The sequence below is a fragment of the Streptomyces sp. NPDC002490 genome (genome assembly GCF_040296045.1).
Classification (GTDB): Bacteria; Actinomycetota; Actinomycetes; order Streptomycetales; family Streptomycetaceae; genus Streptomyces.
In genome coordinates, this window is the sequence record NZ_JBEOWM010000004.1 from 111,511 (window position 1) to 169,181 (window position 57,671).

A 57,671-nucleotide genomic window follows, 5' to 3' on the forward strand; every position below is an offset into this window, starting at 1 on the left:
AGGTGTGGCACGAGTTGGAGCCCGCCGACCGCGCCGCCCTCTACTGGTGCCTGCACACCGGTCACCGGATCAACGTCGGCGTCGATCCGGGCGTCCGCGACTGGCGACCGCTGTTCGCCGAACTCGCCCGCGAGTGCGCCTACTTCGCCTCCCGCTGCACGCCCGGGCTTCCCGGGCGCTGGCCCGAGGCGCGGCACCGGGTGCACGAGCACACCGAGGTCGTGCCGGCGCTGCTGTGGTACCGGTCCCTTCCCACGGTCTGGCGGCCCGAGGTGTTCCGGGCCCTGGAGTCCGGGCCGCGGACGGCTCGGGGCTCCGGGGGAGAGCCGCCCTCGCTGTGGGACGTCCTCAGCACCGTCCAGCGGAGCGCCCTGCACGAGGACGCGCCCCGAAGGGAGGGGCGCCAGGCAGCCGGCGACGGGATCGACACCGCCGACCTGTTCGACTCGCTCCCCGAGGGCTGGCAGCTCGAAACCGTGCGACGGCTGGCCGCCGGTCGCCGGCCCCGTCGCACCGTCACCACGGCCAGGGAAGTGATCGCCGGGCTCCCGCTCTTCGGGGTGCGGCTCCTGCCCGCGCCCCCTCCGTGACCCCGAGCGGATCTCCCCTGGCGCCGCCCCCCGCCCGTCCTTCGGCGGTCGGGCGGTGCGGCGACGGTTCCGGTACGGCGCACGGGTGCGTGCCGTGGGGCGCCGTGCCCGGGGCGGGTCCCACCGACCCCTCGGCCACCGCTGGGGCGGCCGGGCGGTGGGCCCGGGCCCGATGGACGCGTCCGGTGCCGTGCGCCAGAGCACACGCGCCCGGGGCCGTGCCCGCACGCGCCCGGGTATGCATCTGGACGTACCGGGCGGAGCCGGCCACCGTCGAATGCGGAAGCGCCCCAACAGACCGCGCCAACGGTCCGTCGGGGCTCGCCGAACCAGCTTTAAGGGAGCTGACCGACGTATGCGTGATCGTATCGCCCGGACCCTCGTACGGATGTCCGCCCACCTGCCGTTGACCTGCGCACCCGCCCGGGACACCACCTCGACGCCCCGCGCGCCCGTTCCCCGCACCGCCCCCGGTCCCCGCCCCGTCCGCGGCGTCGTCAGCGGGGGCCGGCATGACGCGTGAGGCGCTCATCAGCGGACCGCCCGCCGAATCCGGTGCCCACTGCTGCCTGTGCGGGCGTTGGACCACCGCCCCCGTGGTGATCGGGTACGACAGCCGGGGCGGCGGCGCGGGGTTCGTCGCGCACCGCGTGTGCCCCCAGCACGTGGCCACGCCCGGTTCGTGCACCGCGAACCACGGCACCGGCCCCTGACCGGTACTCGTCCCGTGGCCGTTCCCCGTGGAACTCCTTGCGCGGGGTGGACGGCCCGGACCGGCGGGAGTGGTCGCGACCGCTCCCGCTCGCCGTCACCGGGTCACCCCGCCCCGCGCCCGGAACGACGACCTCGGCGTGGGGCGACCCGGCGATCGACCGGACGAGCCCTGGCGGGTCCGCACGGCCGGCCACCGTTCGGGCCGTGCGGTGGGAGTGGTCCGAGCCGAGCGGTGCCGTGCGCGAGATTGGCTCCGCATCACTTCTGCGGGAAGATCACGCCCGACCCCGACCACACACGTCGAAGGAGTCGGACCATGAGCACGACACCCGATGGCTTCGGACCGCGCTTACGCACCCTGCGGCTCGCTGCCGGGCTCAGCCAGGAGCAACTCGCCCATGCAGCCGGGGTGAGCGTGCGCGCCCTGGCGTACATGGAACGCGGTCGCACCAGGGGACCGCAGCGCCGCACCGTGGAGTCACTGGCGGAGGCACTGGGCCTGAACGAGGACGACGCCCGGTCGCTGGAGACGGCCGCGGCGCCGGGCCGGCGCCGGGCCCGGACGGCCGTCCACCCGGTCCCCTCCGGCTTCCTCCCGCTGCCCTGGGACGTCGGCGACTTCACCGCACGCGGCTCCGCTCTGGAGGCGTTGGAAGCCCTGGTCGAAGGCCCCCGACCCGCCAGGCCCCCCGTGGCGGTCGTCACCGGCACGCCTGGGCTCGGGAAGACCACCTTCGCCGTCCACGCGGCCCACCGCCTGGCCGACCGCTTCCCCGACGGGCAGTTCCATCTCGATCTGCGTGCCATGGACCCCCACCCGGTCCGCCCCGACGACGCCCTGGCGCGGCTCCTGCGCGAACTCGGCGTCGCCGAGGTGTCGCTCCCCGGGAGCCTGGAGGACCGCGTCGGTCTGCTGCGTTCCCTCACCGCGAACCGGCGCCTGCTCCTCGTCCTCGACAACGCCGCGGACGAGAAGCAGGTGCGGCCCCTGATCCTCGGCTCGGGAACGTCTCTCACCCTCATCACCAGCCGCAACAGCCTCAACGGGCTGGAAGCCGTCCACCGTGTCGAACTCCCGCTGCTCCGACGCGAGGAGTCGGTCGAACTCCTCACCCGCATCATCGGCCGGGAGCGGGTCGCGAGGGAGGCGCAGGCCGCCCGTGACCTCGCCGACCGGTGCGGGCGGCTGCCGTTGGCCCTCCGCATCACCGGTCAGCGCCTGGCCGCCCGCCCGCAGGAGTCACTCTCCAGGCTCGCCGACCTCCTCGGCTGCGAGGAACGCCGTCTCGACCTGCTCCGGGCAGGGGACCTGACGGTCCGCGCCGCCTTCACCCTCTCCTACCAGCAACTCGACGGGGTCTCCCGGCGACTGCTGCGGCGCTGTGCCCTGGCCACGGGCCCGGACACCAGCCCCGAGGTCGCCGCCCTCCTCGCCGGCGTCCCGCTACGGGACGCCGAACTCCGTCTGGAGGAGCTCTGCGACCACGGACTGCTCCTGGCAGATCCCTCGGTCGAGCGCTACCGCTTCCACGACCTCCTGGCACTGTTCACCGCCGAACGCGTGGCGGCCGAGGACGACCCGGTGGCCCGGGAGGCGGCCGTGAACCGGACCGCCCGCTGGATGCTCGCCCGCGCCACCGCTGCGGCCCTCCACTTCGACGCCGAACACCACGGCCCCCCGACCGGTGATCCCGACCCCGCCACCGCACCGACCGGTCGTGACCGGGCCCGTGCCTGGTTGGAGGCCGAACGGGCCCAGTGGCTGGCCGCCTTCCACCATGCCGGTGCGGCCGGATGGAACCGGCAGGTCCTCGACGCCGCCGAGGCGATGCACTGGTTCTCCGACCTCACCCACCACTGGCCCCAATGGGCAGACGTCTTCCGACAGGCCGCCGAGGCGGCCCGCGCCCTGGGCAGCCTGCGCGAGGAGGCCACCCACCTCAACTACCTGGCCTGGGCCCACAACAGTTGCACCCACCAACCCGAGGCGGGCCTCGAAGCCGCAGACGCTGCGCTGGTGGCCGCCCGCGCCTGCGACGACCGCATCCAGATCGGCTGGGCCCTGGGGTACGGAGCCCGCGCACTGAGCAGACTCGGACGGACCGACGAGGCCATCGCCCGGCTCCGTGCGTCAGCGGACTGCCTTCGTCACGACGCCTCGCCCCCGGGCAGGCTCGCCCTGATGACCAGCCTCAACGCCCTCGGCGAGGCACTGCGTCAACACGGCCGGGCCGACGAGGCGCTGCCGCACCACCTCCACAGCCTGGAACTCAGCCGGCAGGACCATCCGGGAATCGTTCCGCGGATGCTCTCCCTCTACGAGGCCGTCACTCTGCGACACCTCGGCAACAGCTACGCCGCCCTCGACCGCCCGCGGGAAGCCGAATCCTCGCTGCGGCAGGCCCTCACCGGCTTCGAGGAGCACGACATGCCCGGGGCCACCGGCCTGACCCAACTCGAACTCGGCCGCGTGCTACGGGACCTCGATCGCCCCGACGAAGCCCGCACCGTCCTGGCAGCGGCTCTGCACACCCTGACCACCCACCACCACCCCCTTCAGGCCGGAGCCGCCGACGAGCTCCGGTCCCTCACCACCAACCCCGTCGACGCTCCGGGCACCCCGCTCGGGCGGGCGGGTGGGTGAACGGCACCCGCCCCCGCCGCGCGACCGGAGACGGGGGACGCCGCCACTGCCGGTCGCGGACGACCCGGAACCAGCCGTCCGGGGCGGTACGCGTGCGGTGGACCAGCGCCCCGTAGCCGCTTCCCTCGGGGCGGGAGTGGTGCACGGGACGGGTGACGGCGGACCGGCGGCGTTCGGCGGCGCGCCGGGGGTGGCGCGAACACGACCTCGGGGCGAGGCGGGTCTTGTTCCGCGTGCAAACGGCACGCAATACTCACCAGCGCAGACTACCTTGCGTGATCGTCAACTCCCTCTTCGTGGTGATCGCGCTTCCGTCACGGCGATCACGGATGGTGCGACACCGCCGACGTCAGGACGACTCCGCGCCCGCGCGTCTCCCCCTGGCCCGCCGTGCCGCGGCCCTCCGTGCGTGCCGTCGTCCGAAAGGGGTGGGTCAGCTCGGTGCCGTCGTCCTCCGGGGGGCCTGGGGCCCTCGACGCCACGCAACGACATCAGTTCACGGAGTCCGGCTACCTGGTCCTGCCGGGACTCCTTCCGCCGCCGCTGCGCACCAGACTCGTGCCCGAGGTCGACCGCTGGGTGGACGAGGGGCTGCGCGCCCGTTCCATCGCCGCCTGCGCCGATCCGGGCGGCACCGCCCCACCCCCCGTCATGGAGTTGGAGCTGGGGGCGCACGGCGCCCTCCTCACCCACCCCCCGCTGCTGCGGGCCCTCGCCCGGCTCCTCGGGCCCTCGTTCGTCTTCCACCACCTGCACAGCGACCGTCAGGCCCCGGACATCCCCGGCAAGTCCTGGCACCACGACTACGAACCCAACGACCGGGCGGACCCCGGGCTGTTGATGGTGCACGCCCTGCACTACCTGGGCGGCCTGGACGAGAAGGTGGGCAGCCTCGCGGTGCTCCCGGGCTCGCACCGGAGGTCCGTCGACAAGACCGCGCTCGCCCACCACGGCACCGAGGTGCTCCCCGGGGAGGTGGTGCTGGACCGGCTGCCGCCGGGCACGACCGTGCTGCTCAACTCGGCGCTGTTCCACACCCGCCGGCCGGCGCCGCTCGGCGGCGACAGCCCCCGCTACTTCGTCGACGCCTCCTACTGCCAGGTGGGCGCCCGATGGCGGCCCGTCAAGCCCTTCTGGCGCCAGATGCTCGCCCGGGCCCGGGAACTGGACCTGGCCGGAGATCAATGGCCGGAGCTGTTCGCGGAGCGACACTTCACCGAGTACACCCGAGCGGTCTGAAGGAGCATCGCCGTGGAAATCGTCACCTCCGTGGACTTCAGCGACGTCCGACGCGCCTATGCGCGGGACCATCCACGGGAACGGACCCACGAGGCCAACACCAACGCGGACGGCGGGCAAGCCCTCGCCCTCGCCGACCAGGACCTGCACGACTGGTGGCACGTCCGGCTGTCCCGGGCGGACGTGCTGCGCGTCGTGCTGCCCTGGCACCTCAGCGAGGGCGGTGCCCGCGAGTTGGTGCCGCGCAGCGGGCTGACGGTCGCTCAGGCGGCGGAGCGCATCCGGGACGGCGGGGCCGGCTGGACCGCCGACAACCCGGTCTGCGCGCACAAGCTGGTGCTGATGGAGCGGGCGCCGTTGACGCCGATCTACCTCAGCACCCGGGCGATCGCGCACTCGGACTACTCGGACCTGAAGGTACGGGAGGGACTCATCCACATCGACGGCCTCCACCGCATGCTGGCCTGGGAGTTGGCGGGGCGGCTGCCCGACCGGCCCGAGCTGGACTGCTTCCTCGCGGGCGACCCGCAGCTGCCGGTGGGTGCCGAGGACGCGCCGCACCGGGCCCGGCCGGCCGGCAGTCGAACGGAGGACGACCAGGCGTGACCTCGGCGACGCAGCACGCCCCGCTGACCAGATCCACCGACTCGCTGTCCGACCTGCTGTCCCGCACCGCCCGGGCCCACCCGCACCGCACCGCCCTGAGCGACCCGGTCCGCACCCTCGACTACCGCACCCTGGACGCCGTCGCGGACGGGGTGGCGGGCCGGCTGGACGCACTGGACGTCGGCCCGGGCGACCGGGTGGCCCTGCTCGGTCCCCGGGACGCGCGCATGGTGGCCCTGCTGCACGGGGTGCTGCGCTCGGGGGCCGCGGCGGTGCTGGTCGACCCGGAGTGGTCGGCGGCCGACCTGGCCCGCCGACTGGACGCCGTCCGGGTGTGCCGGGTGCTCAGCACCGAGGCCGCGCTCAGCGGCCCGGGGCCCACCGAGTGGGTGGACCTCGACGGGGCCGCCGTCGAGGTCCGCCGGCCCGGCGCCGTCCACCCGGTCGACACCGACCTGGCCTACCTCTCCTTCACCTCGGGTTCGAGCGGCGAACCCAAGGCGGTGGCCGTCACGCACGCCAACGCGGTGCACTACGCACGGGCCTTGGCCGGCCGGCTGGGGATCGCGGACGTGCCGCGGATCGCGCACGTCACCACCCTGGCCGCCGACCTCGGGCACACCGCGTGGCTGTGGGCGCTGGCGGTCGGCGGCTCGGTGCACGTGGTGTCGGACCGGGAGGCCCGCGATCCGCAGGCGTTCTGGGCCGCTCTGCGCACCGCGGGCGTCACCGCGCTGAAGACGACGCCGTCCCATCTGACGGCGCTGCTGGACGGCCGGCCGGCCGCCTCCCGACCGCTGCACACGGTGCTCCTGGGCGGAGAGCCGCTGCCCAGGCCGCTGGCCGCCGCGGTGCTGGAGTCGGGGGTCGCCGCCCGGGTCGTCAACCACTACGGTCCGACCGAGACGACGGTCGGCGCCACCTGCTTCCTCGCCGACCGTGCCGGCCGACTGCCCCTCGACGAGCCCACCGTGCCGATCGGCACCGGCATCGGCGAGGTGGTGCTCCGCGTCCTGGACGAGCGGGGGCGGCCGGTCCCGGACGGCACGGTCGGCGAACTCCTCATCGGGGGCCGGGGGGTGAGCGCGGGCTACTTCGACCGGCCCGCCGAGACCACCCGCAGCTTCCCCCGCGCGGACGGGGCCGGCGGCACTGCCTACCGCACCGGTGACCTGTGCCGCCGCCGGGCGGACGGCTCCCTCGTCTTCGTCGGCCGCGTCGACCGTCAGGTGAAGGTGCGCGGCTTCCGGGTGGACCTCGCCGAGGTCGAACGGGCCGTCGAGGACTTCCCCGGGGTCAGCGGCGGTGCCGTGCTGCTCCGGGACACCCCCTTGGGCAACCAACTGGTCGCCGCGGTCCGGGTGGTGGACCGGCCCGGGGAGACCGTCGAAGGGCTCGGGGCCCATCTGCGCGACCGGCTGCCCGCCCATGCCGTCCCCCAACCCATCCTGCCGTTCCGGGAGTTACCGGTCGGCGTCAACGGGAAGCTGGACCGGCGGCGGCTGGACGCCCTGGTCGCCGAGGCGATCGAGGCCCGGGCACGGGACGGCTCGGCGGAGCCCCTCGACCCCGCCGCCGACCGACCGCGCCGGACGGCCCTGGCCGGGACGCTCGCCGCGTTCTGGGCCACCGCGCTGGGACTGCCCCGGGTCGGGGTGCACACCGAGGTGCTGGCCCTCGGCGGGGACTCCATCCTCGCCATGCGGACCATCGCCTTCCTGCGCAGATCGGGCCACCACGTCGGTTACGAGGACTTCTACCGGCACCCGACCGCCGCCCGGCTGGCCGCCGCCTCCACCACCGCCCGCCCCGCCGACCCCGCGCCCGGGACCGACGACCGGGGCCCGCACCTGGCCCCCGCGCAGCGGTGGTTGTTCGGGCAGCGCCTGGACGACCTGCGGCACTGGAACCAGTCGGTGGTGCTGCGCTGCCGGAAGGACGTCGACCCGGAGGCGCTCGGGGCGGCCGTGGCGGCCGTGCTGACGCGCCATCCGGCCCTGCGCCGGCCGCTCACCGCGGACGGCTACGGCCCGCCGCGGCCGGTGGCCGAGACGGACGCGCTGTCCTTCTCCCGGTTGCCCGCCGACCCGGGGGCGGTGGCCGACACGGTCACCGGGCTCTGCACCGCGCTCCACCGCAGCATGGACCCGGAGGCGGGCCGGCTGCTGCGCGTCCACCTGTTCCGCGGCGCCGGGGGCACCGACGACCGGCTGGCCCTGGTCGCCCACCACCTGGTCGTCGACGGGCTGTCGTGGCGGGTGCTGCTGGACGACCTCGCCCACGGCTACCGGGCCGCCGTCGAGGGGCGCCCGGTGGACCTGCCGCCCACCCCGGACTTCTACCGGTGGGCGGCGAGCGCGCCGCCGGCCCCGGAGGTGGCGGCACCGCAGCCGGAGCCCGCGGCCGCGAGCCGGCCGGGCACCCTGGTCTGGACGCTCGACGAACCGGGCACCGCCCGGCTGGTCGCCCGCTGCGGCGCGGGCCCCGGGCTGGAGGCCCTGCTGTTGGCCGCCTTCGCCGACGCGCTGCTCGCCGAGGACGACCGCCCCCGGCTCACGGTGGAGGTCGAGACCCACGGCCGGGACGCGGCGGGCGGAGCCGACGCCCAGGTGGACACCGTCGGCTGGTTCACCGCCGTCAAGGAGGTGGTGCTCGACGCGTCCGCCGCGGGGCCGGGCGGACCGCCCGGGGACGTCCGGGTGCGGGAGGTCGGCGCACGGTTGCGCCGGGCCCCCGTCCGGCCGATGGACCGGGCGGGCGCCCGCCCGCGGACCGGGTTCAACTTCCTGGGCACCTTCCGCCTGCCGCACGAACCCACCCTGGACTGGACGGTGGCCGACGAACCGGCCGGGCTCGCCCGGTGCCCCGGCGGCGACCCGCTGTACGCGCTCCGGCTCACCGCGCGCATCGTCGAGGACCGGCTGGTGACCGACCTGGTGCACGGGGTGCCGACGGTGCCCCCGGAGACGGCGCGGCGGGTCGTCGGACGCTTCGCCCGGGCCGTCGCCGAGGCGGCGGGCGCCCGGGCCGCCGCCCCGGTCCCGGTCCCCCTGTCGACCTCCGGGCAGTTGCTCCACACCGGCCGGCAGCGGCCCGGGTCCGCCGCGCCCGGGCGGCTGGTGGTCGACGAACCCGCCCGGGTGCTGCTCACCGGTGCCACCGGCTACCTCGGCGGGCACCTGTGCACCGCGCTCCTCGAACGCGGTGCCCACGTCGTCTGTCTGGTCCGCGCCGAGCACGAGGCGGCGGCGGCCCGTCGGCTGGCCGCGGCCCACCCGCGGGTCGAGGCGGTGGCCGGTGACGTCGACCGGGAGGGGCTCGGGCTGTCCCCGGCGGGGCTGATCCGGGCCCGCACCGCACGGATCGTGGTCCACGCCGCCGCGGACGTCCGGCTGGTGGCCCCGCCCACCGCGCTGGCCCGGACCAACCACCACGCGGTGCGGCGCCTGTTGGCCTGGGTGGACGCCCACGCCCCGAAGGCCCGCTTCCACCACGTCTCCACCCTGGCCGTGGCCGGCACCCTGCCGGGCGAGGGGCCCGCCCGCCGGTTCGGCGAGGCGGACCTCCACCTGGGCCAGGACTTCGGGACCCCGTACGAGCGGACCAAGTTCGCGGCGGAGGAGACGGTGCGGGCCTGGGCCGCGACCGGCCGCCCGTACTGGGTGCACCGCAGCGGGCACATCGCCGCGCACAGCCGCAGCGGCGCCTTCCAGGCGAACCCGGGCGACAACCGGATCTACCAGCTGCTGCGCGGCTACCTGTTGGCCGGTGCCGCACCGCGGCGGCCGTCCACCGCGTTCGCGTTCTCCCACGTGGACACGGTGGCGGCGGGCATCGCGGCGATCGCCCTGGACCCGTGCGCGGCGCCCGGCGCCTACCACGTCGAAACCCCCTACGACACGCCGCACGACGAGGTGGTCGGATGGCTCGCGGCGCACGGCCATCCGGTCCGGCTCACCGACGACGACGCGTTCGCCGCCGCCCTCGACCGGGTCGGACGCAGCCACCCGGAGGCGGCGGGCGTCGCCGCGGCGTGGGCCCTCCAGGGGGAGCGCCGCATCGCCGTCGACCGCTCCTACACCACGACCGTCCTCGACCGGCTGGGCGTGCGGTTCGCCGCCCCGACGGCGCAGTGGTTCGGCGCGGCGCTCGACTGGGCCGCCGGCACCGGCTTCCTCCCGCCGGTCGACGCCCCCGGCCGACCGCGCTGACCCGGCCCCGGCCACCACCCGTCCGCAGCACGACCGCGCAACGCCGTCCGTCCGTCGTACAGAAGGCAGGCTCCGTGTCGCAACTGTCCCCCGTGCTCCAGCAGGCCACCCCCGTCGTCGCCACCCGCGGCGAGGGGCTCCACCTCTTCGACGCCGAAGGCCGCCGCTACCTGGACTTCACCTCCGGGGTGGGCGTGACCAGCACCGGTCACTGTCATCCGCGGGTGGTGTCCGCGGTCCGGGAACAGGCCGGCCGGCTGATCCACGGCCAGTACACCACCGTGCTGCACGGCCCCCTGCTGGAGCTCACCGAACGGCTGGGCGAGGTGCTGCCGCCCGGGCTGGACTCGTTGTTCTACGCCACCGCGGGCACCGAGGCGGTGGAGGCCGCCCTGCGGCTCGCCCGGCACGCCACCGGCCGGCAGAACGCGATCGTGTTCGAGGGTTCCTTCCACGGCCGCACCATGGGCGCGGCGGCCCTCACCACCGCCGGCAGCCGCTTCCGGGCCGGGATCGGCCCGTTGATGCCGGGGGTGGCGGTGGCCCCGTTCCCGTACGCGTTCGACCTGGGGACGAGCGCGGCGGAGGCGGTGGAGCACGCCCTGCGCGGTCTGGACCGGGTGCTGGCCACGGTCAGCGCGCCCGAGGAGACGGCGGCGATGTTCATCGAGCCGGTGCTCGGCGAGGGCGGCTACGTCCCGGCGCCGGCGGGCTTCCTGGCCGGGCTCCGGGAGCGCGCCGACCGGCACGGGATCCTCCTGGTCGTCGACGAGATCCAGAGCGGCTTCGGGCGGACCGGGAGGTTCTGGGCGCACCAGCACCACGCGGGGGTCGTCCCGGACGTCCTGATCACCGCCAAGGGGCTGGCCAGCGGGTTCCCGCTGTCCGCGATCGCGGCGCCGACCGGGCTGATGGAACGGGCCCGGCCCGGTTCGCAGGGCGGCACCTACGGCGGCAACCCGGTGGCGTGCGCCGCGGCGCTGGCCACGCTGGACGTGATCCGTGACGAGCGCCTGGTGGAGAACGCCGCCCGGCAGGGGGAGCGGCTGCTGGACGGGTTGCGGGCGGTGGCCGCCGGGGTGCCGCGGTGCGCCGACGTGCGGGGCCTGGGGCTGATGGCGGGTACGGAGTTCCGTCGTGCGGACGGCACCCCGGACCCGGAGACGGCGCGCCGCGCCCAGCAGGCGGCGGCCGAACTCGGTCTGCTGGTGCTGACCTGCGGGACCGGGCTCAACGTGGTGCGGATGGCCCCGGCGCTGGTGGTGACCGCCGAGCAGGTGGACGAGGCGCTGGCGCTGTGGTCGAAGGCGGTGGACCGGGCCGCCACCCGGACGGACGAACACCCGTAGGCGCCGCGTGCGGTGCGGAACGGGAACCGGTGCGGTGAGGTCGGGATGTCGGTGCTGTCGACGACGGGAGAGTGCGGGATGACCGGTGACGTGGTGGAAGAGGTCGGTTGGAGCAGCGCGGACCTGGACGCCCGGCGGGACCTGTGGTCCCTGCCGTTCGGTCCGGAGGAGCGGGGGCTGCTGTGGGAGGACGCCCGGCGGGGGCGTTGGGACGGCGGCTCCGCGGTGCGGGACCGGTTGCGCGGGTTCGTGGCGCGGAGCACCCGTTCGGTGGGGATCGCCCATGTCGGCGGTCTGATGGACCCGGCCGTGCCGTACGAGGAGTTGGTGGCCGCCTTCTCGTTCGTGCTGCGGGACTTCGGCCGGATCGTGCCCCAGAACGGGCAGGGCGATCTGACCCAGGTGCTCCGGGACCGGGACGGGGACGGCGCCACCGAGTTGGGCTTCCACTGCGACACCTGCGATCTGCTCGTCCTGCTCTGCATCCAACCCGCCGCCCGGGGAGGCGGGTTGACCAAGCTGGCCAGTGCGCGGCACGTCCACGAGCTGTTGGCGAAGGAGCGGCCCGACGCCCTGGCCGCCCTGCGCGAGGAGTGGACCTTCGACCGCACCGGGCGGGCAGGGCCCCAGGTCATCGTCTCGCCGATCCTGTTCACCCAGACGGACGGCACGGTCGGCTGCTACTACCAGACCCGTACCGTGCGTTCCTCGCCCGAGCGGGGCGGTCCGCCGCTCACCGCCCGGCAGTGGGAGGCGCTGGACGTCCTGGACGAGGTGCTGTACCGGCCGGAGATCGCGTTCGGGCTGATGATGGACGTCGGCGATCTGCTGATCATCCGCAACAGCCGGGTGCTGCACGGTCGTTCGCCGTACGTCGACGAGCCGGGGCCGCGCTCCCGGCGCATGCTCCGGGTGTGGCTGGACGACGCGGAGCCGAACGCCGGGGAGGGCCGATGAGCCCGCGGCCCGTCGAGGCGGGGCGCATCGCCCTGGTCACCGGCGGCGGCAGCGGCCTCGGCCAGGCGAGCGCACTGGCCCTGTTCGACGCCGGCTGGAGCCTGGTGCTGGCCGGTCGGCGGGAGGACGCGCTGAAGGAGACCGTCGCCCTGGCGGGGGCGGACCCGGCGCGGGCCCTCGCGGTGCCGACCGACATCAGGAACCCCGGGGAGGTCACCGCGCTGTTCGACGCCGTGCGCGACCGCTTCGGCCGCTTGGACCTGCTGTTCAACAACGCGGGCGCGGCGGCCCCGCGCCGGCCGATCGTGGACACCCCGGTCGAGGACTGGCACCGGGTGGTCGACACCATCGTCACCGGGGCCTTCCTCTGCGCCCGGGAGGCGTTCCGGCTGATGGGCACCCAGTCCCCGCGGGGCGGGCGCATCATCAACAACGGCGCCCCGTCCGCGCAGGTGCCCCGGCCGAACACGGCCGCCTACACGGCGGCCAAGCACGCCCTGCTCGGGCTGACGAAGGTGCTGTCCCTGGACGGTCGGGCGCACGGCATCGCCTGCGGGCAGATCGACGTCGGCAACGTGGCGCCGCTGGACGGCGGCCCGCAGCCGGCGGCGCTCCAGGCGGACGGCACCCGGGCGGTGGAGGCGACCATCCCGGTGGAGCGGTTCACCGAGGCCCTGCTGTTGATGGCCTCGATGCCCTTGGACACCAACGTCCAGTCGTTGACGGTGCTGCCGACCACCATGCCGTTCGTGGGGCGGGGCTGAGATGCTGGTCAGTGCCCGTTCCTTCGCGGAGTACCGGGCGATGTTCGCGCTGAGCGACCGGGATCTCACCGGGCGGGTCCTGGACTGTCCGGGCGGGGCGGCCGGTTTCGTGGCGGAGGCCGGTCGGCGCGGGGTGGACGCCGTGGCGGTCGATCCCGAGTACGCGGGCGAGCGGGGCCTGCTCGGGGTGCGGGCGCTGCGGGAGGTCCGGCACAAGCACGCGGACCTGGTGCGCGACGCCGCCCGCTACCTGTGGAGTTGGTACGGGGACCCGGGGCGCTACACCCGGATGCGGATCGGGGCGGCCCGGTCCTTCGCCGCCGACCTCGCCGCCCGCCCGGAGCGCTACGTCGCCGGTTCGCTGCCCCGGCTCCCCTTCCCCGACCGGTCGTTCGACCTGGTGCTCAGCTCCCACCTGCTGTTCTCCTACGGCGCCCGGCTGGACGAGGACTTCCACCTGGCGGCGCTGCTGGAGCTGGCGCGGGTGGCCCGCCGGGAGGTGCGGCTGTTCCCGGTGGTGCAGCACACCACCGATCTGCGGTACGCCCCGTTGGAGCGGCTGCGGGGCGTCCTCGCGGAGCGTGGGGTGCCGAGCCGCTTGGACCGGGTCCGGTACGCGTTCCAGCCCGGCGGGGACGAGGTGCTGGTGCTCTGCTGCACCGGCCACCGGGCGCCCGCGGGGGTCCCGGAACGGGGCGGGGACCCGAGGGCCGGGGTGGTCGACCCGGTGCGCTGGCGCCATCGGGAGGGTGCCGCCGGGCCGGACGGGGAGGGGGTCACATCTCCTCGTCGTCGATGAACGGCGTGCCCTGGTGGAAGTAGAGCTGCCAGCCGGTCCCGGTGCGCCGCCACAGCGAACTGCGGTGGGCCAGGCGTCCGTTGTTGTCGGTGTCGAAGGCGAGGTGCACCCAGTCGGGGGCGAGCCGAACGCCGCGCATCCGGGAGGTGGTGATGGGGCGCACCCCGCCGGCGACGGGGCGGTCGGCGAGGGCCGCGATGATCGACGCGCGGTCCCAGAGCCTTCCGGAGGCGCCGATCTCGGTGAACTCCGGGTGCAGCAGCGCGCCCACCAGGTCCGGTGAGGGGCGGACGTCGGGGTCGAGGAGCCGCAACTCGCCCTGGATCGCCGCCTCGACGGCCCGTTCGGGGTCGGGTGCGGCGGACCCGGCGAGGTCGGGGGGTGCGTCAGTCACGGGTCATCTCCACAAGGCGGGTGACGGTGTTCCAGTTGCGGCTGGTGGTGACGACGCCCTTCCAGCGTGCGGGCCGGGCCAGTGCGGCGGCGAGGGCGGAGCGGCCCAGCCCCTCGGGTGCGTACAGGTACAGCGCGCGGTCCCCGAGGCGGAACTCCTCCGGGAGGAAGGCGGCCCGGTCCAGCCCGGCGAGGCGGTCGTCCCCGACCCGTTCCGAGAGGTAGGTGACGTGCAGGTGGCGGCCGTCGACGCCGTCCACCGGGAAGGGGCAGTCGGCGACGACGGACCGCAGGTAGGCGTGGTCGCGGACCAGGAGGTCCACGGCGAACCCGAAGCGTTCGGCCAGTCCGCGGCCGAGCACGGCGGCGACGGCCCCGGTGTCGGGGGGCTCCCCCGCCGTCGTGGGCACCGAGAAGACGGCGTTGCCGCTCTGGAGGTGGGTCCGCACGTGCCGGTAGCCGAGCTCGGTGATGACGGTGCGCAACTCGGCCATGGGAACCTTCCGGTGGCCTCCGACGTTCACTCCCCTGAGCAGGGCCGCATAGGTCGTCATGCGGGTCACCATAGGGGACCCGGGGGTCGGTCTCGGGGTCGTCCCGGGGCCATACGGGGCAAGGTCGGTTGGGCCGTGCGGGTGGGGAGCCGGTGCGGGCCGGCCCGGTGTGCCCCTGAGAGGACGCCCCGTCGCCCCCTGAGCGCGTCGGGGTTCGCCGTCATCCGCCGTACCGACCGCGCGCCCGTCTCTTTCAGCAGGTGGTACGAGGTGAACAGCCCCTTCCCGGCCATAACTTCGTGGTCAGGCGGTGGCGCACGGCCCCGCCGCACACGAGGGGGCGACTTCCCACCATGGGGCACAGAGACACACGGGCGCGGGGCTTCGCCGCGCGGGCCGGCGGGTGGAGCGCCCGGCACCGCTGGGCCGCCGTCGCGATCTGGGTGCTGTTCGTGATCGGGTCCATGGCCGCGGGCTCGGCCATGGGCCGCGAGGAGGTGGCCTCGGGCGAGCAACTGCGGGGCGAGACCCGGCAGGCGGCCCGGATCATCGAGGACGCCGGCATCGAGGAGCCGGCCGGCGAGTCGGTCCTCGTCCAGGCGAAGGAGGCCGGCGGCAAGGCCACCGACGCCGACTTCGAGGCGGCGGTGACCGCGGTCATCGAGGCGGTCGAGGCCACCGGCGAGGTCACCGCGGTGACCTCGCCCTACGACACCCGGACCATCTCGGAGGACGGCCGCAGCGCGCTCGTCCAGTTCGCGATGCGCGGGGAGAGCGAGACGGCGAAGGAGCGGGTCCAACCGGTCCTCGACGCCGTGGCGGAGGTCCAGCGCGACCACGACGGGCTGCGGATCGAGCAGGTCGGCGGTGCCAGCCTGGGCAAGACGATCGACGACGCCTTCGGCGACGACTTCAAGCAGGCCGAGTTCTCCGCCGTGCCGGTGGCCCTGGGCATCCTGCTGATCGCGTTCGGCGCCCTGGTGGCCGCGCTGCTGCCGGTGGTCCTGGCGATCACCGCCATCATGGCGACCATGGGGCTGATGGGCGTGGTCAGCCACGTCCAGCCGATGAGCGACACCGCCAATTCGGTGATGCTGCTGGTGGGCCTCGCGGTCGGGGTCGACTACTGCCTGTTCTACCTGCGGCGCGAGCGGGAGGAGCGGGCGGCGGGCCGGGACGCGGCCACCGCCCTGCAGATCGCCGCGGCGACCAGCGGCCGGGCGGTCATCGTCTCCGGGGTGACGGTGTGCGTGGCGATGGCGGGCATGCTGTTCACCGGCCTCGCCGAGTTCCAGGCGATGGGTCTGGCCTCGCTGATGGCCGTCGCGGTCGCCATGGTCGGTTCGGTGACGGTGCTGCCCGCGCTGCTGTCCCTGCTGGGGAAGCGGGTGGAGACCGGGCGGGTGCCGTTCCTCCACCCCGACAAGCGCCGTCGGCGCGGCGGGCGTCCGGGCGCCGGCAACGAGTCCCGGTTCTGGAAGGCCGTGTTGAAGGGGGTGCTGGCCAAGCCCGCGCTGTCACTGCTCGTCGCGGGCGGAGCGCTGGTCGCCGTCGCGGCCCCCGCGTTCGGGATGCGCACCGAGGACCTGTCCCTGGACAAGGAGCTCGGCGACTCCGTCCCGATCATCGCCACCTACGAGCGGCTGGACACCGCGTTCCCGGGCGGCTCCGAGCCGGCCGAGGTGGTCGTCCGGGCGAAGGACGTCGACGCCCCCGAGGTGAAGGCCGCGCTGGCCGACTTCCGGAAGCAGGCGGTGGATTCGGGGGCCTCCCGCGGGCCGGTCGACGTCGAGGTGCACGCCGCGGCGGACGTCGCCGTGGTGTCGGTGCCGCTGGTCGGCGGCTCCGACCAGGAGCGGGCCGAGAAGAGCCTCGCCCTGCTCCGGGACGAGGTGCGGCCCCGGACGCTGGGTTCGGTGCCGGGCGTCGAGGCACCGGTCACCGGTCAGGTCGCGGCGTCGAAGGACTTCAACGAGCAGATGACGGGCTCCGCCGCCCCGGTGTTCGCCTTCGTGGTGGTGTTCGCCTTCCTGCTGATGCTGCTGTGCTTCCGCTCGCTGACCGTCGCGGTCACCTCGATCGTGCTCAACCTGCTGTCCGTGGGTGCCGCGTACGGCATCCTGGTGGTCGTCTTCCAGCACGGCTGGGGTGCCTCCCTGATCGGTGCCGAGCACGCGGGCGCGGTCGTCAGCTGGCTGCCGCTGTTCCTGTTCGTGATCCTGTTCGGACTCTCGATGGACTACCACGTGTTCGTGGTGTCCCGGATCCGGGAGGCCCGGGCGCGGGGGTACGCCACCCGGGACGCCATCTCCCACGGGGTGGTCACCACGGCCGGCGTGGTGACCAGTGCGGCGGTCATCATGGTGGCGGTGTTCGCCATCTTCGCCACGCTGTCGATGCAGTCGATGAAGCAGATGGGCGTGGGCCTCGCGGCGGCCGTCCTGATCGACGCCACCGTCATCCGCGGCGTGCTGCTGCCCGCCGTGATGGCACTGCTGGGCGAGGCCAACTGGTACTTCCCGAGCTGGCTGCGGTGGCTGCCCGACCTCTCCCACGACGAGGCCCCCGAGCCGGTGGCCGCCGGGCTCCCGGCGTCCGGCCCCGTGGTGGGGACCGCGCAGGAGGGGACCACCCGGGTGCGGGTGTAGGCCGGCGGCCGTTCGGACGGTACGGGGCACGGGGCGGAACATCCGGTTCCGCCCCGTGCCCCGTACCGCAACCGACCGTGCCGTCGGGTTCGTCCTGGGGAGGAGGAACGAAACGGACGGAAGGCGGGGTGCGGGTGAGCGCGGTGGTGGACCGGTGGCGGCGGATGCGACCCCGCTCGGCGGCGCCGGCCCACGGCGCGGCACCCGGACGGAGACGGCGGGGACGCCTGACCGCGGCCCTCGCGGTGGTGACGGCCGCCCTCCTGGTCCTGCACCCGGCGGTGCCCAACTCGGTGGGGCGCCTCGGCAGTCTGCTGGAGTCCTTCCTGCCCTGGCTCGGGCTGGTGGTCCTGGTGCTGCTCGGGGCTGCGCTGCTGCGTCGTTCGCGGCTCGCCTGCGCGGCCTCGCTGCTGCCGGTGGTGGCCTGGACGCACCAGTTCGGCGCACTGTTGCTGCCCGGACCCGGCTCCGGCCCCCGTGACCTGCTGGTGGTGCAGCACAACGTCAGCGACGAGAACCCCGACCCGGCGGGCACGGCCCGGGCCCTGGCCGCGGCCGGGCCCGATCTGATCGCCCTGGAGGAGTTGGTGCCGCCGGCGCTGGGGGTGTACGCGCGGACCCTGGCCCCGGACTACCCCCACCACGCCGTCCGGGGCACCGTGGGCCTCTGGTCGAAGCACCCGTTGACGAGGACCCGGGGCGTGGACATCAAGCCCCGCGGGATCACCGGGCCCTGGAGCCGGGGGCTGCGGACCGTGGCCCGCACCCCGTACGGGGAGGCCGCCGTGTACGTGGCGCACCTGCCCTCGGTCCGCGTCGGGGCGGGCGGTCTCGCCTCGGCGTCGCGCGACGAGAGCGCGGCCCTCCTCGGCGAGGCCCTCGCCGCCGAGGAGCACGAGCGGGTGCTCCTGCTCGGCGACCTCAACGGCACCGTCGACGACCGGGGGCTGGCCCCGCTGACCTCCCGGCTGGACGTCCCGCGGCGGGGGTTCGCCCTCAGTTTCCCCACCGCTCTCCCGGTGGCCCGCATCGACCAGGTGATGGCCCGTTCGGTGAGCGTGGGCCGCATCCGGACCCTGCCGGCGACCGGGAGCGACCACCTGCCGGTCGCCGCCCGGATCGGGTTCGGCTGACCGGCGGGCGGCCCCGGCCCGGGGCTCAGGACCGGTTCGGCAACTGCGCCTCGATCAGGTCGGCCGCGCGGGTGGTGCCGCCCTCGTCGGCCATCTCGCGCCGGACCTCGGCGAGGCGTCGCGCCACCTCGGGGTCGCCGACCAGGTCGAGCACGGCGGAGCGCAGGGTCTCGGCGGTTGCCTCGGCCATGGGCAGGTGGCGGGCCACGCCCAGGGCCTGGAGCACGTCGGCGTTGCCGAACTGGTCGACGGCCTGCGGCACGGCCACCATCGGGGTCCCGGTGGCCAGGCCCTCCTGACTGCCGCCGGCGCCCGCGTGGGTGACGAAGACGTCGGCCTGCCGCAGGATCGCGAGTTGCGGCACCCACGGGTGGACCTCGACGGTGGCGGGCACCTCGCCCAGCTCCGCCGGGTCCACGTGCGCGCCGATCTGGAGGACCGTGTGCCAGCCGGGCAGGTCACCGAAGGCCCGGATGCACTCCCGGTAGAACTCGGGCTGCTTGGTGAAGGTGGAGCCGAGCGAGACCAGCAGCACCTTCTCCGCTCCGGCCGGCCGCTGCCAGGCGCCCTGGGAGGTGCGCTCGCCCTGGCAGGCGCCGACGAAGGTGTAGCGGGCCGGGTCGACCCGGTCGGCTTGCGGCTGGAGCGCCTTCGGGATGAGGACCAGACAGCGGTCGGGCCGGCCGGAGAAGTCCTCCGGTGACAGGTCGATGTCGTTCTCCGCCAGCCAGGCCCGGAAGCCGGCGAAGTACGCCTGGCCCCGTTCGGTCTTGCGCAGCGGGTCGAAGAGGGTGGCGCCGACCTCCTCCTCGTACCCCTCCCAGGCCACGATGCTGGGGGAGAGCTGGATGACGGGGACCTTCCAACGGTGGGCCAGGACCCGGGCCGGGTAGGCCGTGATGTCGTACAGGACCAGGTCCGGTTCGTCGCCCTGGTAGGCCGCCGTCAGCTGGGGCAGCGCCTGCCGGGCGTCGTCGAGGAAGAGTTCCAAGTACTTGATGAGTTCGGTGCCCCAGTCGTCGGGGGCTTCGTCGCTGGGCAGGATCGAGGTCCACGCCACGGGTTCCGCACCGGTCTCGGCGACCTTGTCGGCGAAGGCGGGCGGAATGGCGTAGGTGACGCGGTGGCCTCGGGCCACCAGTTCCCTGATCACGTCGAGGCTCGGGTTCACATGGCCGTGGGCGGCGATGGAGAACATGGCGATGTGGGCGGGGCGGGGGGTGCTCATGTCCGCACCGTACGCGAGACGAACCGTCTCGTACAATGAGGTTTCCCGGCGATGGCGGGTTTCCACCCCTCGCACCCGTCCGCGGTGTCGCGCCCCAGCCGCCTGCGCCACCGGGCGGAATGCGACACTGACCCGCGGCGAGGGGCGCCGCGGACGGCCGAGGAACCGGCCCGGGACCGAGGGAAGAACGGACGATGGACGAAGCACGGGCGCGGGGCGTCCTGGCCTCCGCAGGGGTACTGCCACCGGGCGCGGACGGGGGTGCGACGCTGCTGGCGTTCGGCGAGAACGCCGTCTTCGCCTCGGGGGACCTGGTGGTGAAGGTCGGCCGGAGCGCCGAACTGCTGGCACGCGCCCGGCGGGAGGTGGCCGTCGCGGAGTGGCTGGCCGCGGCGGACGTGCCCGCGGTCCGCCCCGCCCGCCCGGGCGCCCTGCTCGTGGACGACCACCCGGTGACGGTCTGGCACCGGCTGCCGGAGGCGGTCCGCCCCACCGGTGGACCCGACCTCGCCGCACTGCTGCGCACGGTGCACGCCCTGCCCGCCCCCGACCTCCCGCTGCCCCCCCGTGACCTCCTGGGCGGGGTCGAGCGCTGGTTGCGGCTGGCCGGCACGGCGATCGACCCGGCCGACGCCGCCTTCCTGCGGGAGCGCCGCGACGGCTTCGCCGCCGCCGCGTCCGTACTCGTCCCGCACCTGCCCCCCGGCCCGATCCACGGTGACGCGCTACTGCGCAACGTCCGGGTGACCGCGGACGGCCCCGCCCTGGTCGACCTGGAGACCTTCTCCCTCGACCTGCGCGAACACGACCTGGTGGTCATGGCGCTGGCCCACGACCGCTACGGACTCCCCGACGACGCCTACGCCGCCTTCGCCGACGCCTACGGCTGGGACGTGCGGGGTTGGGAGGGCTGCACCGTCCTGCGGGGTGCCCGGGAGACCGCCAGTTGCGCCTGGGTGGCCCAACACGCCCCGGACAACCCGCGGGCGCTCGCCGAGTTCCGCCGCCGGGTGACCTCGCTCCGGGAGGGCGACGAGACGGTGCGCTGGTACCCGTTCTGACCGCGCACCGCAGTGCGGGTCAGCCCACCCGGGACGGGCGTCCCCCGGCGCCGCGCTGAACCGGTATCACCGGCCAGGCGCCCTCGACCCGGGCCCGGGGGTCGGAGGTGCGCCGGAGGAACTCCTGGAGGGAGGCGGACTGCTCCGCCGCCGCCCGCACCTGGAGTTCCGTCAGCTCCACCGGCGACACGGCGCCCACCGCGGGGTGGCCCTCCCCTATCCGGCGGGCCACCCGGGTCGCCGCCACGGCGTCCGACCGGGCGTCGTGGGCGCTGTCGAGCGGCACCCCGTAGTGGGCGCAGAGCGCCTGGAGCGTCCGCCGGCCCTTGCGGTAGCGGTCCACGTGCTTGTCCAGGACCAACGGGTCGACGACCGGGAACCCCCGGACGGCGGAACGCTCCGACAGCGGCGCGATCCGGTGCCGCCGGCACTCCCGGTCCAGCAGGGAGAGGTCGTAGCGCGCGTTCATGACGGCCAACGGGGCGCCCGTGCGCACCAAGCCGACCAGGGCCTCGACGATCTCGGCCACCGCCGCGGCGGCGGGGGCCCCGTGGGCGCGGGCCCGCTCGGTGGAGATGCCGTGGATGGCCGTGGCCTCCTCGGGGATGGGCACGCCGGGATCAAGCAGCCAGGTCCGCTCCTGCGCCACCCGCCCGTCCGACTCCAGGACGACGAGCGCCGCGGTGACGATGCGGTCGGTCTCGACGTCGGTGCCGGTCGTCTCCAGGTCGAAGCCGACCAGCCGCTCCCGGTACCAGCTCATGCGGCCCCTCCTTCGTGGTGCGTTCCCCCAGTGCTCCCTACCCTGACACCTGCCACTGACAACCGGCCGGCCGGGCGTCGCGGCCGGAACTCCACCGCGGGGCCGGGGGCCGTCAGGACACCGGTCGGGAGTCGCTCCACGCCAGGTCGAACTCCTCGCGGTACGTCGCGAAGATGCCGTTCTCGCCCGTATCTCCCGGTTTCACCGTCCGGCCGCCGCCGCGGAGGACGAGCACCGGCGCCTCCATGCCCCGGGTCCGGCGCAGGTAGGTCTGGACGATGCCCACCCCGTCGGCCCCGTCGCCGTCCACGAGGTAGGCGGTGAAGCGGGGCGTCTCGTCGAACACCTGGATCTCGAAGGCCCCGGGGTCCCGCAGCCGGGACCGGACCCGACGCATGTGCAGGATGTTCATCTCCACCGAGCGGCTCAGCTCGCCGCGCCTGAGGCCCAGCTCGCGCTCGCGCCGCTTGATGGCGCTGGAGGCCGGGTTCAGGAAGAGCAGCCGCGCCCGGCACCCCGCCTCGGCGAGCCGCACCAGTCGGCGACCGGAGAAGTTCTGCACCAGCAGGTTCAGTCCGATGCCCATCACGTCGAGGCGACGGGCCCCGCCGAAGATGTCCTCGGCCGGGAACTGACGCAGCAGCCGCACCCGGTCCGGGTGGACCGCCACCACGTCGGCGTAGCGGTCACCGACCAGGTCCTCGACGGCGTCGACGGGCAGGCGCCCGCCGGGCGAGGTCTCGGAGGCGGCGCCGAGCATCTCCAGCAGCCGGCCCGAGGCCCGCTCGGCCTGGGCGAGGACGGCCCCGGACAGGGCCCGGTTGCGGGAGACGACGTTGCGGGTGACCTCCAGCTCGTCGAGGGCCAGCTCGACGTCACGGCGTTCGTCGAAGTACGGCTCGAAGCAGGGCCAGTGCTGCACCATCAGTTCGCGCAGCTGCGGCAGGGTCAGGAAGCTCAGCACGTTGTCGTCGGCCGGGTCGAGCAGATAGCCCTTGCGGCGGCTCACCTCGCGCACCGCCACCGCCCGCTGCACCCACTCCTGTCCGGCGGGGCCGGCCGCGGCCACCACCCAGTCCTCGCCGTGGACGGGTTCGTAGACGGGACGCAGAACAGCGGCTACGACCGCGCGTAGCCGCTGTTCGACGAGGTTCAACCAGATGTACGCCCGCCCCGCGCGCTGGGCGCGGGTGCGGACCTCGCTCCACTGTTCGGCGCCCCAGTTCAGTTCGGGGCCGATCTGCGTGCCCGTCTCCAGGGGACGGGCCAGGGACACCGCCGTGGCCGGGCCCTCCGGGGAGCCCTCCTGTTGACCGCCGTCACCAGGAGGCAGCTCCAGCCCTCCCGACACCCGCCGCACCGCCTTCCGCACCCCTGTGACCCCCCTGGTCAACGATCAAGGAAGGGTACTCCGGGAGCGGCCGGCGGTGCAGCCCGATGGGCAGGGTCGCGGAAACCCGTGGAAAGGGGTTGACGGCTACGGCAGCATGCCGACGTTGCCGTTGCGGTTCTTCAGGTCGTCCGGGGTGAGCGGGTTCATGGCCGTCACGTCGCGCGGGGAGAGCGAGAAGCCCTGCCAGTGGACCGGCATGGGCTCCTGGTCCTCGTCCCGGGCTATGTGGTGGAAGCCGATGTTCACCCAGGTGACCGGGTTCTTCAGGGCCTGCCCGTTCACCCACTTGTCCACGCTGTTGGGCGCGGTGCTGGGGCAGCTCGGGTTGTCGCTCGCGTACTTCTCGCACTTCTTGTACTCGGTGAAGTACACGTCGTGCTTGGTGTACGGGCGGCCGGAGAACTTGTCGGTGCGGCCCGGCACGATCTCGTAGCTGCGCGGGTGACCGTCCTTGTTCTTGCCGGTGGTGCTGACCAGCCGCCACCAGCGCATGGACTTGGCGTCACCGGCGAGTTCCTTGGTGACCTTGGTGCGCTTGGTCTTGGTGGTCGGGGCGTTGCGGCTGGTGCCGGCGGTGACGGTGGAGTCGTACTGCTCGACCCGGTTCTTGGTGTTGCCGTCCAGTGCGGAGTCGAGCCGCCAGAACACGTTGTGGCTGTGGTTCTCGGCGTAGGCCGTGTTGTTCTTGCCGATCGGCCAGCCGCGGCTGTCGCCGCCGTCGTAGTCGAACGGGGACAGCATCCCGGTGGCACCGACGTTGGAGCTGATGGTGCCGTCGGAGGAGAAGCGCCACTCGGTGATGTACTCGTACCAGGACGCCTTGTTGATCGAGTAGACCAACAGGTCCTTGCCCTGGGCCTGCCAGACCTTGGTGCCCGTGTCGTTGGCGAGGCGGTAGGCGTGACCCCGGGCGCGCGTGGTGGTGCACAGGCCCTTCACGTCGCCGCGGCCGGCCACCTTGATGGTGCGGATGGTGCCGCCGGGGCACTCGGCGGGCCGGAGCGCCTGCTGGTTCTGGCCGAAGTCCGTCGCGGTGACGTCCTGGTACTCGGCCTCCCCGTCGTCGTAGGGCACGTGGATCTGGGCCAGCCGGGCACTGTTGAGCACCCGGATGGGCCGCGGTTCGCCCTTGGGCTGGTACGAGATCTTGTCCAGGACGACGCCCGCCAGGGGGTCGTGGCGCCAGCACATGCGCCAGGTGGTGCCGCCGTCGAGCTTCTGCTCGATGCGGTAGGCCGCACTACAGTCGGCGGCCGGGGCGGGGGCCGCGGGCGGCGCCGCGGGGGCCGCCTGGGCGGTGCCCACGGCGGTGGTCCCCAGGAGCGCGGTCACGGCGAGGGCCAGTCCGGCCCCCTTCTGGGCACGCGAGATTCTCTGGTCGTGCATGGGAAAGGAACTCCTCGTCGGGAGGGAAGACGGTGAAGGGGCTCAGCCCAGGCGGCCGACGGTGCGGGCGCTCAGGTCGACCACGCTCTTGCGGGTGTCGAACCAGGGCCCGTCCTTGACCTTGAAGACCACGCTGACGCAACGGTTCTTCCCGCAGTCCTTCAGGACCCCGGGGATCTTCAGGGTGGTCTGCTTGCTGAAGACGAACCCGCTGAGCTCAGCCTGACCGGGATCGGTCAGCTCCTTGCCCGTGGCGTGCCGGAAGTCCTGCTTGAGGTCCTTGCCGAGCGGATGGGCGATCAGCAGTCGGGCGGCCTCGGCCAGTTCCCCGGCGCTGGCCGGCGGCTGGGCGCCGACCCGGGTGACGGTGTCGACCACCTTCCCCGAGGTGAGGTCCACCGTCTTGGTGACGGCGGCCTCCTTGCCGTAGTCGTAGAACACGACCTCGGCCATGCGCTTGCCCTGCTGGGCGGCCGACGCGTTCGGGTCGGGCTCCTGGAGGCTGGTGTAGAGGTGCTCCGGCCCCTTCTTCCCCGCCACGTCGCGAGCGGACCGCTGGAGGTCGTCCCCGGTGGCGAGCTGCTGCGCCCGGTCCAACTCGTCGTCGGTCAGCGGGTCGCTGCCGATCCCCTTCTCCCCCTCGACGGGTGCCGGCAGGACGTCGGCGGGCGGCGGTGCCTCCGCGCTCCCCGAACCCTGCGCGCCGCCCCCGTCGTCCCCACTGCTCCGAGCGCCGTTCGCGGTGGTGTCCCCGTCGCTCGCGCCCGGCGTTCCGTTCTGGCTCTGTCCCTGGGCGGGCCGGTCGGCCTTCCCCTCGTCCGCGCCGGCCATCCCGGGAAGGGTCACGGCCACCATCGCGGCCGTTCCGGCCACGGCGATCGCTCCGCCCGCCACGACCTTCCCTATGTGGCGTCTCACCAGTTGACGCACTGCTTCCCCCAACTCCCCCCTGCACGAATACCGTCATCGGTCTGGATGCGGTCACCCGGTAGGACGGACCGACGTCCTAGGAGGTTGCCTCTGTTTCCGGAAGACTCTGCATCCGACGGCCCCCGGACGAAGGGGCCCGGAAGGGAAGAACTCCCCATGCAGGTCTGGCCCGGACAGGCGTATCCCCTGGGTGCCGCGTACGACGGCGCCGGAACCAATTTCGCGGTCTTCTCCGAAGCGGCGCACCGGATCGACCTGTGCCTGCTGCACGACGACGGCTCCGAGTCGAGGGTGGAGCTGCGGGAGACGGACGCCTTCGTGCGGCACGCCTACCTGCCGGGGGTGATGCCGGGTCAGCGCTACGGGTTCCGGGTGCACGGCCCGTACGCACCCGAACGGGGGATGCGCTGCAATCCGGCGAAGCTGCTGCTCGACCCGTACGCGCGCGCCATGAGCGGGTCCGTCGACTGGGGCGAGGAGGTCTACGGCTACCGCTTCGGGGCCCCCGAACGGCGCAACGACCTGGACTCCGGGTCCCGCACCATGGCCTCGGTGGTGGTCAACCCGTACTTCGACTGGGGGGACGACCGCCCGCCGCGCACCGACTACCACCGCACCGTCATCTACGAGGCCCACGTCAAGGGCCTGACCATGACCCATCCGGCGCTGCCGGACGAACTGCGCGGCACCTACGCGGCACTGGCCCACCCAGCCGTCCTCGAACACCTGACCGAACTCGGGGTGACCGCGCTGGAGTTGATGCCGGTGCACCAGTTCGTCCACGACCACCGGCTGGCGGACCTCGGGCTCCGCAACTACTGGGGCTACAACACCATCGGCTTCTTCGCCCCGCACAACGCCTACGCCTCCTGGGGGGACCGGGGCCAGCAGGTGCTGGAGTTCAAGTCGGCGGTGCGGGCGCTGCACCGGGCCGGGATCGAGGTGATCCTCGACGTGGTCTACAACCACACGGCGGAGGGCAACCACCTGGGTCCCACGCTGTCCTTCCGGGGCCTGGACAACGCCTCCTACTACCGGCTCGCCGAGAACCGGCGCCACTACACCGACACCACCGGCACCGGGAACTCGCTGCTGATGCGCTCCCCTCACGTGCTGCAACTCGTCATGGACTCGCTGCGCTACTGGGTGACCGAGATGCACGTGGACGGCTTCCGCTTCGACCTCGCGGCGACCCTGGCCCGGCAGTTCCACGAGGTGGACCGGCTCTCCTCGTTCTTCGACCTGGTGCAGCAGGACCCGGTGGTCTCCCAGGCGAAGCTGATCGCCGAACCCTGGGACCTGGGCGAGGGCGGCTACCAGGTCGGCAAGTTCCCCCCGTTGTGGACGGAGTGGAACGGCATGTACCGGGACACCGTGCGCGACCTGTGGCGGGGGGAGCCCCGCCGGCTCGCGGAGTTCGCCTCCCGGCTGACCGGCTCCTCCGACCTCTACCAGGACGACGGCCGCCGACCCCTGGCCTCCATCAACTTCGTGACCTGCCACGACGGTTTCACCCTGCACGACCTGGTCTCCTACAACGAGAAGCACAACGAGGCCAACGGCGAGGACAACCGCGATGGCGAGGAGCACAACCGGTCGTGGAACTGCGGGGCGGAGGGCGAGACCGACGATCCGCGGGTGCGGGAGCTGCGGGAACGGCAGATGCGCAACTTCGTCGCCACCCTGCTGCTGTCCCAGGGAGTGCCGATGCTCAGCCACGGCGACGAGTTCGGCCGCACCCAGCGGGGCAACAACAACGCCTACTGCCAGGACGGCGAACTGTCCTGGGTGCGGTGGCCGCAGCGCCCGGACGGCCCCGAGGAGCCCGCCGACCCCGAGGACGAGCTCGCCGCCCGCCGGCTCGCCTTCACCCGGTCGTTGGTGTGGCTCCGTCGCGACCACCCGGTGTTCCGGCGGCGGCGGTTCTTCCGGGGACGCCCGGCGCAGAACGCCCCGGACGCCCTGTCCGACCTGGTCTGGTTCACCCCGGAGGGTGAACTGATGCGGCAGCGGGACTGGAGCGCGGCGCTGGCCCGCGCCCTGAGCGTGTTCCTGAACGGCGATGCCATCTCCGAGCCGGGCCCCCGCGGGGAACGCATCGTCGACGACTCCTTCCTCCTGATGGTCAACGCCTCCCCCGAGCCCCTGGTGTTCACCGTCCCCACCGGCCACGGACCGCACTGGCGGGTGGTGGTCGACACCGCGCTCCCGCACGGCGTGCCCCCGCAGGGCGGCGCCCGGACGGCCGCCGGGGACCGGATCACCCTGGTGGACCGCAGCCTGACGGTGCTGCAACGGCTCACCTGACCGGCGGCACCCGTCCGCCCGTCCCCCGATCGGGAACCGCGGCCGCGCGGGTACCCACGCCCCATGACGTCCCGTCCCGCCCTCGTCGGCGAGCCCCGGCCCCCGGCACCGCCCACCGCCACCTACCGCCTCCAGCTCCAGCCCTCCTTCCCGTTCGCCGCGGCGGCGGCCGCGGTGCCCCACCTCGCCGCGCTCGGCGTCTCCCACCTGCACCTCTCCCCCGTCCTGGAGGCCGTCCCCGGCTCCACCCACGGCTACGACACCGTCGACCACTCCCGGGTGCGCGAGGAGTTGGGCGGCGAGGACGGACTGCGGTCGCTGGCGCACACCGCCCGCCGACACGGGCTCGGGCTGGTCGCGGACGTCGTGCCCAACCACATGGCGGCCCTCCCCCGGTGGAACCGGGCCCTGTGGGACACCCTGCGCGACGGCCCGGCCTCCCCCTACGCCGGCTGGTTCGACATCGACTGGGCGGAACACGGCGGCCGGGTCCTCCTGCCGGTGCTCGCCCGCCCGATCGGGGCCGAACTGGACGCCCTGCGGGTCGACGGGGAGGGGCTGCACTACGGGGAGCACCTGCTCCCGCTCCGCCCGGGCACCGAGGGCTTGCCGCCGGACCGCCTGCTCGACGCCCAGTGGTACCGGCTCGGCTGGTGGCGGCTGGCCCGCACCGAGCTGAACTACCGTCGCTTCTTCACCGTCTCCGAACTGATCGCCCTGCGGGTCGAGGACCCGGAGGTGTTCCGCGCCACCCATGCCAAACTCCTCTCCCTGGTGCGCGAGGGCGTGCTGGAGGGACTGCGGGTCGACCACCCGGACGGACTCGCCGACCCCGGCGTCTACCTGCGGCGGCTGCACCGGGCGACCGGCGGGCGCTGGACGGTGGTGGAGAAGATCCTCACCCCCGGGGAACGCCTCCCCGCGTCCTGGCCGGTCGCGGGAACCACCGGGTACGACGCCCTGCGGGTGGTGGACGGACTGTTCACCGATTCGCGGGGGGCCGAGGAACTCCTGGACCGCTACCGGGCGTTCGCGGCGCCGGCCGCCGACCGGGGCGGCGACTGGGCGGCCACCGTCCGCCGCGCCGCCCGCCGGGTGGTCACCCGGGACCTCGCGGCCGAGGTGGCCCGGCTCACCCGACTGTGCCACCGGCTGTGCTCCGCCGACCCCGCCCTGCGGGACCACGCGCCCTGGGCCCTCGCCACCGCGCTCCGCGAACTCCTGGTGCACCTGCGGGTGTACCGCCCCTACGCGGCCGAGGACGTGCCCCGGCTGCTGCCCGAGGAGGTGGTGGCGCGGGCCGGGGAGGCGTTCGCGGTGCCCGAGGAGGCGACGGCCGTGCGGACCGTGCGGGCCCTGCTCGCCGGAGCCCACGGCACCGGGCCCGGGCACGAGGAGTTCCGGGCCCGGTTCGCGCAGACCGCGTCGGCGGTGCACGCCAAGTCGGTCGAGGACACCGCCTTCTACCGGTTCGCCCCGCTGCTGTCGGCCACCGAGGTGGGCGGCGCCCCGGACGCGCCCGCGCTGGACCCGGGGGCCTTCCACGCGCACTGCGCCCGCGTCCAACGCGACTGGCCGCTCACCTCGACGGTGCTGTCCACCCACGACACCAAGCGCAGCGCGGACGTCCGGGCCCGGCTCGCCGCCCTCACCGAACGCCCCGGGCCGTGGGCGGATCTGGTCGAGGCGCTCGCGCGGGAGACCGGCCCCGCGGCTCCCGATCCGCAGGTGGCCTGGGTGGCCTGGCAGTCGGCGGTCGGGCTTGGGCCCGGCGCCGGCGAGCGGCTCTCCGGCGCCCTGCTGAAGCACGTGCGGGAGGCGGGGCTGCGCACCTCGTGGACGGAGCCGGACCCGGAGTACGAGCGGGCCGTCGCCGACTTCGCAGCGGCCGGACCCGGCGGCGAGCACCCGCCGGAAGTGAAGGAGTTCGTCGCCGGGCTGGCACCGCTGGCGCGGGCCAACGCGCTCGGCGCGACGCTGCTGCACCTGACCATGCCCGGGGTGCCCGACCTCTACCAGGGCACCGAGACGGAGTACCTGGCGCTGGTCGACCCCGACAACCGTCGGCCGGTCCGCTTCTCCCGCCCCGCGCCACCGGCCCCCGACGCTCCGGTGGCCGGCCCGGAACCGTCCGCCGAGAAGCGGGCGTTGACCACGGTCGCCCTCCACCTGCGGCGCCGGCACCCGGAAGCCTTCGGTGCGGACGCCTCCTACGCCCCGCTGCACGCCGTGGGGAGCGCGGCCGGGCACTGGGTCGGCTACCTGCGCCGCGGGGGCGGCCAGCAGGTGCTGGCGGCCGTCACCCGGCTCTCCGGCCGGCTCGCGACCGCCGGCGGCTGGGGCGACACCCGGGTGACGCTCCCGGACGGCACCTGGCGTGACCTGCTGGCGCCCGGCCGGGAGCACACCGGCACGGTCGCGGTGGCCGCGCTGCTGTCCGCACTGCCGGTCGCCCTGCTGCACCGGGCGTCCCCCTGAGGGCCGCCCCGCCTCCCAGCGGCCGAGCCCCCTGCGCACAACCGCGTATCCCCGGCTGCGTGAATCAGCCGGTGACCTGCGTCTCCTCCTTGACAGACGAGTACGGGCGTGGAGTACTGCGCATGCGTCGGCAAGCGGACGCAGGGGGGTGGGTCAGCTGACGGAACAGCGCTATCCCACGGTCGCCGACCTGGTGTCGACGGCGCGGTGGGCAACGGAACGGTGGCCGTCGACGGCTGCCCTGCGACGGATCGGCACCTCCCGCGGGGGCCGCCCGATCCACCTGCTGTCGGTGGGGCACGCCCGGCGGGCGGTCCTCGTGGTGGCCGGCGCCCACGCCAACGAACCCGCCGGCGGGGCGACCGTCCGACACCTGATCCAACGCACCCTCGACGACCGGGAGTTACGCACCGGCACCTCCTGGCACTTCGTGCTGTGCGCCGACCCCGACGGCGCGGCGCTGCACGACGCCCCCGCCCCGCGCACCCTGGTGGAGTACCACCGCGGGTTCTTCCGGCCGGCCGGACCCGAACAGCCCGAGTGGGCGCCCTCGCTGGTGCCGCCCGGACGCACGCCCCCGGAGACCCGGGCGCTGGAGTCGGCCATCGACCGGGTCCGCCCCTACCTCCAGGTGTCGCTGCACAGCACCGAACTGGGCGGCAGTTGGGTGCAGCTCACCCGGGACGTCCCCGGTCTCGCGGAGCCCTTCGCCAAGTCCGCCGCCGAACTGCACGTCCCGCTGGAGGCCGACCCGGTCGACGCGACGGGCTGGCCGGCGGCCGGGCCCGGCGTCCATGTGATGCCCGCGGCGGGCCCCACCGTGGCGTTCCCCAGCATGCCGGACGAGGCCAGGGTCAGCACCTGGCACCACGTCCACCGTTACGGGGGGCTGACGGCCGTCGTCGAAGTGCCCATGTGGGCCAGTGAGGTCGTCGGGGACTGCACCCCCCACCCGGCCCCCGGACGGGAGCTGCGCGCCCTGGCCGAGCGGCTGCGCGCGGACGCCCGGGTGGTGGCCGCCTTCTTCGAGGAGACGGCGGACCGGCTGCCGGCGGTGGACGACGCCCTGCTGCGGGCCGCCCGCTGGGCACTGGCCCTCGCCCCGCAACTCGCCGACGACTGGTCCCGGCCGCAACCGGACGCCACCACCGCGTACCTCCGCAGCGTCGAGGCCTTCGGCCGGCGCCTGCCGCTGCGGGCCGCCGCCATGCTGCTGCGGGTGCTGGAGGACCGGGGCGATTCGGCCGCGCCCCGGCTGGAACGGGTGGTGGCCCGGTGGTGCGACGCCTTCGCGGAGCGGTTCCGGGCGCGCTGGGTGCCGGTGGAGCACCAGGTGGAGCACCAGGCGCGCACGGTGCTCGCCGCGGCCGGTCGGGCCCGCCCGGGGCGCTGAGGCCCGGACGGGTTCAGCCCGAGGTGAGTTGGTACACCAGGTGGCCGAAGCCGACCTGGTCCCCGTCCCGGACCACGGCGGACCCGACGACCCGTCGGCCGTTCACCGTGGTCCCGTTGGTCGAGCCCAGGTCGCGCAGCACCCACAGCCCGCTCTGGTGGACCAGTTCCGCGTGCACCCGGGACACCGTCTCGTGGTTGAGGCGCAGCCCGTTGCCGGGGTCCCGGCCTATCCGCAGCGGCTGACCGTCCCGGTGCCCGGGGAGGAGCAGTTTGGGCAGCCGCTCGCCCCGCCACGCCCGGCGCAGGCGCTCGGTGAACCCGGACACCGCCGACACCCCGCCGAACACGGCACGGGACCAGCGCCGCTCGGCACGCAGGTCGTCGGTGAGGGCGGCGAGCTCCCCGGCGTGCCGGGCGACCAGCGCGAGTTCCATCCGCCGCAGATAGGTGTCCTGGGAGAGCCGTCCCTGGGCGACCCCCTCGCGCAGGGCGGTCAGCGCCCGGTCCCGCTCGACGTCGGAGACCCGCTCCGGGCGCAACACGGCCTCGCCGAACTCCCCGGCCGCGGCCGGCCCGGGGGGCGCGGCGGGGGGCGGGGGAACGGCCGGCAGGGAGGGCCCGGAGGAATCGGAGGACGGCGTCACGGGCCGATTGTCGACCAGTGCGCCCCGGAGTGTCCACACGGCGGCGGGCCGACGCCGACCAGCACGGGAGCGGGGTGCGCCCGGGGGCGATGCCGGGGCCGACCGGCGGTGCGCCGGCCCCCGGGCGGCTCCTTGCCCCACCATGGGCGACGGGCCGTCACCGGCCGGCCCGGGAACCGAGGACCCCTGTGCGTTCAGGGCTCGACGAGGAGGAGCACCGTCCGTGCTGTTCGAGGTGTGGGCACCCGAGGCCGAAGAGGTCGTCCTCCACTGCGGCGGCGCCGAGCGCGCCCTGGTCCGCGATCCGCACCGCACGGGCTGGTGGAGCGGCGAGGCCGAAGCCGTCGACGGCACCCGGTACGGCTTCCGGCTGGACGGCGGACCGGTGCTGCCCGACCCGCGGTCCCGCCGTCAGCCGGACGGTCCCGACGGGCCCAGCGCGGTCGTCGACCAGGGCGCCCACCCGTGGTACGCGCCGTGGCGGGGCCGGGGGCTGCCCGGTGCCGTCCTGTACGAGCTGCACATCGGCACGTTCACCCGGGAGGGCACCTTCGACGCGGCGGGGGACCGGCTGGAGCACCTGGCGGACCTCGGCGTCACCCATGTGGAGGTGATGCCGGTCTGCCCGTTCCCCGGCCGGCACGGCTGGGGCTACGACGGGGTGGCCCCGTGGGCGGTCCACGAACCGTACGGGGGGCCGGCGGGGCTGAAGCGGTTCGTCGACCGGGCCCACGCCTTCGGCCTGGGCGTCGTCCTGGACGTGGTGCACAACCACCTGGGCCCGGCGGGCAACCACCTGCCCTCGTTCGGCCCGTACTTCACCGACGCCCACCACACGCCGTGGGGCGCCGCGGTGAACCTGGACGCGCCCGGCTCCGACGAGGTGCGGGCCTACTTCGTCGGCAGCGCGCTGGCCTGGCTGCGGGACTACCGGCTGGACGGGCTGCGGCTGGACGCCGTCCACGCCCTGCGCGACACCCGTGCCCACTCCTTCCTGGAGGAGTTGTCCACCGCCGTCGACGCCCTGGCCGAAGAGGTGGGCCGACCGCTGTTCCTGATCGCCGAGTCGGACCTCAACGACCCCCGAATCATCACGCCCCGGACCGAGCACGGCCTCGGGATCGACGCCCAGTGGAACGACGACTTCCACCACGCGCTGCACACGGCGCTGACCGGGGAGTCCGCGGGCTACTACGCCGACTTCGCGGCGGCCCCGTTCGGAGCCCTCGCCAAGACCCTGACCGGCGGCTACTTCCACGACGGCACCCGTTCCTCGCTGCGGGGCCGCCGGCACGGCCGCCCGCTGGACCGGGCCCGGGTCTCCGCGCACCGGCTGGTGGGGTACGCGCAGAACCACGACCAGGTGGGCAACCGGGCGGCCGGGGACCGGCTCTCGGCGACGCTGTCGCCGGGGTTGCTGGCGTGCGCGGCGACGCTGGTGCTCACCGGGCCCTTCACCCCGATGCTGTTCATGGGCGAGGAGTGGGGGGCCACCACCCCCTGGCAGTACTTCACCGACCACCCTGACCCCGCGCTCGCCGAGGCGGTGCGCACCGGTCGGCGCCGGGAGTTCGCGGCCCAGGGCGGGTCCGCCGACGAGGTGCCCGACCCGCAGGACCCGGCGACCCGGGAGCGTTCCTGCCTCGACTGGCGGGAGTCCGACCGCGAGCCCGGGGCACGGCTGCGCGCCTGGTACCGGGAGCTGATCGCGCTGCGGCGCGCCCAACCCGACCTCACCGACACGGATCTGACGGCGGTCCGGGTGATGTGCGACGAGACGGCCCGCTGGATCGCGTTCCGGCGCGGCGACGTGTGGGTGGTCGTCAACGCGGGCCCGGACGCCGTCGTCGTTCCCTTCGGCCGTCGCCCGGCCCGGGTGCTCGCGGCCTGGGAGCCGGTCTCGCCGCCCGGGCCGGCGGGCCTGCTGACGGTGGACGGGGAGTCCTGTGCGGTGCTGCTCCAGGAGTAGGAGCGGGTGGGGGAGGCCGGCGCCGGGGCCGTCCCCCGCCCGCGTCGGGTCGCTCAGTCGTCGTCGCTGAGCAGTTCCAGCAGGATGGGCTCCCACGCGCGTGCGAGCTGCCTCCTCAGCAGGGGCAGGGGGCTGTCGTCGGCCCCGTGCAGCCGGTCGGCGAGGCGTACGACGGTGTCGCAGCGGGCCAGCCACAGCCCGCGCAGGCACTCCCGGGCCCCGTAGCCGGCCAGGGTCGCCGCCCGCACCGCCGCCGGGGCCCCCACGGCGATCGCGAGTCCGCCGATGTCCTCCGCCGGGTCGCCGACCGCGGCGTCCGTCCAGTCCAGGACGCCGCAGACCCGGCCGTCGGCGGTGACCCGCAGGTGCTCGCCCTTGAGGTCGGCGTGGATCACCAGCTCACCGGCGCGCGGGGCGAGTTGGGCCATCGCACGGGGTGTCAGCCGGGTCGGTCCCGCCGCGTCGAACTCCCGGTCGGACACCAGGAGGTCGGACGCCCGGCGGGCGTCCGCCCGCAGGACCTCCAGGGAGCGGGCCGGGGTCCGGGGCAGTCCCAGCGCGAGCGCGTCCCGCACCGGCACCTCCCGCAGGCCGCTCAGCAGCGCCGCCAGGTCCGGCTCCCCCGCGGCGGACACGGCCGCCTCCTCGCCCGACTCGCCGAGCAGCCGGTGGTCGAGGGTGTAGACGAGGGACCCGCGCCAGGTGCCGGCGGCGACGCTGGTGGGCACCGGCACGCCGACCCGTCGGCGGACCAGGTCGCGCAGCCGCAGTTCACGGCCGAGCCGTACGCTCGCCGCGCGGTCGGGGGCCAGCCGCAGGACGTGCCGGCCGCCCACCCACCAGGTGGAGAACTCGCCGCCCTCGCCCGCCGGGCGCACCGGGGGGCCGGCGTCGGGGGGAGCGCCGCCGTTCGGGCCCGGCGGGGCGGGCGGACCGCCCAGCGCGAGGCGGGCCACCCGGCGTGCTTCCCGGTCGGTGGGGCGGACGGGGGGATCGCCGGACGGGGCGTCGTCCGACGCCGGCCCTTCGGCGGGGCCGGTGGGCGGGGCTGAGTCGACGCGTCTCCGGTCATCGGTGGGAGGTTTCTGCATCTCTCGATTCCAGGGCCGGTCCGTCGCGCGGATCAGTGCACGATCGCCATCTCGCGCGCGCTGTTGTTGAGTCGGCGACCGCCGTCCTCGGTGACGGTCACGATGTCCTCGATCCTGACGCCGAAACGGCCCGGAAGGTAGATGCCCGGCTCCACCGAGAAGCACATGCCGGGCACCAGGGGACGTTCCTCCCCCTCGATCATGTAGGGCGGTTCGTGGGTGGTGACCCCGATGCCGTGACCGGTGCGGTGGATGAAGAACTCGCCGTACCCGGCGTCGTCGATGACCGCGCGCGCCGCCCGGTCGACCTCCTGGCAGGCCGTGCCGGGGCGGACCGCCGCGACCCCGGCCTCCTGCGCCGCCCGGACGACGTCGTGCACGGTCCGTTCGGCCGGGCTCGGCTCGCCGACGTGGACCGTCCGGGAGGTGTCGGAGCCGTAGCCGTGCATCAGGCCCCCGAAGTCCAGGACGACGGTGTCGCCCTCCTCGATGACCCGGTCGTCCGCCTCGTGGTGCGGGTCGGCGCCGTTGGGGCCGGAGCCCACCACCGTGAAGTCGACCTGTTCGTGGCCGAACCGGCGCAGCAGGTCGGCGAGGTCCCCGGCGACCTCGGTCTCCCGTCGGCCGGCGAAGGGCACCGCCGTGATCTCCTCGTACGCCGCGTCGGCGGCGGCGCCGGCAGCCGCGAGCCGGTCGAGTTCGGCCGCGTCCTTGACCGCGCGCAGCATCGGCAGGGCGGTCGTCAGGGCCGCGTAGGAGCTGCGGGGCAGGGCCCGCTGGAGCCCCAGCAGGTGCATGGCCCAGGCGTTGTCGCTGATGCCGAAGCGGCCCGCGGGGGCGAGCAGCGGCGCGACCGCGGCGTAGGGGTCCTGGCCGTCGGCCCAGTCGCGGAGGGCGAGCGCGCCGGCCCCGGCGGCCCTGCGGGCGTCCGGCGCCTCCAGGGCGGGAACCACGAGCACGGGGTCGCGGTCGGGGGCCAGGACGAGGGCGGTGAGGCGTTCGGTCACGGCCGTGGGCCGGTAGCCGGTGAGCCAGACCAGGTCCGGCCCGGGGGCGACGACGATCCCGTCGAGTCCCGCCTCGCCGGCCGCGCGGGCGGCACGGGTCATGCGGGCGGCGTAGTCGTCCGCCGTGAACGGTGCGAAGGTGCTGGTCATCGCGGTCTCCGTCTCCTCGCCCCCGGCGGGCGCCGGGTCGCCCCGTGCGACCCCGGGGCACGCGCCCTGCCAGCATCCTGCCCGGGCGCCCGGGGCGGCGCGACCCCACCGGTTCGGCCGCCCGGCGCCCGGGCGGCCGGCCCCGCGGGTCACCGCAGGGCGACGGCCCGGGGGGCGAAGGGGAGGCCCGGTCCGGTGGGCAGCGGTCCGCGGCCCGAGCCGACCGGGGTGCGCGGGGCGGCCGGTGCCAGTGCCCGCACCGGGTGCGTGAGGTGCGCGGAGGCGTACCGCCGGCAGCCGCCGTGCCAGGTGAGGATGCCGGCGAGCCAGTTCTCCAGGTGCGTGACGTAGCCGGCGAGCGCCTCGCGCACCTCGGCGCTCAGGTCGAGGTCGTCCTGGAGGAGGGGCAGTTCGTGCGCGACGACGTGCTGGAACTGGCGCAGCCGGCCGTTCATCAGGTCGTGGACGATCGCGACGCCGGTGGGGTAGTCGCAGCCGAAGAAGTTCTGGACCACGAGGATCAGGTTGTGCACCTCGCCCTCGTACTCGATCTCCTTCTGGTAGGAGAAGACGTCGTTGAGGAGCATGGCGTAGTCCATCGCGGCGTGGTGCAGGGAGCGCATCGGCCCGCTGTCGTGGACCTCCGGCGGGATCTTCGCCCCGTGGGTGATGCGCGCCAGGCCGAGGGTGAGCTCGGAGCCGAAGGTGGCCCGTCGCATCTCCAGGTAGTCGACGGGGTCGGGGACGCGGTGCTGGGCCTGGTTCGCCAGTTCCCAGAGCCAGGAGTCCAGCATCGTGTCGACGGAGGTCCGGAACGCCGTCCGCGCCTCGGGCTCCATGCGTCCGGTGGTCCGGGCCCACAGGTCGGCCAGCCCGCGTTCCAGGGCGTTCGCCGGAACCACCGCGGGGTCGGCGGGCGGGGGGTCGAGGGGCATCAGCGCCTTGAGCCGCTCGGTGAGCACCCGGGCCCCGAGCAGGTCGCGGGTGCGGCCGTGCACCAGCGGGTACCAGTCGTCGCCGTAGGTGCCCCAGGCCAGCCAGGCGGCGCTGAGGTCGACGGCCTCGGGGGTGCCGTCGGGGTCGAGTCCGGCGGCGCACAGGGGCAGGTCGTACCGGTGCAGGGCCGCCTCGTCCCAGATCCCCTCCCGGACCATGCCCACATCCCGGCACCAGTCGAGGAGCCGTTCGCGGGCCGTCTCCAGGTGCGGGTTGAGTCTGGTCTCGAAGGGCAGGGCGAAGTCCGGCAGGATCGAGGGGCCCACCCGTTGGTGGGGGACGTGCGCATGGGCCCGCAGGCGGCGGGCGCCCGCCGCCACGAGCAGTTCCCCGATGCGGGCGGCCGAGGTGCCCAGGCCGGTCGGTCCGCCCAGTGCAGACGGCTCCCGGGCCGCCCCCTCGTTCATGTAGCGGCTGGAGCGCAGGTGCCATTCGTGGCCGCCCGACTGCCAGTCCTGGAGGCCCTTCACATAGGCGCCGACCGCGGCCCACTGCACCGGGTCGAGCGCCTTCTCCGCGCACAGGGCGGGCGTCTCGGTGAGCGCGGTGTGCTCGAACTGGTGCAGGCGCGAGGTGAGGAGGTCGTTGACCGTCTCGGCGGCCTCCTGGGTGGTGCAGCCGAAGAAGGTCTCCAGCACCAGGACGCCGTTGCTGAGTTCGCCCTCCTCCTCCACCTCCCGCTGGTACGAGAACAGGTCGTTGCGCAGGTGGACGGCGTCGGAGAAGGTCTCCATCAGCACCCTCAGCGGCCGGGAGCGGGAGACCTCGGCCGGGACCTCGGCGGTGGCGTACTCGACCAGCCCGGCCGACCACGGGGCGCCGCCCACCTTGCGCCGCATCTCGATGTACTCGACGGGGTTGGCGATGCGCCCCTCGTTGATGTTCGACAGCTCCCACATGGACTCGTTGAGCAGGTGCTCGGTGCTCGCGGCGAACCGTTCCCTCCAGCCCCGGGACATCGACGGCACGGTCCGGGCCCACAGGTCGGCGAGCCCCGCCTCCACCGGATTGGTCGGTTCGGGCACCGGGGCGGCGGGGTCCATCGGCATGAACAGCGGGAGGCGGTCCAGGTAGGCCCGGCCGCCCGACCGGTCCTGGCTGCGCTTGAAGGTCTCCAGGAAGTGGTCGTCGAAGAAGAACACCCACACGTACCAGTCGGTGATCAGCGACAGGGCCGGGCCGTCGCAGTCGGGGTGGGTGTAGGCGCACAGCAGGGCGTAGTCGTGGGCGTCGAGGTCGGCCGCGTCCCAGATGCCGGACCCCTCCAGCATCCCCCTCGCGCGCGCCCACGCACGGGTGTGGGCGCGCGCCTCCTCCAGGTGGGGGTTCAGGCGCGCCGGGTACGGCAGGTAGAACGTCGGTAGGCGAAAGGGCTGGTTCATGGCCCCGCATTACCCCGATCCGATCAACGCATCCGCACCTCATTGCATGATCACTCCATCGGGTGAAAGTGCGGCAGGGTGTCCGTCGAACCCACCCGGTCGCGGGCGGGCGCCCGGGACGACGCCGGGCAGACGGGTGCGCCCCGCCGACGGGTGTCGGCGGGGCGCCCGGCGGCGGGAAACGGCTCAGGCCGGGTCGTCGTCCCCGGTCGGCGTCAGCCGCAGCGAGACGCTGTTGATGCAGTAGCGCTGGTCGGTCGGGGTGGGGTACCCCTCCCCCGCGAACACGTGCCCGAGGTGGGAGCCGCAGCGACGGCACCGCACCTCGGTGCGCACCATGCCGTGGGAACGGTCCTCCACCAGTTCCACGGCCTCGCTGTCCTTCGGGTCGAAGAAGGACGGCCACCCGCAGTGGGAGGCGAACTTGGTCGCGGAGGTGAACAGCTCGGCGCCGCAGGCGCGACAGGCGTACACGCCCTCCGCGGTGGTGTCGGTGTACTCCCCGGTGAACGCGGGTTCCGTGCCCGCCCGGCGCAGGACGGCGTACTCCGCCGGCGACAACTCCGCCCGCCACTGCTCGTCCGACTTCTCGACGTCGTACGCCATGGGTCGTCTCCTCACTTCCGTTGCCGGGCGCCTCGGGTGCGCCGCTACTGGGCGAGTCGGTCCAGGACCAGCGGTCCGAGGTCGGTGACGTCGCCCGCTCCCATGGTGAGAACGAGGTCGCCCGGGGCCGCCATTCCCGCGACGATCCCGGGGGCGGCGGCCTTGTCGTGCACGGCCCGCACGTCCGCGCCCGCGGCCCGGGCGGCCTCGACGATCAGGGCGCTGGTGACCCCGGGGACGGGGTCCTCGCGCGCGGGGTAGATGTCCAGCACCACGGAGGCGTCGGCGAGGGCCAGGGCCTCGCCCATCTCCTTGCCGAGTTCCCGGGTGCGGGAGAACAGGTGCGGCTGGAACAGCACCAGGATGCGGGCGTCCCCGGCGGCGCGCATGGCCTCCAGGTCGGCGGCCATCTCGGTCGGGTGGTGCGCGTAGGAGTCGATGACCTGCACCCCGGCCCGCTCCCCCTTGAGCTGGAGGCGCCGCTTGACCCCGGTGTACGCGCCCAGCGCCCGGGCCAGGTCGGCGGCGGGGATGCCGAGGGCCGCCCCGGCGGCCAGGGCGGCCACCGCGTTGTGCGCGTAGTGGCGCCCGGGCACCGAGACCCGGAAGGTCAGTTCCTCGCCGTCGAGCCGGACGGTGACCTCGCTGGCCAGGCCCTGCGCGAGGACGGACAGCACCCGAACGTCGGCGTCCTCGGCCTCGCCGTAGGTCACCACGCGCACGTCGGTCAGGCGGCGGGCGAGTTCCCGGGCGCCCTCGTTGTCCGCGGAGACGACCAGGGTGCCGCCGGGGACGATCCGGCCGGCGAAGGTCTCGAACGACTCGTGGATCTCGTCCATCGACGCGTAGTTGGCGTGGTGGTCGAGTTCGACGTTGAGGACGATGGCGACCTCGGGGGCGTACTTGTGGAAGCTGCGGTCGCTCTCGTCGGCCTCCGCCACGAAGACCTCGCCGGCGCCGTGGGTGGCGTTGGAGCCGGGTGCGTCGAGGTCGCCGCCGATGGCGTAGGACGGTTCCAGGTCCAGCGTCGTCAGGGCGACCGCCAGCATCGAGGTGGTGGTGGTCTTGCCGTGGGTGCCCGCGACGGCGAGCGGGCGCAGACCGTCCATCAGGGCGGCGAGGGCGTCGGCGCGGTGCACCACCGGGACGCCGAGGGCGGCGGCCTTGGCCAGCTCGGGGTTGTCGGGGCGGATCGCCGAGGAGACGACCACGCAGCTGGCGTCGTCGGCGAGGTGCTCGGCGGCGTGGCCGACGTGCACCGTGGCGCCGTGGGCGCGCAGCGCCTCGGCGGTCGGGGAGTCCTTGGCGTCGCTGCCGGCGACCTTGGCGCCGCGTTGGGCGAGGATCTTGGCGATGCCCGACATCCCGGCGCCGCCGATGCCGATGAAGTGCGGTCGATCCATGGCGGGGGGAAGGCCGGGTGCCATGCGTGTCTCTCCCTGTGCCGCGGCGCGCCGCGGCGTGGTCGTGTCGGTACGGACGGCCACCGCACACGACGAGGACGGTGCCCGGCGACCTCCGGGCGCACTGGCTGACGGCCCGGGGGCCCCAAGCCTATGCCTTGCTGTGGGAGAACAGCTTCAGCACCGGGACGCCCACCTTGTGCCGGGCCCGCGAGGCCCAGTCCCGGTGGAAGAACTCCTCCACGTAGTGGGGGTCGGTCAGCACGATGACCTCGTCCGCGCCCACGTCCTCCACCAGGGCCTTCAACGCCTCCAGCGGGTGGTCCTCGACCAGCTTGCCCTCCGCGCGGGAGCCGGCGGCGCGCAGCGCCGCCAACGAGACCTCCAGGGCCTGCCGGGCGGGCGCCTCGGCCTCCGTCCCCTCGGGGACGTCCCCTTCCCGGGCGGCGTCCTCCAGTTCGCCCATGGCCACGTCGTCGATGGCCCGCAGCAACCGGTCCGCCTGGTCGCCGCGGGGTTGGAGCAGTACGTGGAAGACGGCCCCCTCGTCGCCGTGCAAGGTGGTGACGAACTCCACGTCGACGGACGTGAGGGCCTTCTCGATCATCAGTACGCTCGTGAACACGTCGGGCGCCCTTCTCCATCCGGTGGGCCGTCCGAGGCCCCCTGCGGAAACCATCCTGCCCCGCGTTCGCACGGGGGCTGCGGAGTAAGTCTGCCCGCAGAAGGCTAAGCGGAACAGATCATTCCGCCGAATGTCCGCCCCGGTGGTACCGGGCGAACAAGAAGCCGCCCTCCTCCAGGAGCGAGGCCAGGACGAACCGGTCCGGAACGGCCCGGGACGGCCCCCCGGCGATCCGCTGCGCCGAACCGGCGGCGAGCATCGGCGCCAGCGTCAGACAGAGTTCGTCCAGCACCCCGTCCGCGACGAACTGCCCCAACAACCGGGGCCCGCCCTCGGTCAGCAGCCGGCGCAACCCCCGATCGGCCAGGACGCGCACCGCACGGGCCGGCTCCACCGCGGCGCCCTCGCCGGCCAGGACCACCTCGACGCCGGCGGCGCGGGCGGCGGCCAGCCGCTCGGCGGGCGCGCCCGCCCCGGTCACCAGGAGGGTGGGCACCAGGGGCTCGGCGAAGAGCGGCAGCGCGAGGTCCAGGTCGAGGCCGGCGCTCACCACGACGACGGCGGGGGCCGGCCCCTGCCCGGCGGCGGCCCGGCGGGCGGCGAACGCCTCGCGGGCCCGCGCCGGCCGGTAGCCCTCCCGGCGTACCGTTTCGGCGCCGACGACCACGGCATCGGCGAGCCCCCGGAGCACGCCGAAGACCCGCATGTCGGCCGTGCTGGAGAGGGGCTCCGAACGGCCGTCGTGCTGGGCCGCGCCGTCCAGGGTGGAGACCATGTTGGCGCGCAGCCACACCGCGGGGCCCTCGGGGTAGGCGTAGGCGTCCGCCAGCTCGTCGAGGCTCCACTCACCGTCCGCGGGGGCGGTCTCCGCGGACGGCCCTGCCGCCCCCGGGGCCGTCGGGCCGGACCGGGGTCCGGATGTCTGGTCGGTCACAGGGAACAGCCGTCGCATGTCGTGCAGTCTCGCACGGCGCTTAGAGTGGGGAATCGTGTCGTCCTCCACCGCCGCCGCGGGCTCCGGCCCCCTCGTCGACGCGGCCCCCTCGTCCCTCTGCACCCGCGAGCCGCAGGTGCCCGCGGAGCGCCTGGTCGCCGAGCTGGTGCCGCCGCCGCGCTTCGACGCGGTCCGCTTCGACACCTACCTGCCGGACCCGAACCAGCCGAGCCAGAGCGAGGCGGTGAAGGTGCTCGGCGACTTCGCCGCCGGGCTGGGCGGAGCGCACGCCACCGGGGCCGGCCGCCGGCGCTGGTTCGGCGGGCGGGCCAAGCCCGCCGCCCCCGCGGGGCCGCGCGGGGTCTACCTGGACGGCGGCTACGGCGTCGGCAAGACGCACCTGTTGGCCTCGCTGTGGCACGCCACCCCGGCGGCGCCCGCGCAGAAGGCCTTCGGGACCTTCGTGGAGCTGACGAACCTGGTGGGCGCCCTCGGCTTCCAGCAGACCGTCCGGACCCTCGGCGGCCACCGGCTGCTGTGCATCGACGAGTTCGAACTCGACGACCCGGGGGACACCGTCCTGGTCTCCAGCCTGCTGGGGAAGCTGGTCGACGAGGGGGTCGCGCTCGCCGCCACCTCGAACACCCTGCCGGGCAAGCTGGGCGAGGGCCGGTTCGCCGCGGCGGACTTCCTCCGCGAGATCCAGGGGCTGTCCGCGAAGTTCCGTCCGCTGCGCATCGACGGCGAGGACTACCGTCACCGCGGGCTGCCCGAGGCCCCGCCGCCGTACTCGGACGAGCAGGTCGCCAAGGTCGCCTACGCCACGCCCGGCGCCTCGCTGGACGACTTCCCGCACCTCCTGGAGCACCTCGCCCGGGTGCACCCGAGCCGGTACGGAGCACTGACGGACGACCTCGCGGCGGTCTGTCTGACGGGCGTCGAGGCGGTGCCCGACCAGTCCACCGCCCTGCGACTGGTGGTGCTGGCGGACCGGCTGTACGACCGCGAGATACCGGTGGTCGCCTCCGGCGTCCCCTTCGACCGGCTGTTCGGCGAGGAGATGCTGAACGGCGGCTACCGCAAGAAGTACTTCCGGGCGATCTCCCGGCTGACCGCACTGGCGCGCGACTCCCGCACCCTCGTCGGGAACTGACACCCGTACGGGCGAACGGAGTCGAACGAACCCCATCGGGAGCCCCGGTGGGGTTTCTTCACGCCCTCCGCACCCCCGTAGGGGCGCAGAGGAGCATTCGGAAGCAGGGGAGACCTCCCCACACCCCCGGAATTTCGGTCATCTTCCGCCTTCACATGATCATTTCCGGTCGATCACTCGCACGCAACGTCATCGCAACCACATAAGCAGGTCGGGCCGTTACCGTGGAGATTGCCTTGGGGAACGTGACGACCGCCTTCGGACGTTGATGCTGACGGACGGTCGACCGACATCGCAGCCACTTCGGAGCGCCACTTTGTCGACCCCCCGGGAGCAACGGACACGAGCAACGGGGAGGTGAACGCATGGACGACGGCATCCGGACCCGTGTGCACTCCTACGCCCTCGCCGTACTGCTGTTCGCCCTCCACCTGTTCGTCCCCGCTTCGCCCTTGGCAACCGCACACGTTCCCGAGCGGGCCCTGTCCCCGCCGACCGGAACGGGCACGGGCCCGCCCGCGGGCCCCGCCGCCACCACCACGGCCGCCCTCGGCACCCTCGTGCTCCCCTCCCTCCCGCACCCCGCACCAGAGGAACGGACCGCCCGCGCGGCCGAGCCGGTCCCCACCCACGACCACCTGCGCCACCGCAAGCCCGTCGAAGAGCGCATCCAGGCGCTCCGGGCACGCGACCGCTACCGCTGCGAGGAACACGCTCCGCAGCAACCGCTACTCCCGGACCCCCTCGGCGCCGTCGCCGTCGCGTGCCCCCCACCCGCCGCGGACGGCCCCGGGACCGGTTTGCCCTCGGCCCGGCTCAGACCGGCCGAACGCACCGTGGCCCTCCAGGTCTTCCGCTGCTGAGGGCTTCCCGCAACAGCCGGCGTCACGCCGGTTCACCCGAAAGACTCAATGCCGGGGACGGAAACACCGACGTCCCCGAGCCGGTCGTCGGCTGGATCAGGCAGCACCAACGGCTTCAGCGGGTTCCACCGCACCGCCCGGCTCCCCGCCGGGCCGCCATCGGGCCGTGCCCGGTCCCGCCGCGGGCCCTCATACTTCAGCCCACGCGGAGCCTGGTCGGTCCTTCCTGCCTGATCCGCCTACACACGCCTGCCCCCCGTTTCCCCCACACGTAACACGCGCGCCCCGCAGCGCGCAGGAGGCATCCGTATGAACACCCTCAATGGGCGCACCAAGCGTCCCGTCTCCGCCGGCCCCCCGGGCTCGGCCGCTTCCTCCGGCGACTCCGGTTGCCCGGCGGATTCCGTTCCCCCTTCCCGCTCCCCCTTCCGACTCCCCACGCTGCGACAGGACTTCACGGCCTCCGTGGTCGTCTTCCTCGTCGCCCTCCCCCTGTGCGTGGGCGTCGCCGTCGCCTCCGGCGTCCCGGCCGAACTCGGCCTGGTCACGGGCATCGTGGGCGGATTGATCGCCGGGGCCCTGCCCGGCAGCAGCCTCCAGGTGTCCGGTCCTGCCGCCGGACTCACGGTGCTCGTCCTGGAAGCTGTGCGCGCCTACGGGCTCGCCGCGCTGGGCGTCATCGTCCTGGTGACCGGAGCGCTCCAACTCCTCATGGGCGCACTGCGCTGGGGCCGTTGGTTCCGCGCCATCTCCGTGTCGGTGGTCGAGGGGATGCTCGCCGGCATCGGTCTCGTCCTGATCGCCGGTCAGCTGTACGCGATGACCGGCACCGACGGTCCCGCCGACGGACTCGACAAGATCGCCGGCCTGCCCGGCATGTTGGCCGACTCCTTCGGCTCCACCGCGGCCCGCGCCTCGCTGCTGCTCGGGGCGGGCACCATCGCCGTCCTGGTGCTGTGGCGGCGCATCCCGCACGCGGCCCGGTTCGTCCCGGCGCCGCTGGCCGCGGTGGCCCTGGCCATCGTGGTGTCGGCGACCTTCTCGCTGCCGGTGGCGAAGGTCGAGGTCACCGGGTTGCTGGACGCCGTGCGGCTGCCCGAGGCCGATGACTTCGGCACCCTGGCGAACGTCGGCATCCTGGGCACTATCCTCGCCTTCACCCTGATCGCCTCGGCGGAGTCGCTGTTCAGCGCCGCCGCGGTGGACCGCATGCACGACGGTCGACGCACCGACTACGACAAGGAGTTGATGGCCCAGGGAGCCGGCAACACCGTCTGCGGCCTGCTCGGTGCGCTGCCGATGACCGCGGTCATCGTGCGCAGTTCGGCCAATGTCCAGGCGGGGGCCAGGACCAAGGCGTCCCGGATCCTGCACGGCGTCTGGCTGTTGCTGTTCGCCGCCCTGTTCCCGGCGGCGCTGGCCGTGATCCCGCTGCCGGCGCTGGCCGGCGTGCTGGTGCACGCGGGCTTCAAGCTCATCCCGTTCCGCGCGCTCCCCCCGCTGTGGCGCGACCACCGCGGCGAAGTGGTGATCCTCGGGGTCACCGCCGTGTCCATCGTGGCCATCAGCATGTTCGAGGGCGTCCTCATCGGGCTGGCGATGGCCGTCGTCAAGACCGCCTGGGAGGCTTCGCACGTGCGTCTGGAGGTGCAGGACTCCGGCACCGGGCCGGTGCGTGCGGCGCTGTCGGGCAATGCGACCTTCCTGCGCCTGCCCCGCATCCTCGACACCCTGGAGGCACTGCCGCACGCCCGCCCCGTGGAACTGGACCTCTCGGGGCTCCACCACCTGGACCACGCCTGCCGGACCGCGCTGGAGAACTGGGCCGCGCGGCACGGCGGCAGCGGCGCGGACCAGGTGACCGTGACTCCGGTGCAGAGCAGGACCTGAGCCGGGGTCACGGGCGCGACACGCGCCCGTGACCTCACCGGTCCCCGACCCGGCGGGCCGACGCGGGAACGCCCGCGTCGGCCCGCCGGTGTCATCCCGACGGGCGCCCGGGCTCGGAGCCGTGGGGCAGGGTCAGCGCCGATTCGGCGTACAGGGTGATGTGCACCGGGGTGTACGAGGTGGCGTCCAGTGCGGGCGTCCCGTCGCCGGTGCCCCGGGCGTAGCGGGGGTGGGCTCCCCCGCTAATCTGCCAGCGCAGCCGGTGGCCGGCCGGGAAGCGGTGGGCGGTGGAGCTCATCGGCGCCGTGACCGTCGTGGGCGAGCCCGGCTCGGCGTGCACCCGGGCGATGCCGTCGCAGACGTTGGTGGAACGCCCCCGCAGGTCCACGTCGCACAGCCGGACGAAGACCTCGCCGTGGCCGGTGTCGGTGGCGACGACCAGGCGCGCGGAGACCGGCCCGAGAACGTCCAGGGGCTCGGTCAGCGGGGCGCTGGTGAAGGTGAGGACGTCGGCCCGGGACTCCAGGGTCCGGTTGTCGCGCGGGCCCGCGCCCAGGGAGAGCAGGGGGCCGCCGAGGGACGGGGTCGGGTCGTCGGGGTCGTAGCGGAAGGTCGCCACCGGCTCGGAGGCGGTGGGGGCGAGCCGGGTGAGGTGTCCGCCGGGGAGCGGGTGCCACGAGCCGGCGGTGGTGGTCGACGGCCAGTCGTCGAGGTCCTGCCAGGCGCCTTCGCCGCCGAGGTGCACGCGCACCGGGGTGGGGCGCAGGGCGGAGCGGTCGGCGAGCAGATGGGCGCGGAGCCAGCCCAGGGTCTCGGCGAACACCTCCGGCCACCCCTGTTGCATCGCGGACTGGTGGGTCCACGGCCCGACGAGCAGTGAGGTCTCGCAGCCGGCCCGGCGCAGTCGCCGGTACTGCTCCAGGCTCTGGTCGAGCAGCAGGTCGTGCCATCCGGCGATCAGACCGGTGGGCACGGTCAGCCGGTCCATCGGTTCGGTCAGCGCCGCGCCGTGCCAGTACGGGTCCTCCGGGTCCGGGTGGGCCATCACCTCGTCCAACCAGGGCGCCCGGTCCCCGAGCACGAGGGCGTGGGCGCCGCGCAGGGGCCGTGCGGTGGTGATGGCGCGCAACCGGCGCCGGAGGCGGAACATCGCCCCCAGGAGGGCCGCCGTGCCGCGGTGTTGGCAGGCCATGCCCACCCCGACGAGGAGGGCGTTCTCCAGGTTCAGGACGCCCCGGGTGTGGAACTCGGCGTGCGGGTCGTGCAGTCCGACCTGCACCACCATGGCCTTCAGCTCCGGCGGCGGGTCCAGGGCCAGGGCCCACTGCACGTAGCCCAGGTAGCTCGGGCCCACGGTGCCCAGCACGCCGTTGAACCAGGGCTGTTCGCGCAGCCAGGAGACCGTGGCCAGGCCGTCGAGCGGCTCGTTGCGCCACAGGTGGAACGAGCCGCCGGAACCGCCGGTGCCCCGACAGCTCTGGAGGACCACGTGGAAGCCCTGCTCGGCGAAGAGCAGACCGTACAGGGGCGCCCACGGCAGGCCCCGGCCGTAGGGCGAGCGGACCAGGAGGGTGGGGAAGTCACCGGCCGCGCGGGGGAAGTAGTGGTCGGTGAGGAGCGGGCTGCCGTCGGCGGCCGGCACCACCAGTCCCCGTTGCCGGCCGACCTCGTGGCGCTTCGCCGGCAACCCCCGCCAGCTCGCCCTCATCATCCGTGCGGACAGGGCCGGCTTCCCGGCCGGCGGCGTCCAGGCGGACCACCCGGGTTCGCCCTCGGGCATGCGTGATGACATCGTCCCCTCCTTTATTCCGTACGTTGTACTAGAATAGAGGATGCTTGGATGGCCCCACCTCGGACACCTCGACCAACGGGAGGGGGAGCGCATGACCGCGCCCCGCGACAGGGGGGCCGACGCCCCGGGCACCGACCCCGAACGGCTCTGGCTGGGCCCCAGCGAGCCCCGCCGGGGGCGCAAGCCCTCCTTCAGTCGGGAGACGATCACCTCGGCGGCGGTGGCCCTGGCGGACGCGGAGGGACTGGAGGCGGTCACCATGCGGCGGGTGGCCGCCGCGGTCGGCGCCGGCGTCATGTCGCTCTACAGCTACGCCCCCGACAAGGAGACCCTGCTGGAACTGATGGTCGACCAGGTCAGCGGCGAACTGCCCGCGGAGCCGCCCACCGGCGACTGGCGCGCCGACCTGAAGGCCGTCGCCCGGGCCCAGCGCGCCCACATGCTGCGCCACCCCTGGCTGCCCGCGGTCCTGTTCGCGCACCGCACTCCGGGCCCCCGCACCCTGGCCTTCCTGGAGCACGTGCTCACCGTCCTGCGCCCCAGCGGACTGGACGGCGCCGCCAAGCTGGAGGTCTTCTCCCAACTCACCGCGTTCGTGGCGAGCCACGTCGGCTACGAACTCACCCGGACCGCGGCCCGCCCCCCGGAGCGCGTGGCGGCCGAGTCGCGCTACCTGGCCGCGGTCGCCGCGGACGGCCGCCACCCGGAACTCGCCGCGGCTCTCACCGCCCCCCGGCGTCCCCTCACCCCCGAGGCCACCTTCACCCGGTTCCTCAACCGGCTCGTCGACGGCCTGGAGAGCGACTGAACCCCCGCCGCCGGGCCCCGGGAGGGCAAGCGGGTGACGTTCCCGGGCCCCCTCCGCCCCCGCTCCCCGTCACCACGGAAAGTGCGCTCATGTGACGATACGTTCAGAAAATGATCTTTTCTGTGCGGAGAATCCTCGTCCTCGCCCTCTGCGCCGGCTCCGTGCTCACCGGCTGCGGCACGGAGACCGCTCCGGGCGCCCGACGCCCGTCCACCACCGTCTCCCCCGCACCGGACCCGCCCCCGGGGCCGCCGGTGATGGCACCCGGACCCGGCGGTCTGACCCCCGTCCTCACCCACGGGCGACGGGACGCCGGCCGGACCGTGGCGCTGACCTTCGACGCCGACATGACCGCCGACCAGGGCGCCCGGGCCGCGGCCGGGGAACGGTTCGACAACCCGGGCCTGATCGCCGCCCTCCGGGAACTGAAGGTGCCCGCCACGGTGTTCATGACCGGGCGGTGGGCCGAGCAGTACCCGGACCAGGCGCGGTCCATCGGCCGCGACCCGCTGTTCGAGGTCGCCAACCACTCCTACAGCCACCACGCGTTCACCGCCGACTGCTACGGACTGCCGACCGTGGCGCCCGAACGGATGCGGTCCGACGCCGAACGGGCCACCCGCGCCTTCGACGCGGTGGGCGTGCGCAACCAGGTGCCGTACTTCCGCTTCCCCGGCGGGTGCCACGACGAGCGTGCGCTCCGGGCGCTCGCCCCGACCGGAGCGACGGCCGTGCAGTGGGACGTGGTGAGCGGCGACGCCTTCGCCACCGACGCGGGCGCGGTGGCCCACCAGGTGCTGGACGGGGTGCGGCCCGGCTCGGTGGTCGTGCTGCACTGCACGCGCAGCGCCGCCCCCACGACCGAGCGGGTCGTCCGGGACGTCGTCCCCGAACTGCGCGGGCGCGGGTACCGGTTCGTGAAGGTGTCCGAACTGATCGGACAGCACCCGGCCGCCGCCGGCGGGCCCGTGGCCGGGCGCTGACCGCCCTACCCTGGAGGCATGGACGAGTACCGTGCGGACCGACCCGGTCGACCCGCCTCCCCCACCACCGCGGCGACCGGAGTCCAGGGACCGTTCGCCGAGTGCGTGCTGTGCCGGGAGGTCACCGAACACCCGGAATCGCACCGCGGGATCACCCTCTGCCCGCGGTGCGAGTGGCTGGAGGCCCAGCGCTCCGCCTGCTCGGGCTGACCTGCCGGGGGCCCGGTCACCGTCCCCGGGCGCTGAGCGCGCAGACCAGGGCCGACACCCCGGCGGCGACCAGCACCGCGGTAGCCGTGGGAGCCAGCAGCAACGGAACCGTCCCCTCCCGGGAGCCCTCGGTCAGCGCCGTGAGCACCGTCCTGACCGGTGAACCGGCCGCGATCAGCACCGCGCCGAGCCCCAGCAGCATCGCCAGGAGCCCCCACCCCCGTGACCGCAGCACCGGCCGGGTGGTGAGCGCGCCCACCGCCGCGCCCAGCAGCACGCAGGTCAGCGCGGCGAGCAGCCCGCAGGCGCCCGCGGCCGGCCGGGACAGTTCGCGGGTGCCGGTGTCGTTCACGGCCCCGCCCACGGCGGTCACCACCACGACGGCGGTGAGCCCGACGGCCCCGGCCGCCCCCGACGCGGCCAGCAGGGCGGCCAGATGGGCACGCGGCGGACCGTGCGGCGCCGCGGTGCAGCCCCGGGCCTCGGGCGGCTCGTTGCCGACGCCGATCCGCACCAGCCAGGCGGTGACGGGCACCAGTGCCGCGGCCACCAGGCCCAGCGATCCGAGGAGCGGCTCGCCGGACCGGATGCCGACCACCAGCACGCCCGCGTAGAGGACCAGCGGCGCCAACCAGCGCTGGGAGCGCAGCAACAGCGCCGTGTGGTAGCGCACCAGCGCGATCACGGACGGACCTCCCCGCCGCCGCGGGGAGCGTCCACCGCGCCGTCCTCGCGCCCGGGCCCACCGGCGGCGGGGAACGCCCCCGCCCGGTGGACGGTGACCACGTGCCAGGGACGGCGGGCGGTGAGCAGGGCGCGCAGCACCTCGTCGGACGAGGAACGGTCGGTGGTGAAGCGCACGGTGCCCGCCGGCGTGCGCGCGGCGCGGACGCCGGCGGGTAGCGGCGGCGGCTCGGCCCCGGCCGGCCCCTCGGCCACGATCACGGTCCGCGGTTCGGGTCGCGCCCCGCCCGACGGCCCGGTGCGACCGGTCCCCTCCGCCGTACCGGAGGCCCTCCCCTCCTCGACGGTGATCAGCAGGTCCGCCCGGCCGGCGAGGTTCGTCCGCCGGTGGTCGACGAACACCACGGTGGCACCGGCCTCGACGCGCTCCGCCACGGCGGCGTTCAGTTCGGCGTGGGCGTCCGGGTCCAGACCGCTCCACGCCTCGTCCAGGACCAGCAGGCCGGGCGGTGCGAGCAACGCCTGTGCCAGGGCCACCTTCTGGCAGGTGCCCTTGGACAGGGTGGACAGGGGCGCCGTGGTGTGGGGCCCGGCACCGAGGCGTTCCAGCCAGTGGCGGGCGGCCCGCTCGGCGGCCGACCGGTCCAGCCCGTGCACCCGCCCCACGTGGACGAGGTAGCCCAGGGCGGTGAAGGGGAGGCGGGGCGGGAAGCGTTCGGGGACGTACGCGGTGTGCGGACGCCCGGTGACCCGCCCCTCGGTGGGCGCGTCGAGCCCGGCGACCAGCCGCAGCAGGGTCGACTTCCCGCTGCCGTTGACCCCGTGCACCCGGACCAGCGCACCGGGCGGCAGGGTCAGGTCGACGCCGCGCAGCACCCAGCGGCTCCGCCGGCCGTACCGTCGGCCCACCCCGGTCAAGCGGATGCCGGGCGGGGGTCGGTGGGCGGGACGTCGGAACCGTAACGGGAGGGGTGCGCGCATGGGAGAGATCATGCCCCAGGCCGCCCCGGCCGGCGCCGGCGCGGTCCGGGAGGTGTTCCGCGGCAGCTGGCAGACTGGACGGATGAGCAGCGAAGAAGCCGTGTCCGAGGGGCAGGGCCACGTGCCGGAGGGGCCGAATCCGCGCGACCAGGCGCCGCAGTTCGTGCTGCCGATGGTGGTGCGGCTGGAACGCACCGAGCCCCCGGAGCGCACGGACGCCCTGGAGACGGCGGCCCGGGCGGTGCTCGTCCTGTTGAGCGACCCGCGGGCGGCGGGGGACGGGCCGTGGGCGGAGGCGGTGCGGCAGTGGGAGGACGCCCGCATCCGCAAGGTGGTGCGGCGCGCCCGGGGCGCCGAGTGGCGCCGGGCCGAGGCGCTGCCCGGCATCACGGTGACCGGGAAGTCCGCGCAGGTCAGGGTGTTTCCGCCGATCCCGCTGGACGGCTGGCCCAAGGACCTGGCCCGGCTCCAGGTCTCGGGCACCGAGCTGATCGACCCGCACCCCCCGGGAGCGCCGGAACCGGGCGGCCCCGTGCTCTGGCTGAGCCCCTCGGCCACCATGACGGCGGGCAAGGCGATGGCCCAGGCGGGTCACGGCGCCCAGTTGGCGTGGTGGGACCAGTCGGACGCGGAACGCGCGGCGTGGCGGGCGGCCGGGTTCCCGTTGTCGGTGCGGACCGCCGACCCCGGGCGCTGGCCGGAGCTCCTCGCCGGTGGGACGCCGGTGGTGCGGGACGCCGGTTTCACCGAGATCGCCCCCGGGGAGACGGTGGTCGTCGACGGGCACCGGGGCTTGCGCGACTGACCCGGTCCCCGCCTCCCCCGCTCTCCTCGCACACCAGTCCGACGCACAACGTAACGCCTTGGTGACGATATGTCACCGGAGTCGCGGCGGCGACCCCCGCACGCCATCGTCGGGTGGGCAAGGAGCGCACCGCCGGACCAGGGCGGGCGCGGGGCGTGGAACGTGGGGGTGTGGCGGATGGTGGACGTCCTGATCATGGCGGTCCTGGGGGCCTTGGGCCTGGTGTTGCTGGCCTTGTGGCAGCAGGCGCGGGTGCTGCGGCGGACGAACCTCGGCGTCCCGGGGCCGTACCGGTCCGCGGGTCGGGCCCGGCGGACCCCGGCCCTGGTCGGGGCCCTGGTGGTGGCAGCGGGTGCGGCCCTCGCCCTGACCGCGCCCTGGGCCGGCGACCGTGCCGGCGGCGGGGCGCAGGCCCGCGCCGACCACCGGGGCGGGGGTGGGACCCCGGCGCCCGGGGCGCCGGACGGCACCGGCGCGCCCGAACGCGCCGACCACCGCGCCACCGCCGGCCCCGAGGGCGCGGTGGACGACGGCGGGCACGACGGAGCGGACCGCACCGGGACGCACGGCGGGGACGCCGCGGGCACCCCGCCCGCGCTCGACGGGGTCGGCACCCCGGCACCGCGGGCACCGCGACCGACGGACCGCGCCCCGCGCCCGGCCGCCCCGGAGGCCACCGCGACGGCCGGGAACGGGGGGCACCCCGGCACGACCGGCGCCACGACGAGCGGGGGCGCAGCCCCGACGGGCGGCGGTTCCGGGGCGGGCACCGGGTCGAACGGCAGCGGTGCCCCCGGCGGACCGACAAAGCGGCCGGGCGGAACGCCCACCGGCACCGCCGGCGGCACGGGGCCCGGATCGGGCGGTGCCGGCGGGTCGGACGGCGGACCCGGCAGCACGGGCGGCACCGTCCCCTCCCCCGGCCCGAGCCCTTCCCCGAGCACGCCCGCCCCGCCGCGGACGGGCGTCACCCCGCCGCCGGTGCCCTGTCTGATCGGTGCCCTTCCGCCGCTCCTCGACCTCCGGGTCTGCCTGTTCCGGTGAGCCCGGCGGCCCCGTTGTGGCGGGCACCGGGCACCCGGTCGTCCGTCACCGTCCCGCGGCCCGCTTGGAATACCCGCCGGGTCGACGGTTGGATGCGGGTACCCCGTGCTGCGAGGGCACGGGGGCACCACGCCCGGGAGGCTCCTAGTGCTGCGGCGCATCAACGGCACGACCCTGATCATCGGCGCGCTGACCGCCACCCTGGTCGCGCTGGCCTTCCCGGTGTGGTCGTACGCCGATCGCGCGGGGACACCCCGGGCGCACCTCGCCGCGGGCACCGTGCCCACCCGGTGGGGCCCGTTGTCCGCCGCCGACCGGGACTTCGTCGTCCGGGTCCGGCTCGCCGGGCTGTGGGAACTCCCGGCCGGCCAGCAGGCCGTGGAACGCGCCCCCACCGAGGCGATCCGCACCGCCGGGGACCACCTCGTCGTGGGCCACACCGACCTCGACCGGCGGGTGCGGGAGGTCGCCGCCCAGCTCGGCATGGAGCTGCCCAACCAGCCCACGGAGCAGCAGCGGGCGTGGTTGCAGCAGCTCACCGACGCCACCGGCGTCCAGTACCAGAAGGACTTCGCGAACCTGTTGCGGGTGGCGCACGGCAAGGTGTTCGCACTGATCGCCCAGGTCCGCGACACCACCCGGAACACCCTGGTGCGGCAACTCGCCACCGACGCCAACCAGACGGTGCTGGACCACATCACCGTGCTGGAGAACACCGGGATGGTCGACTTCGACGCGATCGCCAACGGGGCGGCCACCGCCACGGCGAGCCCCACCGGCCCCCCGCCGCCCGACGGCCCCGTCCCGCCCGCGCCCGCGGTCACCGCGGACGGGGACATCTCGACCACCTCGCGCCCCTCCGCGACGGTGCCCGGAGTGGTCAACACGGACCGGGCGGAACCTCAGAACTAGCTCTGAACATCTTCCCCACGGGTTGGGCCGCGCGCCCCGGGGCGATGATTCCCACGACGCGCGCGCCTCCCGGCACATCGCCGTGCCGTCCACCCGGGCGTCCACCGGGACGAGGCGGCGCAACGGGGGCGGGACGGCCGCGGCACCATCGAGACGGCGCGGCGCACGAAGGAGGGGACCATGACGAGCACGTGCGTGCTCCGCACGGCGGCACCGAGGGCGATCAGACTGGGCACCGGCATCGGTTGGCGTCCCGAGATCGCGGACGCCATCGAGCGGATGCCCGGCATCGACTGGGTCGAAGCCGTCGCCGAGAACCTCTGCCCGGGGCATCTGCCGGAGTCCCTGGTGCGGTTGCGCGAACGGGGCGTCACGGTCGTTCCGCACGGGGTGTCCCTGGGGCTCGGCGGCGCGGAGCGGCCCGACGCGGGTCGGTTGGCCGCCCTCGCGGCCCGCGCCGAGGACCTCGGCTCCCCGCTGGTCACCGAGCACATCGCCTTCGTCCGCGCCGGCGGCCGGTTCACCGCCTCCCCGGTGCTGGAGGCCGGCCACCTGCTGCCGGTCCCCCGCACCCGGGACGCCCTCGACGTGCTCTGCGAGAACGTGCGCATCGCCCAGGACGCCCTGCCGGTCCCGCTGGCCGTCGAGAACATCGCCGCCCTGATCTCCTGGCCCGACGAGGAGATGACCGAGGGCCAGTTCCTGTACGAGTTGGTGGACCGCACCGGGGTGCGGCTGTTGATCGACGTGGCCAATCTGCACACCAACCACGTCAACCGGGGCGAGGACCCGTCCCGGGCACTGGACGAGCTGCCGGTGGAGGCCATCGCGTACGTCCACGTGGCGGGCGGGGTCGAGCGGGACGGCGTGTGGCACGACAGCCATGCGCATCCGGTGCCGCAGGCGGTGCTGGACGTGCTCACCGACCTCGCGTCCCGGGTGCAGCCGCCGGGCGTGCTGCTGGAGCGGGACGAGGACTTCCCGTCGCCAAAGGAGCTGGAGCGGGAGGTGGCCGCGATCGGCGCCGCGGTGGACCGGGCCCGGCCCGCCTCCCGCCGACCGGCCGCCGCACCGGTCCGGGTCCGGCGCGACGAGCGGCCCGAGCGGCCCGAGGGGCCGGCGGACACCGATGCGTCCGGCTCGCCGGGCGCCCGGCAGCGGGTTGCCCTGGCCCAGACGGCGCTGCTGTCCGCGCTGGTGGCCGGGACGCCGGTGCCCGAGGGCTTCGACCGGGCCCGACTCGCCGTGCAGGGCCGGGCCTTGCTGGCGAAGCGGGTGGGCGTGGTCGCCAAGGTCGCCCCCGAGCTTCCGGTGATCCTGGGCGGCTCGTACCGCACGGAGTTCCTCGCGTACGCGCACCGACGGCCGATGACCGCCGGGTACCGGCACGACGCCCTGGGCTTCGCCGCCCACCTGTTGCGCCACCGACGGCCCCACGATCCGCGCACCCGGCGGGAGTTGACGCAGTGGTGGGTGGACCGGGCCGGTGCCCGGCCGCCGACCGGCTCCCCGTGGAACAGGGCGGTGCGCGCGTTCCGGGTCGCCCGCGCCCTGCGGTCCCCCGAGACGAGGGTCTGAGCGGGCGTCGAGGGGCATCCGGCCGGAAGGAGTGACTCCGGTACGTCGTCCGGCAGAGGGAACGAGGCACCCGCGGCGTACCCGGACCACCCGGGGGGACCATGGTCCGCGGACCGCGGGAACGGCGCATTCCGCCCCGGAAGCCACCGCAGGCCCCGGGAACACCACGACGCGGCAACTCCCGTTCCACATGGCGGATAAGGAATGGCGACCCCCCGGACGGGTCGCATAGAACACCGCCATGTTGTGGCTCCTGCTCCTGTCGGCCTGTGCGGTGGCCGGCACCTCCTGCGCCCGCCTCTGCCGGGCGGCCGTCCACGCGGCGGTCGCGGGCGCGCCCGCGCCCCACGGACACCGGCTGACCGTCTACGAGGCGGCCTACCTGTCGGGCGGTCCGGTGCGCGTCGCCGAGGTGACGATGGTGTCGATGGCGCGCCAACGGCGCCTGCTGCTGGCCCACACCGGCTGGGTGACCGTGGTGGACCCGCACGGCCGGGACGCCCTGGAACGTGCGGTGCTCCGGGCGATCGGCAGCGAGGGGCAGTCCCGGATCGCTCCGGTGCGGGCGGCGACCGCGGGCGGCGCGCCGGTGCAGGCGCTCGCCGACCGTCTGGTGGCGGCGGGGCTCGCCGTGCCGGAAGAGACCCGCAGGACGGTCCGGAGCGCGCTCCGACAGGTACGGGGCGCGCTCCTGGTGGTCCTCGGCCTCGGCGGGGTGGCGCTGTTCACCACGCCGCCGGACGCGGGCGGTTCGTCCTCCGCCGTCGCCTGGTTCGCCCTGCCGCTGGTGCTGACGGTGAGTTGCCTGTTGATCGCCCGGGTCGAGGGTCGCCCGTACACCGGGTGGGCGTCGGGGCCGGGCCGGCGGTTGCTGTGCGCGCTGTCGGCACGGCCGGACGGGGACGAGCGGACCTATCTGACCGCGGTGGCGGTGGCCGGGGTGGCCGCGGTCGGCGATCCGGGGCTGGTGACGGCGTTCGCCCACCGGGACCGGACGGTCCACCGGGAGCACGGGCACCGCACCCGGCCCGGCGACCGCGGCGGCCGGGGGGACCGGGACGACCCGGAACGGGGGCCCGCCCGACGCGGTCGATGAGCCGGCGGTGTGCCCCTCGGGGGCATTCCCCGACATCGGCCCCCCGGTGCTTTACACCCCTCCCCCTCGCCCCGATCATCCCTTGCGTCGGATCGTCGTGGGGTGCCCGAGCAGGGCGCGCAGGGCAGGAGCACCATGAGAGCAGCCGCCCACCGGACCACCGCCCTGCTCCTCGCCCTGGTGTGGGCCGTCCCGGCGGCGCCCGGCCCGGCCGCCGCAGTCGGGCGACCAGCCGGGCCCGTCGCCGAGACGGCCGGGGTGCGGGTCGCCGCCGCCCGGGCGGCGGCGCACGGCGTCCGCTTCGGCCCGTGCGCCGAGCAGGAGGACCTGCCCGCGCCCGTCGAGTGCGGCACCGTCGAGGTCCCGCTGGACTACGCGCACCCGGACGACCGTCGGTTGACCCTCACCGTGAGCCGGCTGCCGGCACTGGGCACCGACGCGGCGGGGGAACGGGTGGCGCACCAGGGTCCGTTGGTCTTCCATCCGGGCGGGGGTGCGGGGAGCCGGTACTTCCCGCTGGTCGGTGAGCTGCCGACCTGGCGCCGCATCGCCGGCGCCTACGACCTGGTGGGCTACGCCCCGC

Annotated in this window: 47 protein-coding genes and 1 pseudogene (2 of these 48 only partly in view); 30 read left to right on the forward strand and 18 right to left on the reverse strand. The window is 74.8% G+C overall.

Translation table 11 applies throughout. The features are described 5' to 3' along the window. The 11 genes from ABT092_RS04040 to ABT092_RS04090 all read left to right on the forward strand — a co-directional run. Positions 1-590, forward strand: partial view of a hypothetical protein gene (locus tag ABT092_RS04040; protein WP_351239493.1) — the 3' portion only. Its footprint begins 142 nt before the window's first position; only the last 590 of its 732 coding nucleotides appear in the window; its start codon lies off the left edge, out of view; the stop codon is at positions 588-590. 355 nt (positions 591-945) lie between these two features. Then, positions 946-1,113 (forward strand): hypothetical protein, encoded by a 168-nt coding sequence (locus tag ABT092_RS04045; protein ID WP_351239495.1) that lies wholly within the window; start codon positions 946-948, stop codon positions 1,111-1,113. Beyond that, the gene (locus ABT092_RS04050) at positions 1,103-1,303 is read left to right on the forward strand and encodes a hypothetical protein (protein ID WP_351239497.1); all 201 of its coding nucleotides are present in this window, start codon (positions 1,103-1,105) and stop codon (positions 1,301-1,303) included. Before ABT092_RS04045 ends, ABT092_RS04050 begins: the two co-directional genes overlap by 11 nt. A gap of 317 nt (positions 1,304-1,620) precedes the next feature. Continuing rightward, positions 1,621-3,948: an ATP-binding protein gene (locus tag ABT092_RS04055; protein ID WP_351239499.1), complete on the forward strand. Its 2,328-nt coding sequence runs from the start codon at positions 1,621-1,623 to the stop codon at positions 3,946-3,948. Between the two features lie 441 nt (positions 3,949-4,389). Beyond that, the gene (locus ABT092_RS04060) at positions 4,390-5,187 is read left to right on the forward strand and encodes a phytanoyl-CoA dioxygenase family protein (RefSeq protein WP_351239501.1); all 798 of its coding nucleotides are present in this window, start codon (positions 4,390-4,392) and stop codon (positions 5,185-5,187) included. A gap of 12 nt (positions 5,188-5,199) precedes the next feature. Further along, positions 5,200-5,793, forward strand: a complete 594-nt coding sequence (locus ABT092_RS04065; protein ID WP_351239503.1) for a DUF6309 family protein — start codon at positions 5,200-5,202, stop codon at positions 5,791-5,793. Beyond that, positions 5,790-10,004, forward strand: coding sequence for a non-ribosomal peptide synthetase (locus ABT092_RS04070; protein WP_351239505.1), 4,215 nt, complete (start codon positions 5,790-5,792; stop codon positions 10,002-10,004). The genes ABT092_RS04065 and ABT092_RS04070 overlap by 4 nt, the downstream gene beginning before the upstream one ends. Before the next feature lie 74 nt (positions 10,005-10,078). Next, positions 10,079-11,353, forward strand: coding sequence for an aspartate aminotransferase family protein (locus ABT092_RS04075; protein WP_351239507.1), 1,275 nt, complete (start codon positions 10,079-10,081; stop codon positions 11,351-11,353). Between the two features lie 78 nt (positions 11,354-11,431). After that, entirely contained in the window at positions 11,432-12,310 is an 879-nt protein-coding gene (locus tag ABT092_RS04080) for a TauD/TfdA family dioxygenase (RefSeq protein WP_351239509.1), read from the forward strand. Beyond that, positions 12,307-13,074, forward strand: a complete 768-nt coding sequence (locus ABT092_RS04085) for an SDR family oxidoreductase (protein ID WP_351239511.1) — start codon at positions 12,307-12,309, stop codon at positions 13,072-13,074. The genes ABT092_RS04080 and ABT092_RS04085 overlap by 4 nt, the downstream gene beginning before the upstream one ends. A 1-nt stretch (position 13,075) precedes the next feature. Continuing rightward, the gene (locus tag ABT092_RS04090; RefSeq protein WP_351239513.1) at positions 13,076-13,873 is read left to right on the forward strand and encodes a methyltransferase domain-containing protein; all 798 of its coding nucleotides are present in this window, start codon (positions 13,076-13,078) and stop codon (positions 13,871-13,873) included. Here the strand turns inward: ABT092_RS04090 and ABT092_RS04095 are convergent. Both ABT092_RS04095 and ABT092_RS04100 read right to left on the reverse strand, forming a co-directional pair. Continuing rightward, complete coding sequence (locus ABT092_RS04095; protein WP_351239515.1) at positions 13,851-14,267, reverse strand: nuclear transport factor 2 family protein; 417 nt, start codon at positions 14,265-14,267, stop codon at positions 13,851-13,853. The genes ABT092_RS04090 and ABT092_RS04095 overlap by 23 nt on opposite strands. Next, positions 14,260-14,820, reverse strand: a complete 561-nt coding sequence (locus ABT092_RS04100) for a DUF1697 domain-containing protein (protein WP_351239517.1) — start codon at positions 14,818-14,820, stop codon at positions 14,260-14,262. Before ABT092_RS04100 ends, ABT092_RS04095 begins: the two co-directional genes overlap by 8 nt. A 293-nt stretch (positions 14,821-15,113) precedes the next feature. Between ABT092_RS04100 and ABT092_RS04105 the strand changes: the two genes are divergently transcribed. Together ABT092_RS04105 and ABT092_RS04110 are read left to right on the forward strand one after the other, a co-directional pair. Next, positions 15,114-17,408, forward strand: coding sequence for an MMPL family transporter (locus ABT092_RS04105; protein WP_351239519.1), 2,295 nt, complete (start codon positions 15,114-15,116; stop codon positions 17,406-17,408). A 164-nt stretch (positions 17,409-17,572) separates the two neighbouring features. Beyond that, positions 17,573-18,541, forward strand: a complete 969-nt coding sequence (locus ABT092_RS04110) for an endonuclease/exonuclease/phosphatase family protein (protein ID WP_502968384.1) — start codon at positions 17,573-17,575, stop codon at positions 18,539-18,541. A 25-nt stretch (positions 18,542-18,566) separates the two neighbouring features. Here ABT092_RS04110 and mgt read toward each other — a convergent pair whose 3' ends face one another. Next, a complete protein-coding gene (gene mgt / locus ABT092_RS04115; protein WP_351239521.1) occupies positions 18,567-19,769 on the reverse strand; it encodes a macrolide-inactivating glycosyltransferase in 1,203 nt (400 codons plus the stop codon). Positions 19,770-19,963: 194 nt separating this feature from the next. Between mgt and ABT092_RS04120 the strand changes: the two genes are divergently transcribed. Then, positions 19,964-20,830, forward strand: a complete 867-nt coding sequence (locus ABT092_RS04120) for a phosphotransferase enzyme family protein (protein WP_351239523.1) — start codon at positions 19,964-19,966, stop codon at positions 20,828-20,830. Between the two features lie 19 nt (positions 20,831-20,849). Here the strand turns inward: ABT092_RS04120 and ABT092_RS04125 are convergent, their stop codons facing one another. The 4 genes from ABT092_RS04125 to ABT092_RS04140 all read right to left on the reverse strand — a co-directional run bounded on the left by ABT092_RS04125 (position 20,850) and on the right by ABT092_RS04140 (position 25,290). After that, positions 20,850-21,593: a 3'-5' exonuclease gene (locus ABT092_RS04125; protein WP_351239525.1), complete on the reverse strand. Its 744-nt coding sequence runs from the start codon at positions 21,591-21,593 to the stop codon at positions 20,850-20,852. Positions 21,594-21,705: 112 nt separating this feature from the next. Continuing rightward, positions 21,706-22,986 carry a DUF5919 domain-containing protein gene (locus tag ABT092_RS04130; RefSeq protein WP_351239527.1) on the reverse strand — a complete coding sequence of 427 codons (1,281 nt, stop codon included), beginning with the start codon at positions 22,984-22,986 and terminating at the stop codon, positions 21,706-21,708. Positions 22,987-23,070: 84 nt separating this feature from the next. Then, positions 23,071-24,372 carry a copper amine oxidase gene (locus ABT092_RS04135; protein ID WP_351239529.1) on the reverse strand — a complete coding sequence of 434 codons (1,302 nt, stop codon included), beginning with the start codon at positions 24,370-24,372 and terminating at the stop codon, positions 23,071-23,073. Between the two features lie 42 nt (positions 24,373-24,414). Next, positions 24,415-25,290, reverse strand: coding sequence for a Tat pathway signal sequence domain protein (locus tag ABT092_RS04140; protein WP_351239531.1), 876 nt, complete (start codon positions 25,288-25,290; stop codon positions 24,415-24,417). Positions 25,291-25,458: 168 nt separating this feature from the next. Here ABT092_RS04140 and glgX point away from each other — a divergent pair, with 168 nt between their 5' ends. The 3 genes from glgX (at position 25,459) to ABT092_RS04155 (ending at position 31,480) form a co-directional block, all read left to right on the forward strand. Further along, positions 25,459-27,609, forward strand: a complete 2,151-nt coding sequence (gene glgX, locus ABT092_RS04145) for a glycogen debranching protein GlgX (protein ID WP_351239533.1) — start codon at positions 25,459-25,461, stop codon at positions 27,607-27,609. A gap of 63 nt (positions 27,610-27,672) precedes the next feature. Beyond that, complete coding sequence (gene treY, locus ABT092_RS04150; protein ID WP_351239535.1) at positions 27,673-30,087, forward strand: malto-oligosyltrehalose synthase; 2,415 nt, start codon at positions 27,673-27,675, stop codon at positions 30,085-30,087. Between the two features lie 148 nt (positions 30,088-30,235). Next, positions 30,236-31,480, forward strand: coding sequence for a M14 family zinc carboxypeptidase (locus tag ABT092_RS04155; protein WP_351239537.1), 1,245 nt, complete (start codon positions 30,236-30,238; stop codon positions 31,478-31,480). Between the two features lie 13 nt (positions 31,481-31,493). On the opposite strand, the gene ABT092_RS04160 is transcribed toward ABT092_RS04155, so the two are convergent. Then, positions 31,494-32,024: an FHA domain-containing protein gene (locus ABT092_RS04160; protein WP_351239655.1), complete on the reverse strand. Its 531-nt coding sequence runs from the start codon at positions 32,022-32,024 to the stop codon at positions 31,494-31,496. A gap of 325 nt (positions 32,025-32,349) precedes the next feature. Here ABT092_RS04160 and treZ point away from each other — a divergent pair, with 325 nt between their 5' ends. Further along, on the forward strand, positions 32,350-34,095 hold the full coding sequence (gene treZ / locus ABT092_RS04165) for a malto-oligosyltrehalose trehalohydrolase (RefSeq protein ID WP_351239539.1): 1,746 nt from the start codon (positions 32,350-32,352) through the stop codon (positions 34,093-34,095). 53 nt (positions 34,096-34,148) lie between these two features. Here treZ and ABT092_RS04170 read toward each other — a convergent pair whose 3' ends face one another. From ABT092_RS04170 to ABT092_RS04200, 7 genes are all read right to left on the reverse strand, one after another. Further along, positions 34,149-35,186, reverse strand: a complete 1,038-nt coding sequence (locus ABT092_RS04170) for an aminoglycoside phosphotransferase family protein (RefSeq protein ID WP_351239541.1) — start codon at positions 35,184-35,186, stop codon at positions 34,149-34,151. A 32-nt stretch (positions 35,187-35,218) separates the two neighbouring features. After that, positions 35,219-36,343: a M24 family metallopeptidase gene (locus ABT092_RS04175; RefSeq protein WP_351239543.1), complete on the reverse strand. Its 1,125-nt coding sequence runs from the start codon at positions 36,341-36,343 to the stop codon at positions 35,219-35,221. A gap of 149 nt (positions 36,344-36,492) precedes the next feature. Further along, complete coding sequence (locus ABT092_RS04180; protein WP_351239545.1) at positions 36,493-38,721, reverse strand: terpene synthase family protein; 2,229 nt, start codon at positions 38,719-38,721, stop codon at positions 36,493-36,495. Positions 38,722-38,907: 186 nt separating this feature from the next. After that, on the reverse strand, positions 38,908-39,327 hold the full coding sequence (msrB, locus tag ABT092_RS04185) for a peptide-methionine (R)-S-oxide reductase MsrB (protein ID WP_351239547.1): 420 nt from the start codon (positions 39,325-39,327) through the stop codon (positions 38,908-38,910). A 44-nt stretch (positions 39,328-39,371) separates the two neighbouring features. Then, entirely contained in the window at positions 39,372-40,754 is a 1,383-nt protein-coding gene (murC, locus tag ABT092_RS04190) for a UDP-N-acetylmuramate--L-alanine ligase (RefSeq protein WP_351239549.1), read from the reverse strand. A gap of 127 nt (positions 40,755-40,881) precedes the next feature. Further along, complete coding sequence (locus ABT092_RS04195) at positions 40,882-41,355, reverse strand: indole-3-glycerol phosphate synthase (RefSeq protein WP_351239551.1); 474 nt, start codon at positions 41,353-41,355, stop codon at positions 40,882-40,884. Between the two features lie 118 nt (positions 41,356-41,473). Continuing rightward, complete coding sequence (locus ABT092_RS04200) at positions 41,474-42,307, reverse strand: pyrimidine reductase family protein (protein ID WP_351239553.1); 834 nt, start codon at positions 42,305-42,307, stop codon at positions 41,474-41,476. Positions 42,308-42,344: 37 nt separating this feature from the next. On the opposite strand from ABT092_RS04200, the gene zapE reads away from it, so the two are divergent. The 3 genes from zapE (at position 42,345) to ABT092_RS04215 (ending at position 46,195) form a co-directional block, all read left to right on the forward strand. Next, on the forward strand, positions 42,345-43,442 hold the full coding sequence (gene zapE / locus ABT092_RS04205) for a cell division protein ZapE (protein WP_351239555.1): 1,098 nt from the start codon (positions 42,345-42,347) through the stop codon (positions 43,440-43,442). A 365-nt stretch (positions 43,443-43,807) separates the two neighbouring features. Further along, the gene (locus ABT092_RS04210; protein WP_351239557.1) at positions 43,808-44,305 is read left to right on the forward strand and encodes a hypothetical protein; all 498 of its coding nucleotides are present in this window, start codon (positions 43,808-43,810) and stop codon (positions 44,303-44,305) included. A 309-nt stretch (positions 44,306-44,614) separates the two neighbouring features. Beyond that, positions 44,615-46,195, forward strand: a complete 1,581-nt coding sequence (locus ABT092_RS04215; protein WP_351239559.1) for a SulP family inorganic anion transporter — start codon at positions 44,615-44,617, stop codon at positions 46,193-46,195. A 91-nt stretch (positions 46,196-46,286) separates the two neighbouring features. On the opposite strand, the gene ABT092_RS04220 is transcribed toward ABT092_RS04215, so the two are convergent. Continuing rightward, the gene (locus ABT092_RS04220) at positions 46,287-47,987 is read right to left on the reverse strand and encodes a CocE/NonD family hydrolase (RefSeq protein WP_502968383.1); all 1,701 of its coding nucleotides are present in this window, start codon (positions 47,985-47,987) and stop codon (positions 46,287-46,289) included. A 91-nt stretch (positions 47,988-48,078) separates the two neighbouring features. On the opposite strand from ABT092_RS04220, the gene ABT092_RS04225 reads away from it, so the two are divergent. From ABT092_RS04225 to ABT092_RS04235, 3 genes are all read left to right on the forward strand, one after another. Next, positions 48,079-48,795, forward strand: coding sequence for a TetR/AcrR family transcriptional regulator (locus ABT092_RS04225; protein WP_351239561.1), 717 nt, complete (start codon positions 48,079-48,081; stop codon positions 48,793-48,795). A gap of 110 nt (positions 48,796-48,905) precedes the next feature. Then, the gene (locus tag ABT092_RS04230) at positions 48,906-49,778 is read left to right on the forward strand and encodes a polysaccharide deacetylase family protein (protein ID WP_351239563.1); all 873 of its coding nucleotides are present in this window, start codon (positions 48,906-48,908) and stop codon (positions 49,776-49,778) included. A gap of 18 nt (positions 49,779-49,796) precedes the next feature. Next, on the forward strand, positions 49,797-49,988 hold the full coding sequence (locus ABT092_RS04235) for a hypothetical protein (protein ID WP_351239565.1): 192 nt from the start codon (positions 49,797-49,799) through the stop codon (positions 49,986-49,988). 16 nt (positions 49,989-50,004) lie between these two features. Here ABT092_RS04235 and ABT092_RS04240 read toward each other — a convergent pair whose 3' ends face one another. Further along, on the reverse strand, positions 50,005-50,673 hold the full coding sequence (locus ABT092_RS04240) for an ABC transporter (RefSeq protein ID WP_351239567.1): 669 nt from the start codon (positions 50,671-50,673) through the stop codon (positions 50,005-50,007). Next, positions 50,670-51,653, reverse strand: a complete 984-nt coding sequence (locus tag ABT092_RS04245; protein ID WP_351239569.1) for an ATP-binding cassette domain-containing protein — start codon at positions 51,651-51,653, stop codon at positions 50,670-50,672. The genes ABT092_RS04240 and ABT092_RS04245 overlap by 4 nt, the downstream gene beginning before the upstream one ends. Before the next feature lie 82 nt (positions 51,654-51,735). On the opposite strand from ABT092_RS04245, the gene ABT092_RS04250 reads away from it, so the two are divergent. The 6 genes and pseudogenes from ABT092_RS04250 to ABT092_RS04275 form a co-directional block, all read left to right on the forward strand. Beyond that, positions 51,736-52,458 carry a peptidyl-tRNA hydrolase gene (locus ABT092_RS04250; protein WP_351239659.1) on the forward strand — a complete coding sequence of 241 codons (723 nt, stop codon included), beginning with the start codon at positions 51,736-51,738 and terminating at the stop codon, positions 52,456-52,458. A 177-nt stretch (positions 52,459-52,635) separates the two neighbouring features. Next, positions 52,636-53,502: a hypothetical protein gene (locus ABT092_RS04255; protein ID WP_351239571.1), complete on the forward strand. Its 867-nt coding sequence runs from the start codon at positions 52,636-52,638 to the stop codon at positions 53,500-53,502. 150 nt (positions 53,503-53,652) lie between these two features. Beyond that, positions 53,653-54,414, forward strand: a complete 762-nt coding sequence (locus tag ABT092_RS04260; RefSeq protein ID WP_351239661.1) for a DUF4142 domain-containing protein — start codon at positions 53,653-53,655, stop codon at positions 54,412-54,414. 180 nt (positions 54,415-54,594) lie between these two features. Next, on the forward strand, positions 54,595-55,992 hold the full coding sequence (locus ABT092_RS04265) for an MbnB/TglH/ChrH family RiPP precursor modification enzyme (protein WP_351239573.1): 1,398 nt from the start codon (positions 54,595-54,597) through the stop codon (positions 55,990-55,992). A gap of 241 nt (positions 55,993-56,233) precedes the next feature. Continuing rightward, on the forward strand, positions 56,234-57,088 hold the full coding sequence (locus ABT092_RS04270; RefSeq protein WP_351239575.1) for a TIGR04222 domain-containing membrane protein: 855 nt from the start codon (positions 56,234-56,236) through the stop codon (positions 57,086-57,088). Between the two features lie 135 nt (positions 57,089-57,223). After that, positions 57,224-57,671, forward strand: a pseudogene (locus ABT092_RS04275) (alpha/beta hydrolase); it runs 1,183 nt beyond the window's last position.

What these genes read in the sequence shown, in the direction of transcription:
- ABT092_RS04265 (WP_351239573.1), top strand. Translation starts at nt 54,595, where the DNA reads ATGACGAGCACGTGCGTGCTCCGCACGGCGGCACCGAGGGCGATCAGA.
- ABT092_RS04120 (WP_351239523.1), top strand. Translation starts at nt 19,964, where the DNA reads ATGGACGAAGCACGGGCGCGGGGCGTCCTGGCCTCCGCAGGGGTACTG.
- ABT092_RS04235 (WP_351239565.1), top strand. Translation starts at nt 49,797, where the DNA reads ATGGACGAGTACCGTGCGGACCGACCCGGTCGACCCGCCTCCCCCACC.
- ABT092_RS04045 (WP_351239495.1), top strand. Translation starts at nt 946, where the DNA reads ATGCGTGATCGTATCGCCCGGACCCTCGTACGGATGTCCGCCCACCTG.
- mgt (WP_351239521.1), bottom strand. Translation starts at nt 19,769, where the DNA reads ATGAGCACCCCCCGCCCCGCCCACATCGCCATGTTCTCCATCGCCGCC.
- ABT092_RS04170 (WP_351239541.1), bottom strand. Translation starts at nt 35,186, where the DNA reads ATGCAGAAACCTCCCACCGATGACCGGAGACGCGTCGACTCAGCCCCG.
- ABT092_RS04230 (WP_351239563.1), top strand. Translation starts at nt 48,906, where the DNA reads ATGATCTTTTCTGTGCGGAGAATCCTCGTCCTCGCCCTCTGCGCCGGC.
- ABT092_RS04110 (WP_502968384.1), top strand. Translation starts at nt 17,573, where the DNA reads ATGCGACCCCGCTCGGCGGCGCCGGCCCACGGCGCGGCACCCGGACGG.
- ABT092_RS04175 (WP_351239543.1), bottom strand. Translation starts at nt 36,343, where the DNA reads ATGACCAGCACCTTCGCACCGTTCACGGCGGACGACTACGCCGCCCGC.
- ABT092_RS04245 (WP_351239569.1), bottom strand. Translation starts at nt 51,653, where the DNA reads ATGCGCGCACCCCTCCCGTTACGGTTCCGACGTCCCGCCCACCGACCC.
- ABT092_RS04050 (WP_351239497.1), top strand. Translation starts at nt 1,103, where the DNA reads ATGACGCGTGAGGCGCTCATCAGCGGACCGCCCGCCGAATCCGGTGCC.
- murC (WP_351239549.1), bottom strand. Translation starts at nt 40,754, where the DNA reads ATGGCACCCGGCCTTCCCCCCGCCATGGATCGACCGCACTTCATCGGC.
- ABT092_RS04200 (WP_351239553.1), bottom strand. Translation starts at nt 42,307, where the DNA reads ATGCGACGGCTGTTCCCTGTGACCGACCAGACATCCGGACCCCGGTCC.
- ABT092_RS04220 (WP_502968383.1), bottom strand. Translation starts at nt 47,987, where the DNA reads ATGTCATCACGCATGCCCGAGGGCGAACCCGGGTGGTCCGCCTGGACG.
- ABT092_RS04255 (WP_351239571.1), top strand. Translation starts at nt 52,636, where the DNA reads ATGGTGGACGTCCTGATCATGGCGGTCCTGGGGGCCTTGGGCCTGGTG.
- ABT092_RS04105 (WP_351239519.1), top strand. Translation starts at nt 15,114, where the DNA reads ATGGGGCACAGAGACACACGGGCGCGGGGCTTCGCCGCGCGGGCCGGC.
- ABT092_RS04210 (WP_351239557.1), top strand. Translation starts at nt 43,808, where the DNA reads ATGGACGACGGCATCCGGACCCGTGTGCACTCCTACGCCCTCGCCGTA.
- ABT092_RS04125 (WP_351239525.1), bottom strand. Translation starts at nt 21,593, where the DNA reads ATGAGCTGGTACCGGGAGCGGCTGGTCGGCTTCGACCTGGAGACGACC.
- ABT092_RS04270 (WP_351239575.1), top strand. Translation starts at nt 56,234, where the DNA reads ATGTTGTGGCTCCTGCTCCTGTCGGCCTGTGCGGTGGCCGGCACCTCC.
- ABT092_RS04215 (WP_351239559.1), top strand. Translation starts at nt 44,615, where the DNA reads ATGAACACCCTCAATGGGCGCACCAAGCGTCCCGTCTCCGCCGGCCCC.
- ABT092_RS04055 (WP_351239499.1), top strand. Translation starts at nt 1,621, where the DNA reads ATGAGCACGACACCCGATGGCTTCGGACCGCGCTTACGCACCCTGCGG.
- ABT092_RS04100 (WP_351239517.1), bottom strand. Translation starts at nt 14,820, where the DNA reads ATGACGACCTATGCGGCCCTGCTCAGGGGAGTGAACGTCGGAGGCCAC.
- ABT092_RS04225 (WP_351239561.1), top strand. Translation starts at nt 48,079, where the DNA reads ATGACCGCGCCCCGCGACAGGGGGGCCGACGCCCCGGGCACCGACCCC.
- treY (WP_351239535.1), top strand. Translation starts at nt 27,673, where the DNA reads ATGACGTCCCGTCCCGCCCTCGTCGGCGAGCCCCGGCCCCCGGCACCG.
- ABT092_RS04085 (WP_351239511.1), top strand. Translation starts at nt 12,307, where the DNA reads ATGAGCCCGCGGCCCGTCGAGGCGGGGCGCATCGCCCTGGTCACCGGC.
- ABT092_RS04180 (WP_351239545.1), bottom strand. Translation starts at nt 38,721, where the DNA reads ATGAACCAGCCCTTTCGCCTACCGACGTTCTACCTGCCGTACCCGGCG.
- glgX (WP_351239533.1), top strand. Translation starts at nt 25,459, where the DNA reads ATGCAGGTCTGGCCCGGACAGGCGTATCCCCTGGGTGCCGCGTACGAC.
- msrB (WP_351239547.1), bottom strand. Translation starts at nt 39,327, where the DNA reads ATGGCGTACGACGTCGAGAAGTCGGACGAGCAGTGGCGGGCGGAGTTG.
- ABT092_RS04090 (WP_351239513.1), top strand. Translation starts at nt 13,076, where the DNA reads ATGCTGGTCAGTGCCCGTTCCTTCGCGGAGTACCGGGCGATGTTCGCG.
- ABT092_RS04250 (WP_351239659.1), top strand. Translation starts at nt 51,736, where the DNA reads ATGAGCAGCGAAGAAGCCGTGTCCGAGGGGCAGGGCCACGTGCCGGAG.
- ABT092_RS04080 (WP_351239509.1), top strand. Translation starts at nt 11,432, where the DNA reads ATGACCGGTGACGTGGTGGAAGAGGTCGGTTGGAGCAGCGCGGACCTG.
- ABT092_RS04135 (WP_351239529.1), bottom strand. Translation starts at nt 24,372, where the DNA reads ATGCACGACCAGAGAATCTCGCGTGCCCAGAAGGGGGCCGGACTGGCC.